Annotated in this window: 41 protein-coding genes and 3 pseudogenes; 18 read left to right on the top strand and 26 right to left on the bottom strand. The window is 70.5% G+C overall.

The annotated features are described in order from the left end of the window. Positions 1 to 70 precede the first annotated feature (70 nt). Together ABZ490_RS24170 and ABZ490_RS24175 are read left to right on the top strand one after the other, a co-directional pair. Positions 71 to 1,081: an alpha/beta hydrolase gene (locus ABZ490_RS24170; RefSeq protein ID WP_358993380.1), complete on the top strand. Its 1,011-nt coding sequence runs from the start codon at positions 71 to 73 to the stop codon at positions 1,079 to 1,081. A gap of 100 nt (positions 1,082 to 1,181) precedes the next feature. Then, positions 1,182 to 2,921, top strand: a complete 1,740-nt coding sequence (locus tag ABZ490_RS24175) for a 3-ketosteroid-delta-1-dehydrogenase (RefSeq protein WP_358993383.1) — start codon at positions 1,182 to 1,184, stop codon at positions 2,919 to 2,921. 164 nt (positions 2,922 to 3,085) lie between these two features. Here the strand turns inward: ABZ490_RS24175 and ABZ490_RS24180 are convergent, their stop codons facing one another. Continuing rightward, entirely contained in the window at positions 3,086 to 3,430 is a 345-nt protein-coding gene (locus ABZ490_RS24180; protein WP_358993386.1) for a helix-turn-helix transcriptional regulator, read from the bottom strand. A gap of 161 nt (positions 3,431 to 3,591) precedes the next feature. On the opposite strand from ABZ490_RS24180, the gene ABZ490_RS24185 reads away from it, so the two are divergent. After that, entirely contained in the window at positions 3,592 to 4,569 is a 978-nt protein-coding gene (locus ABZ490_RS24185) for a zinc-binding dehydrogenase (protein WP_358993389.1), read from the top strand. A gap of 70 nt (positions 4,570 to 4,639) precedes the next feature. Further along, entirely contained in the window at positions 4,640 to 5,626 is a 987-nt protein-coding gene (locus ABZ490_RS24190; RefSeq protein WP_358993392.1) for an EamA family transporter, read from the top strand. Positions 5,627 to 6,579: 953 nt separating this feature from the next. Here ABZ490_RS24190 and ABZ490_RS24195 read toward each other — a convergent pair. Beyond that, positions 6,580 to 7,632 (bottom strand): low specificity L-threonine aldolase, encoded by a 1,053-nt coding sequence (locus ABZ490_RS24195; protein ID WP_358993395.1) that lies wholly within the window; start codon positions 7,630 to 7,632, stop codon positions 6,580 to 6,582. A gap of 52 nt (positions 7,633 to 7,684) precedes the next feature. Beyond that, on the bottom strand, positions 7,685 to 8,347 hold the full coding sequence (locus tag ABZ490_RS24200; protein WP_358993398.1) for a TetR/AcrR family transcriptional regulator C-terminal domain-containing protein: 663 nt from the start codon (positions 8,345 to 8,347) through the stop codon (positions 7,685 to 7,687). Between the two features lie 320 nt (positions 8,348 to 8,667). On the opposite strand from ABZ490_RS24200, the gene ABZ490_RS24205 reads away from it, so the two are divergent. Both ABZ490_RS24205 and ABZ490_RS24210 read left to right on the top strand, forming a co-directional pair. Then, positions 8,668 to 8,865, top strand: coding sequence for a ferredoxin (locus ABZ490_RS24205; RefSeq protein WP_358993401.1), 198 nt, complete (start codon positions 8,668 to 8,670; stop codon positions 8,863 to 8,865). Between the two features lie 831 nt (positions 8,866 to 9,696). Continuing rightward, positions 9,697 to 10,221 carry an alpha/beta hydrolase fold domain-containing protein gene (locus ABZ490_RS24210; RefSeq protein WP_358993404.1) on the top strand — a complete coding sequence of 175 codons (525 nt, stop codon included), beginning with the start codon at positions 9,697 to 9,699 and terminating at the stop codon, positions 10,219 to 10,221. Here the strand turns inward: ABZ490_RS24210 and ABZ490_RS24215 are convergent. From ABZ490_RS24215 to ABZ490_RS24240, 6 genes are all read right to left on the bottom strand, one after another. Beyond that, the gene (locus ABZ490_RS24215; RefSeq protein WP_358993407.1) at positions 10,127 to 11,098 is read right to left on the bottom strand and encodes a zinc-binding dehydrogenase; all 972 of its coding nucleotides are present in this window, start codon (positions 11,096 to 11,098) and stop codon (positions 10,127 to 10,129) included. The genes ABZ490_RS24210 and ABZ490_RS24215 overlap by 95 nt on opposite strands. A gap of 56 nt (positions 11,099 to 11,154) precedes the next feature. Next, positions 11,155 to 11,892 (bottom strand): L-ribulose-5-phosphate 4-epimerase AraD, encoded by a 738-nt coding sequence (gene araD, locus ABZ490_RS24220; RefSeq protein ID WP_358993410.1) that lies wholly within the window; start codon positions 11,890 to 11,892, stop codon positions 11,155 to 11,157. A 67-nt stretch (positions 11,893 to 11,959) separates the two neighbouring features. Next, the gene (araA, locus tag ABZ490_RS24225; protein WP_358993412.1) at positions 11,960 to 13,465 is read right to left on the bottom strand and encodes an L-arabinose isomerase; all 1,506 of its coding nucleotides are present in this window, start codon (positions 13,463 to 13,465) and stop codon (positions 11,960 to 11,962) included. Positions 13,466 to 13,551: 86 nt separating this feature from the next. Further along, positions 13,552 to 15,255, bottom strand: a complete 1,704-nt coding sequence (locus ABZ490_RS24230) for a ribulokinase (protein ID WP_358993414.1) — start codon at positions 15,253 to 15,255, stop codon at positions 13,552 to 13,554. A gap of 205 nt (positions 15,256 to 15,460) precedes the next feature. After that, entirely contained in the window at positions 15,461 to 15,625 is a 165-nt protein-coding gene (locus ABZ490_RS24235; protein WP_358993417.1) for a cupin domain-containing protein, read from the bottom strand. Between the two features lie 198 nt (positions 15,626 to 15,823). Continuing rightward, positions 15,824 to 16,036, bottom strand: coding sequence for a TetR family transcriptional regulator (locus tag ABZ490_RS24240; protein ID WP_358993420.1), 213 nt, complete (start codon positions 16,034 to 16,036; stop codon positions 15,824 to 15,826). Positions 16,037 to 16,413: 377 nt separating this feature from the next. On the opposite strand from ABZ490_RS24240, the gene ABZ490_RS24245 reads away from it, so the two are divergent. Further along, positions 16,414 to 16,923, top strand: coding sequence for a hypothetical protein (locus ABZ490_RS24245; RefSeq protein WP_358993423.1), 510 nt, complete (start codon positions 16,414 to 16,416; stop codon positions 16,921 to 16,923). Here ABZ490_RS24245 and ABZ490_RS24250 read toward each other — a convergent pair. Beyond that, the gene (locus ABZ490_RS24250; RefSeq protein WP_358993426.1) at positions 16,888 to 17,817 is read right to left on the bottom strand and encodes an alpha/beta hydrolase fold domain-containing protein; all 930 of its coding nucleotides are present in this window, start codon (positions 17,815 to 17,817) and stop codon (positions 16,888 to 16,890) included. The genes ABZ490_RS24245 and ABZ490_RS24250 overlap by 36 nt on opposite strands. Before the next feature lie 49 nt (positions 17,818 to 17,866). Further along, positions 17,867 to 18,634, bottom strand: coding sequence for an SDR family NAD(P)-dependent oxidoreductase (locus ABZ490_RS24255; protein ID WP_358993429.1), 768 nt, complete (start codon positions 18,632 to 18,634; stop codon positions 17,867 to 17,869). A 312-nt stretch (positions 18,635 to 18,946) separates the two neighbouring features. Here ABZ490_RS24255 and ABZ490_RS24260 point away from each other — a divergent pair. Continuing rightward, positions 18,947 to 19,234 (top strand): annotated as a pseudogene (locus tag ABZ490_RS24260) (MFS transporter); the annotation flags it as partial. Between the two features lie 396 nt (positions 19,235 to 19,630). Here ABZ490_RS24260 and ABZ490_RS24265 read toward each other — a convergent pair. The 6 genes from ABZ490_RS24265 to ABZ490_RS24290 form a co-directional block, all read right to left on the bottom strand. Further along, a complete protein-coding gene (locus tag ABZ490_RS24265) occupies positions 19,631 to 20,302 on the bottom strand; it encodes a TetR/AcrR family transcriptional regulator (RefSeq protein WP_358993432.1) in 672 nt (223 codons plus the stop codon). Continuing rightward, positions 20,292 to 21,557, bottom strand: coding sequence for a cytochrome P450 (locus ABZ490_RS24270; protein WP_358993435.1), 1,266 nt, complete (start codon positions 21,555 to 21,557; stop codon positions 20,292 to 20,294). Before ABZ490_RS24270 ends, ABZ490_RS24265 begins: the two co-directional genes overlap by 11 nt. 17 nt (positions 21,558 to 21,574) lie before the next feature. Beyond that, complete coding sequence (locus ABZ490_RS24275) at positions 21,575 to 23,059, bottom strand: family 43 glycosylhydrolase (protein WP_358993438.1); 1,485 nt, start codon at positions 23,057 to 23,059, stop codon at positions 21,575 to 21,577. Between the two features lie 182 nt (positions 23,060 to 23,241). Then, positions 23,242 to 25,587 (bottom strand): glycoside hydrolase family 3 N-terminal domain-containing protein, encoded by a 2,346-nt coding sequence (locus ABZ490_RS24280; protein ID WP_358993441.1) that lies wholly within the window; start codon positions 25,585 to 25,587, stop codon positions 23,242 to 23,244. A gap of 133 nt (positions 25,588 to 25,720) precedes the next feature. Further along, entirely contained in the window at positions 25,721 to 28,174 is a 2,454-nt protein-coding gene (locus ABZ490_RS24285) for a glycoside hydrolase family 2 TIM barrel-domain containing protein (protein WP_358993444.1), read from the bottom strand. A gap of 476 nt (positions 28,175 to 28,650) precedes the next feature. Continuing rightward, positions 28,651 to 31,002 (bottom strand): glycoside hydrolase family 3 N-terminal domain-containing protein, encoded by a 2,352-nt coding sequence (locus tag ABZ490_RS24290; RefSeq protein WP_358993447.1) that lies wholly within the window; start codon positions 31,000 to 31,002, stop codon positions 28,651 to 28,653. Between the two features lie 285 nt (positions 31,003 to 31,287). Here ABZ490_RS24290 and ABZ490_RS24295 point away from each other — a divergent pair, with 285 nt between their 5' ends. Continuing rightward, positions 31,288 to 32,769 carry an MFS transporter gene (locus ABZ490_RS24295; protein ID WP_358993449.1) on the top strand — a complete coding sequence of 494 codons (1,482 nt, stop codon included), beginning with the start codon at positions 31,288 to 31,290 and terminating at the stop codon, positions 32,767 to 32,769. 1,023 nt (positions 32,770 to 33,792) lie between these two features. Here the strand turns inward: ABZ490_RS24295 and ABZ490_RS24300 are convergent. Beyond that, the gene (locus tag ABZ490_RS24300; protein WP_358993452.1) at positions 33,793 to 34,674 is read right to left on the bottom strand and encodes an NAD-dependent epimerase/dehydratase family protein; all 882 of its coding nucleotides are present in this window, start codon (positions 34,672 to 34,674) and stop codon (positions 33,793 to 33,795) included. Between the two features lie 131 nt (positions 34,675 to 34,805). Between ABZ490_RS24300 and ABZ490_RS24305 the strand changes: the two genes are divergently transcribed. Continuing rightward, the gene (locus ABZ490_RS24305; protein WP_358993455.1) at positions 34,806 to 35,705 is read left to right on the top strand and encodes a LysR family transcriptional regulator; all 900 of its coding nucleotides are present in this window, start codon (positions 34,806 to 34,808) and stop codon (positions 35,703 to 35,705) included. Positions 35,706 to 35,973: 268 nt separating this feature from the next. On the opposite strand, the gene aspA is transcribed toward ABZ490_RS24305, so the two are convergent. From aspA to ABZ490_RS24320, 3 genes are all read right to left on the bottom strand, one after another. Then, complete coding sequence (gene aspA, locus ABZ490_RS24310) at positions 35,974 to 37,395, bottom strand: aspartate ammonia-lyase (protein ID WP_358993458.1); 1,422 nt, start codon at positions 37,393 to 37,395, stop codon at positions 35,974 to 35,976. Between the two features lie 76 nt (positions 37,396 to 37,471). Next, positions 37,472 to 37,786, bottom strand: a complete 315-nt coding sequence (locus tag ABZ490_RS24315; RefSeq protein WP_358993461.1) for a hypothetical protein — start codon at positions 37,784 to 37,786, stop codon at positions 37,472 to 37,474. A 299-nt stretch (positions 37,787 to 38,085) separates the two neighbouring features. Then, positions 38,086 to 39,120, bottom strand: a complete 1,035-nt coding sequence (locus tag ABZ490_RS24320) for a homoserine dehydrogenase (protein ID WP_358993464.1) — start codon at positions 39,118 to 39,120, stop codon at positions 38,086 to 38,088. Between the two features lie 205 nt (positions 39,121 to 39,325). On the opposite strand from ABZ490_RS24320, the gene ABZ490_RS24325 reads away from it, so the two are divergent. Beyond that, on the top strand, positions 39,326 to 39,757 hold the full coding sequence (locus ABZ490_RS24325; protein ID WP_358993467.1) for a VOC family protein: 432 nt from the start codon (positions 39,326 to 39,328) through the stop codon (positions 39,755 to 39,757). A 485-nt stretch (positions 39,758 to 40,242) separates the two neighbouring features. On the opposite strand, the gene ABZ490_RS24330 is transcribed toward ABZ490_RS24325, so the two are convergent. Beyond that, the gene (locus tag ABZ490_RS24330; RefSeq protein WP_358993469.1) at positions 40,243 to 40,944 is read right to left on the bottom strand and encodes a GntR family transcriptional regulator; all 702 of its coding nucleotides are present in this window, start codon (positions 40,942 to 40,944) and stop codon (positions 40,243 to 40,245) included. 203 nt (positions 40,945 to 41,147) lie between these two features. On the opposite strand from ABZ490_RS24330, the pseudogene ABZ490_RS24335 reads away from it, so the two are divergent. The 5 genes and pseudogenes from ABZ490_RS24335 to ABZ490_RS24355 form a co-directional block, all read left to right on the top strand. Next, positions 41,148 to 41,300, top strand: a pseudogene (locus ABZ490_RS24335) (asparagine synthase-related protein); the annotation flags it as partial. Positions 41,301 to 41,442: 142 nt separating this feature from the next. Continuing rightward, complete coding sequence (locus ABZ490_RS24340; protein WP_358993472.1) at positions 41,443 to 41,634, top strand: hypothetical protein; 192 nt, start codon at positions 41,443 to 41,445, stop codon at positions 41,632 to 41,634. Between the two features lie 281 nt (positions 41,635 to 41,915). Continuing rightward, entirely contained in the window at positions 41,916 to 42,809 is an 894-nt protein-coding gene (locus tag ABZ490_RS24345) for a formylglycine-generating enzyme family protein (RefSeq protein WP_358993497.1), read from the top strand. Next, complete coding sequence (locus ABZ490_RS24350) at positions 42,806 to 44,569, top strand: sulfatase (protein WP_358993475.1); 1,764 nt, start codon at positions 42,806 to 42,808, stop codon at positions 44,567 to 44,569. Before ABZ490_RS24345 ends, ABZ490_RS24350 begins: the two co-directional genes overlap by 4 nt. Before the next feature lie 173 nt (positions 44,570 to 44,742). After that, complete coding sequence (locus ABZ490_RS24355) at positions 44,743 to 45,669, top strand: alpha/beta hydrolase (RefSeq protein WP_358993477.1); 927 nt, start codon at positions 44,743 to 44,745, stop codon at positions 45,667 to 45,669. On the opposite strand, the gene ABZ490_RS24360 is transcribed toward ABZ490_RS24355, so the two are convergent. Beyond that, positions 45,639 to 46,679: a PHB depolymerase family esterase gene (locus tag ABZ490_RS24360; protein ID WP_358993480.1), complete on the bottom strand. Its 1,041-nt coding sequence runs from the start codon at positions 46,677 to 46,679 to the stop codon at positions 45,639 to 45,641. The genes ABZ490_RS24355 and ABZ490_RS24360 overlap by 31 nt on opposite strands. Before the next feature lie 79 nt (positions 46,680 to 46,758). Further along, on the bottom strand, positions 46,759 to 48,207 hold the full coding sequence (locus ABZ490_RS24365; protein WP_358993483.1) for a carboxylesterase family protein: 1,449 nt from the start codon (positions 48,205 to 48,207) through the stop codon (positions 46,759 to 46,761). A gap of 110 nt (positions 48,208 to 48,317) precedes the next feature. Here ABZ490_RS24365 and ABZ490_RS24370 point away from each other — a divergent pair, with 110 nt between their 5' ends. Together ABZ490_RS24370 and ABZ490_RS24375 are read left to right on the top strand one after the other, a co-directional pair. Continuing rightward, entirely contained in the window at positions 48,318 to 48,683 is a 366-nt protein-coding gene (locus tag ABZ490_RS24370) for a DUF5605 domain-containing protein (protein WP_358993485.1), read from the top strand. Between the two features lie 178 nt (positions 48,684 to 48,861). Continuing rightward, positions 48,862 to 49,503 (top strand): annotated as a pseudogene (locus ABZ490_RS24375) (alpha/beta hydrolase fold domain-containing protein); the annotation flags it as partial. A gap of 179 nt (positions 49,504 to 49,682) precedes the next feature. On the opposite strand, the gene ABZ490_RS24380 reads toward ABZ490_RS24375, so the two are convergent. Both ABZ490_RS24380 and ABZ490_RS24385 read right to left on the bottom strand, forming a co-directional pair. Beyond that, on the bottom strand, positions 49,683 to 51,305 hold the full coding sequence (locus ABZ490_RS24380) for a HAMP domain-containing sensor histidine kinase (RefSeq protein WP_358993488.1): 1,623 nt from the start codon (positions 51,303 to 51,305) through the stop codon (positions 49,683 to 49,685). Then, complete coding sequence (locus ABZ490_RS24385) at positions 51,302 to 52,081, bottom strand: response regulator transcription factor (protein ID WP_358993499.1); 780 nt, start codon at positions 52,079 to 52,081, stop codon at positions 51,302 to 51,304. Before ABZ490_RS24385 ends, ABZ490_RS24380 begins: the two co-directional genes overlap by 4 nt. Between the last annotated feature and the right edge of the window lie 8 nt (positions 52,082 to 52,089).

Below are 52,089 nucleotides of genomic sequence, written 5' to 3' on the forward strand. Positions count from 1 at the left end.
CGGCTGACGCGCGCGCCGTCGCGCGCACCGCCCCCGCTGCCCCGCAACGCAGCCGGGTCTAGGAGAGCGTATGGATGTGGACCCCGAACTCGCCGGCCTGATCGAGGTGTTCCCCACCCGTCGAGTCGACTGGGCGGCGGCGACGCCGTTCGACGTCCCCCGGATCCGCGAGGCGATCGCGGCGGCGGCGCGATCGGCTTCGCCGCCCCCCGTGGCATCGGGTACGGCGGTGCAGGACATCGAGGCCGATGTGCCCGGTGAGGGGCGCGTACGCGTGCGCGTCCACCGCCGGGAAGGCCCGCGCGGTCCTGCTCCGGCGCCAGGGTTGGTGTGGATCCACGGCGGGGGCTTCATCCTCGGGTCGGCGCTGGCTCCCGACGCCCGGGTGGAGCGATGGGTCGTGGAACTCGGCCTGGTCGTGGTCTCCGTCGACTACCGCCTGGCTCCCGAGTATCCGTACCCCGCCCCGCTGGAGGACTGCGCGGTCGCATGGGAGTGGGCCTGCCGGCACGCCGCCGAACTCGGTATCGATCCGGTGCGTCTTGGGGTGGGCGGCGGCAGCGCGGGTGCCGGTCTGGCCGCCGCGCTGTCGCTCCGGCTGCGCGACCGGGGACCGGCCGTCCCCGCGTTCCAGCTCCTCCACTATCCGATGCTCGACCACCGCACCGGTCACGGTGCGGTGGTCGAGGATCCGATCTGGCCGGCCGCCGCGAACCGGCTCGGCTGGGCCTGTTACCTCGGAAAGGACGGGACCGCGGCCGAGGTGCCCGCGCACGCCTCACCCGCGCTGGCGGACGACCTTTCGCGTCTGCCGCCCACCGGGATCTTCGTGGGCGGGGCGGATCTCTTCTGCCAGGAAGACCTGGCCTTCGCGACGCGCCTCTTGGAAGCGGGCGTTTCAGTGGATCTGGGCGTCTACGCGGGGGCACCCCACGGATTCGACGGCTTCGCCCAGACCGATGTCGCCAAGCGCTGTCGCCGCGACATGACGGACTTCCTACGGCGCGTCACCCGGCAGGCATCCCCCACCCGCAATGCCGGGAGCGGGGAACCGGGATTCCCTTCGGAGCAGACCCCTTGACCGCGACATCGAATCCCGCCATGGACACGGCACTCAAGTGGCTCGCGTTGTGGGGGCTCGACCGTCACAGAATACGAAGAAGACCAGGGAGTGAACCATCATGAAGACGAAGCAGCCTCCCGCTGGGCCACACGCGCAGGACATGACGGTCGACCTGCTCGTCATCGGATCGGGGACGGGCATGGCCGCGGCGTTGTCGGCCCACGAACGCGGCCTCACGGTGTTGGTGGCGGAGAAGCAGCAGTGGGTCGGCGGCTCGATGTCCTTGTCGGGCGGGGCGTTCTGGGTACCCGCGAACCCCGTCCTGCAGGAAGAAGGGAGCGACGACACCGCCGAGCGGGGGTTGGAGTACCTCGACGCACTCGCCGGTGACGACGCACCGCGGGCGCAGCGGCTGGCCTTCATCGAACACGGCCCGGCGACCGTCGAGATGCTCCGCCGTACCACTCCCCTGACCTTCTTCTGGGGCAAGGGGTACCCCGATTACCACCCCGAGGCGCCCGGCGGGTCGGCGATCGGCCGGGGCTGCGAGTCCCGCCCCTTCGACGTCGCCTCCCTCGGCCGGGACCGCGCCCGGCTGCTCCCGAACAACGTGATGGCCGCCCCGGCCGTCATGCCGGTGACCTCGGGTGACTACAAGTGGATGAACCTGATGACCCGGAAGCCCGGAAAGGCCCTGCCGCTCATCGTCAGGAGGCTCCTCCTCGGCGTCTCAGGGATGCTCATCGGGCGCGAGTACAAGGCGACCGGCCAGGCGCTCGGGGCGGGACTGTACGCCGGGCTGCTCAAGGCGGGCATACCTGTGTGGACGCGGACCGCGCTCGTCGGCCTCCGCACGGAGGACGGCCGGGTGACGGGAGCGGTGCTGGAGCAGGACGGGCGGCGGGTGACGGTGGCCGCGCGCCGTGGGGTGATCCTGGCGGCTGGCGGTTTCGACCACAACATGCCACTGCGCTCCGAACACCAGACGACCCGTACGGAGGACTGGAGTTGGGGCGCCGCCGGCAACACCGGCGACGCGATCCGACTGGCGACCGAACTGGGCGCCGCCACCGATCTCATGGACGAGGCCTGGTGGTTCCCGGCGTTCCGTCCGGCCGACAGCACTGCGGCTCCCGCGGTACTGCTGGCCGAGCGCTCGCTGCCCGGATCCTTCATGGTCGGCTCGACGGGTGAGCGCTTCGTCAACGAGTGCAGCGACTACATGACGGTCGGGCAAGTGTGGCAGCACCGCGACCGCGCCGGCGAGCCGCTGGGGCGGGTGTGGCTGGTGTTCGACCAGACCCATCGCAACCGCTATCTCATGGCGGGCTCCGTGTACCCGCGCCAGAAGCTCCCCCAGGCCTGGTTCGACGCGGGAATCGCCTTCAGCGCGGACGATCCGGCCGCGCTCGCGCGCGCGGCGGGAATCGCCGAGGACTCCTTCGTCGCCACCTTCCGCCGGTACAACGAGATCGCGGCGTCCGGCCACGACTCGGAGTTCGGCCGCGGCGAGAGTGCCTACGACCGCTACTACGGCGACCCGACGGTGAAGCCGAACCCGAACCTGCGCCCCCTGCACGGCACCCTGTACGCGGTGGAGGTCGTCCTCACCGACCTGGGCACCTGCGGCGGCCTGCGCACCGATGAACACGGTCAGGTGCAACGGCCGGACGGCACCACCATCGAGGGTCTCTACGCCATCGGCAACACCTCGGCGAACGTGTTCGGCCGAAGCTATCCCGGCCCGGGTGCGACAATCGGCCAGGGGCTGGTCTACGGCCACATCGCGGCCCAGCACGCCGCCTCGCACGACCACTCGTCCACCGGAAGGACCCAGCAGCCCGAGGCATCGAGCTAAGCACTCCGCCGGCTGTGCGGTGCCGTGCCGTCGGTCGTCTGCGGCATCGTCGTGGCTGGTCGCGCCCGCGCGGCGAAGCCGCACAGAGACACAGTCGCGCGCCGATACGGGGGCGCGGCGGCACCGGAAAGGCTGCCGTACGAGCTCCAGCCAGGCGGTCGGCGTCAGCCAGTGTGGTCGTCGCGCAGAACCAGGGCGAGCAGCCCCGGAAAACGGGCGTCGAACTCCTCGCGGCGTAGCCGGTTGACCCGCCGGGGACCCTCGTCGCGCTGCTCGACGAGACCCGCGCCGCGCAGGACCGAGAAGTGGTGACTCAGCGCGGCCTTGCCCACCGGCACGTCGAAGCTGCCGCAGCTGCGCGTCCACTCGGCGGAGCCGGCGAGCTCGCGGATGAGCTGGACGCGTACGGGATCGGCGACCGCGGACAGCGCGGTGAGGACGGTGACGTCACAGGGATCCACATGGACGGGAGCGGCACGATGACTTCCGGCCGACGCCTGACTCGTCATGTCCCGTCCCCGTTCCACTCGGTTTCGATGTCATTGAGGCGCACCACCTCGATGAGACGCGCCACAGAGCGGCCCGGCCGCTTGCTGAGTGTTCGACGGATATCTTACAGTCCTAGTGTTCGCTTTCCGTTGAACACTTTGTGGAAGGATGCGTTCCGCTCATGCGTGCAGTCGAATTCCGGGAGTACGGCGCCCCCGAGGTGCTGGAGATCGTGCAGGCTGACGCTCCCGAGCCGGGGCCGGGTCAGGTGACCGTCGACGCCGCGTACGTGGGCGTGAACTTCGCGGACCTCAAGGCACGCGCCGAGGGCTACCGGGTCGGCTCATTGCCATTCCGGCCGGGCTTGGAGGTCTCCGGACGGATCCGGGCCGTCGGTGACGGCGTCGAGGGGCTGGTCCCGGGGCAGAACGTCGCGGCGCTCGTCGACGGCGGCGCGTACGCGGAGGTGGTCGTCGCGCCGGCCGCCACAGTCTTCGCGCTCCCCGCAGGCCTGGACCTGCGGACGGCGGCCACACTGCCGACCGTGGTGCCGACCGCCCACGCCCTGCTCCACGAGGTGGGCCGCCTGCGTACGGGCGAGACCGTGCTGGTGCACGGGGCGGCCGGCGGCATCGGGACGGTGGTCGGTCAGCTCGCCCGGGCGGCGGGGGCCGGCGCGGTGTACGGCGTGGCCTCCACCACGGCCAAGGCAGGGCACGCCCTCAAGCACGGCTACGACGAGGTGTTCACCACCGACACCTTCCTGGACGACGTCCGCCGCGCGACCGGCGGCAAGGGGGTCGACCTGGTGCTGGACCCGGTGGGCGGGGACACCCTGCGCCGCGGCCTCGACGCACTCGCCGTTTTCGGGCGCCTGGTGTCCTTCGGCAACGCGAGCGGGGCGGAGCCCTGGCAGGTCGGGCAGCCCGAGCTCTACGGGCGGGGCCGCTCGGTCGGCGGCTTCTCCATCCTGGCACTCGCCCAGTCGGCGCCCGAGGCCCTGCGGGAGCTGACCGAGCGCGCCTTCCGTACGGTCGTCGACGGCACGGTGAGCCTTCCGGTGACCGCGGAGTTCCCGCTGGCGGAGGCGGCCGAGGCGCACCGGCTGATGGGCGGGCGGACCTCGACGGGCAAGTTGCTGCTGCGGGTGAGCGACTGAGCCGCGCGCGGCCCACAGCCGCCACGACACATCGCCCTCTGGCCAAGTCGACGGATCTCGGATCACAGCCATGCAGGAGAGCAGTGCGGCCCGGCGCTCCGCCGCGGTCATGGGAAAGATACCCGCCCCCGGGCTCGTGCTCGGGGGCGTGTGCGGAATCCAGTTCGGCGCGGCCTTCGCGCCCCGGGTATATCCGCAGGTGGGTGCCGCGGGCGTGGTGTTCCTGCGGTTGCTGATCGCGGGCGCGCTGCTCTGCCTGATCTGGCGCCCGCGGCGGCGGGACCTGTCCTCCGTCAAGGGTGCGAGGTGGACGGTGATCGCCGCCGGGGCCCTGCTGGCCGGGCACCATCTGGCCTTCTACCAGGCGGTGAAGTACGTCCCCCTGGGCGCCGTCGCCACCATCGAGTTCCTCGGCCCCTTCGCCATCGCCCTCGCGGGCTCGCGGCGCGCGGTCGACGTGCTGCCCGCGTGCATGGCGGCGGGCGGTGTCGTGCTGCTCGGTGGGGGCGGCGTCCCCCTGGACGTACGCGGCCTCACCCTGGCAGCGGTGGCGGCCTGTTGCTGGGCCGGCTACATCATCGTCTCGTCCCGCATGGCGCGCAGCCTGAGCGGGGGTCAGGGACTCGCCCTGGCCATCGTCTGGGCGGCCCTCCTGAGTGCGCCGTACGGCATCGCCCATGCGGGAAGCGCACTGCTGGATCCACAGGTGCTGTGGGTGGCCGCGGTGGTGGCGGTGGCGTCCAGCGTCCTGCCGTATTCGCTCAACCTGGAGGCCCTGCGGCGAATTCCGCCGCATGTGTTCAGCGTCCTGACCAGCCTGGAGCCGGCCGCGGGCGCCCTCTTCGGGCTCCTCATCCTCGGCCAGCGGCTCGCCTGGCCGCAGTGGCTCGGCATCGCGGCGGTCGCGTGCGCTTCCGTCGCCGCCACGTTCCTGGGAGCGGGGAAGCGATCGGACTCCCGCGTCAGCGCACAAGGCACGGCGGCACTGGAAGACACACCGGCGCGGGAAGGACATCCTTCTCAGGTGGCGCCCGGTGCGGTCGTCTCGGTCGACTGACGACCGTGGACAGCGACCGCCACGGGATACGAGAGTTCCAGTGACACGTCGACGTGACCGGTGATCCCTCGGTCACGTACTCGCCGGTCGGCCACGCGAGCACGTAGTCCTCAAGGAGGAAACAGGCGGTGGGTGCGCTCGGCGACGGACGGCTCGTTGCGGGTGGGCCGGAGGATCTTGGCGGCCTCATCCACTGCTGGCACGTCGCCTCGTGCAGCTCGGTGGAAGGTAAGCAACGGGAGAGGTACGCCGGCTCCTCGGTGGCGTGGTTGTCCGGCCCGGCGATCGCCGGTCGCAGCGCCCCGATGCCGCCGGCGTCGATGTAACCACCGGCACCGAGCGAACCCGCAGCGCCAGGCCGCGGCGGTCGATCAGTCCGCGCGGACGCGGACCTTGCCACCGACGTGCTCGTGCAGTCGTACACGCGGTCGCTGTCGTGTGTGCGGCACTGGGGCGATGATCGCTCCAGCCCAGCGATCTGTGCGGCGGTGTCGACTCGGTCTCGACCGTAGTGCCCCGGGGCCAGCGGCAGTCGACCGTGGGCGTCTCGGCCTCGGCGTCGATGAGCCTCGACTGGTTGAGGATCTCGGCCTGGGTACGGTGGGCGTAGGGCGCCGGGTTGACGAGTACGCCATCGGCACCCGCCTGCTGCGCCAGTTCGATGACCTGGCGGGCGGTGAACCCTGTACAGCCGACGATCACCGGGACGCGCCGGTCGACCGCTTCGATCGCCCCAGGGGCGCCCCGGCGCCGTCCTCGTCCGGCTGCGACCACCACTCGTCCGCACCTCCGTTGACGAGGACGTCGTGCAGGCCGGTGTCGACGTGATGCCCCGTCAGCTCGCCGACGGCGTCGGCGTCTGGGTCGGGTGTGGCGTCGCGACAGCGACAACTCGTAACCCTGCGAGCGGGATGCGCGTCCGCCGCCGGCATCCCCGACGGCGGGCGAGTCGGTCAGGCGGCGTAGCGGCCGACCGCGCCGAGCAGACCGTCGACGTCCTGCTCCGTGGTCGCGAAGGAGGTCACGAAGCGGACGACGCCGGGTTCCCAGCGGTCGTGGTAAAACGTGTAGCCCTCGGCCAGGAGACCCTCGGTCACCTGCTGAGGCAGGCGACAGAAGAGGATGTTGGCGTCGGTGATGCCGAGCAGTCCGACACCGGGTATCGCCTTCAGGCCGTCCTGGAGGCGAGCTGCCATGGCGTTGGCGTGGGCCGCGTTGCGCAGCCACAGGCCGTCGGCGAGGTAGGCGTCGAGCTGGGCGGCGTGGAAGCGCATCTTGGAGGCCAGTTGTCCGGCCCGCTTGGCCCGGAAGGTCAGTTCGGCGGTGAGGGAGCGGTCGAACACGACGATCGCGTCAGCGGTCATCGTGCCGTTCTTCGTGGCCCCGAAGGACAGCACGTCGACGCCGGCCCGCCAGGTCAGCTCGGCGGGCGAGCAGCCGAGGGCGGCGACGGCCCCGGCGAAGCGGGCACCGTCCATGTGCAGGCGCAGTCCAGCCTCCCGGGTGATAGACCCTATGGTGCCGAGTTCGTCGAGCGTGTAGACAGCTCCGGTCTCCGTGGCCTGCGTGACGCTCACCACGGAAGGCTCGACGCTGTGCACGTCGCCCTTCTTGTGCCGTACGGCGCCGCGCAGTTCGGCGGGGTCGATCTTGGCGTCCTCTCCACCGAGCGGGACGAGCTTCGCGCCCGCTGTGTAGAACTCGGGCGCACCGCACTCGTCGTTGTTGATGTGGCTCTCGCGATGACACAGCACGCTCCCCCAGGGCGGGGTCAGTGAGGCGAGGCTCAGGGCGTTCGCGGCGGACCCCGTGGAGACCAGGAGGACGTCGACGTCCTGCTCGAACGCCTCGCCGAGCCGGCGCCTGACCGAGGCCGTGGTGTCGTCCGCGCCGTACGGCAGGGTCTGGCCGGAGCTCACCCGGGCCATGGCCTCGATGATCTCCGGTGAGGTGCCGGCGGTGTTGTCACTGCTGAAGATGCGTGCTGTGGCGGAGGTGACGCTCATGATCGGAGTCCTTGCTGTTTTTCGAAGACGATGGAGGCGCGGGTCGGGCTGTTCATCGGTGCGGCGTCGAACCCGTCGATGCCGGATCGCCGGCCTGGATGAGCTGGGCCAGGGCGCCGTAGTAGACCTCGTGGTCGGTCACGGCGGGCACGATCCGGTTCAGGTTCGCCGTAAGGACCGGGAACTCATCGGGGTCGAGTGCGGCGAGCGCAGCGCGGGTCGCGGTTTCGGCCGCCTTGGGGTCACGGTGGTCGACGAAGCCGGCACTGCCGAGGGTGAGCAGATACATGCGCCGGTAGGTGATGATCGCCTCCTCGGGGGTCAGGCCGGCGGCGATGCTGTCGGCCAGCTGCGGCTCGACCAGGCGGGCCAGCAGATTCGGTCCGAGCCAGGGACGGGTGCCGCGCAGGGCGAGCAGCCCGGGATGGCCGACCAGCATCTGGTACAGCGCGCTGAAGCGGATGCGCGTGGCGTCGGCCCAGTCGCTGCCCGGAGCGACCTCGGGCACCCCTGCCGCCAGGTGGTCGACGCACAGGTCCAGCAGCCCTGCGAAGCTCGTGCAGCGACGCTGGAGCGAGGCGAGCGAGATGTCCAGGTGCGCGGCGAGCACACGGAACGTCAGCCCCGCAGGCCCCCCTCTGTCCACCAGGAAGAGGGCGCTCTCAGCGATGCGGTCCGGGGTGGCGCGGTCCAGGGCAGGGGAATGACGAGGCATACGAGTCACCGTACGGTACGCCGTATCGCATTACCAGAGGCCCGTGCGATCGCGCCACCGGCCCGCCCTTGAGTAATGATCCAGCTACCGCTATTTTAAATAAACCCTTTGATTTAACATTCTGGTGCGGCGGCACACCTCGCAGGAGATGAAACCGGCCGTGCCGGTCGCCGAGTCGCGCAAGGTCGAGGGGCTGACCGGTGACGGGCTGCGGGAAGTGCCCGTGCGATGGTGACGCGCTCCAAGGACACCCACGTGCCGACCGCCCAGACACCACAGACCGTCCGGCCGAGCGGCCGGCTGAACAGAAGGGAACGACCATGAAGATCACCGTGGACGAGGCGAAGTGCTGCGCCGCCGGGAGCTGCGTGATGGCCGCACCGGAGGTCTTCGACCAGCGCGACGAGGACGGCATCGTCGTGCTGCTGAACGCGGAGCCCGCCGAGGACCAGCACGACGCGGTCCGCGACGCGGCCGCCGTGTGCCCGGCCGCCGCCATCACGCTCGTCGAGGCGTGAGCCGCTGACAGTGCCGTCTCGCCCCGGTTCCCGCCGGGGTGAAGCGTCACACCCCCGCGCCCTCACGAGCGGTGGCACACCGCCTCGGACAGCGGCAGAGCCGCTCCGCCGCGTATCCGGTCGGAGATATCCTCGGCCGTCATCGACAACGGCGCGTTGAGACTTCCGGTGATGACCCCCGTCATGCGTGCGACAGCCTCCGGAGGGGTTGTAGGAGGCACCGGAAATTCTCCGGATGAACGCCTCCAGCTCGCTGTCGACGCACAACCCGGGGGTCAGTTCTCTGACGCCGTGGCGCGCCCAGGCGCTGTGCCGTACCAGCGTGCGGGCCAGCCGGATGCCGTCGATCCTGTCCCGCATGGCCTGTGTGGGGACTCCAGGTGCTTGACGACGGTCAGAACCGGAAGCCGGGGGTCGGCACCGGCTTGCCGTTCACCAGCTGCCGCGCGAGAGGCAGGAACCGGTACCGCACGTGGGGAAGTCGACGTCGTCCCGAGTGCGCAGAAACGCCCCGGTCTCGAAGAAGTCGGTCGCTCCCAGGCCCTCCCCGCGCAGCACCCGGTCCGTCCCAGCCTGGCCCGGTCGTCCATGTTCAGCTCGGAGATGACGGCGTCCTCGTCCCTGGTGCCGAACTGGATGTCGGCGCCGCGGCGGTTCCGCGGGGTGCGCCTGACCTCCGGCACGGCCGTGACGACATCGATGCCCTGCGGGCGTAGGTCAATGGGGTGCCCATGCCCAGCGAGGCCCATCACTGGTTGACCGAACGCGTCAAGGCCGGGCAGGGCGGGCTGCGCCCGCGCTCGCCCAGAAGCGCGGGCGCAGCCAACACCAATGCCGCCCTCGCTCCCACTCCGGAAGGCGTCACCGAGCCCACCCCCGCCGGACAGGAGGGGGCCCTTCTCTTCGAACCGGCATCTGCGCGTGAGGAGGTGGTCCTCTTTCATCCACGGCGGCGGTATCCGCATCGGCACCGCGGCGCATGCACGCAACGCCGCGGGACTCCTGGCACTGCGGATACGCGCCCGATCGGTGTCGCCCGAGCACCGGCTTGCCCCGGAGCACCCCTTCGCCGCGGGTCTGGACGACTGCGTCGAGGCCTACACCGCCGTCCGCGCCGCCGTCCCGGAACCGGCTGCGGTCCGGGGACGGAGGCGTGATCGAGGGCCGTCACGCAGCCGTGAACGCCATTGCGCCCTGGGCGAGTTGAGCGTACCGTCCACCGTTCTCAGCACATCGAAACATGGTGGTCTGCCGGTCGGCCCTACGGGTGCATCAGGACGGTGGCCAGAGCCTCGGCGTCGGTTTCACGAACGGCACAGCCGCCGTCCAGGGATGCCAGCGGCAGCTCACGGGTGATCAGCGGACGCGGATCGAGGACCCCTGCGGCGACGGACCGCACCGCCGCGCTCCAGGCGGCCGAGGACGCGACACCGGCGCTGCGGAGGGTCAGTTCACGAAGAGACATCTGCGCCCGGTCCAGCGGCCCGGTTCCGGGCGGGAAGGTGCGCGTGAACACGACCCGGCCCGCACGTGCCGCGAGGAGGCAGGCCGCGTAGGGAGCAGCTCGGGTCCCGGTGGTTTCCAGGACGACGTCGAAGAGGTTTCTGACCCTCGCCCCGTCCACGGTCGTGCAATGCTGTGTCGCTCCGAACTCAAGGGCAAGAGTGCCTCGTTCGGGCGACGGGTCGACCACGGTGAGGTCGAGGGGCGACATGGCGGCGAGCAACTGGACCAGCAGCAGACCGGTGACGCCCACTCCGAGGACGACCACACGCTCGCTCGGCTTCACTGAGGCCGCCTGGAAGGCCTGTGTAGCCAGCGCCGCCGGCGGCACCAGCGCGGCGGCCCCGAGGTCGGCCGTGTCCGGCAGCAAGTGCAGGGCGTGCTGCTGAACGACCACATGTCCGCTGCGGACGTCATGCGCATGGAGCACGTCCGTCAACGCCTCGGTGCGCACGACGACTTTCCGGCCCACCAGCCGCGGGCTCGCTCCGGGGCCCGTCGCCTCGACCCGACCTGCCCATCCAGGCGCGAGCGTGCGGCAGCGGCGATCACCGCACTCGCAGTCCCCCGGCTCCCGCGGCTCGTCCTCGGAGAGTGCGACGGCGTCCACGGCCACCAGGGCGTCCCCGGGGCCGAGCTGCGGGGCGGTCGGGCGATCGACACACCACGCCCCGTCGCTGCCGCTCCGCAGGGACCGGCTCGGCGGTTCGAGCTCATGTGCTGTCACCATGTTTTCGCCCCAGCTCTCTTCGATCGACAAGGTCTCCGCCGCGCCAGGCCTCGGGCTCAGCCGACTGGCGGGTTGCCGTAGTAGGCGTTCGGACCGTGCTTGCGGGTGTAGTGCCGGTCCAGCAGGTGCTGGGGCGGCCGGCTCGCCCCCAGAGCGAGGCTGTGTACGGCCATCTCGGCCACCGCCTCGCAGATGATCGCGTGTTCCAGCGACTTCGTCGCCGTGGCACCCCAGGTGAACGGACCATGGCAGGAGACCAGAGCCCCGGGCACCTCCGCCGCTCGCTGGTCGCTGCCGTCGAGAAGGTCGACGATCACCTGCCCCGTGTTGAACTCGTAGTCGTGCGCGCACTGCTCGGGCGTCAGGTCCGCGGTGACCGGGACGGGACCGTTGAAGGTGTCGGCATGGGTGGTGCCGAGGACGGGGATGGGACGACGGGCCTGCGCGAACGCGACCGCGTGCGTCGAGTGCGTGTGGGTGACGCCGCCGATGGACGGGAAGGCCAGATAGAGGCTGCGGTGTGTCTCGGTGTCGGTCGACGGACGCAGGTCTCCCGCCACGACGGCGCCGTCCTCCAGAGCCACCACCACCAGGTGTTCCTCGGCGAGTGAGTCGTAGGGAACACCCGAGGGCTTGATGACGAACACGCCTGCCGAACGGTCGACACCGCTGACGTTGCCCCAGGTCAGGGTGGCCAGTCCCGCCCGTGGGATGCGGAGGTTGGCTTCCAGGACCTCGCGGCGCAGCTCAGCGGAGGCGATACTGCCGACCGCGCGTGCTCCGGCGGTGCTCATGTGGCTACTTCCCGTCGCAGAAGGAGTCGAAGAGGGAGAGGGGGTGGTCGCTCGGCTGCCGGAGCGGTCAGATGCCTTGGGCCAGGCGGTGGTAGGCCTGGCTCCACCGCAGTTCGCGGGCGAACCGCCGTATGGTGGTGCCGGAGTCGATCAAGGCGAGTTCGATCTGCAGCATCTCCGCCAGGTCCTCGATCTCCTCCGCGCCCAGAGCGGAGGAGAGGACGGTGTGGTGCGGCGCACCGGCCGTCAGCCACGCCTCGGTCGAGGTCTGCAGGTTCGGGTGCGGCTGCCACACGGCCCTGGCCACCGGCAGCTTCGGGAGGGGCTCGGGCGGCGCGACGACGTCGATGGTGTTCGCCACCAGGCGGAACCGGTCCCCCATGTCCGCCATGCCGATGACGACGGCGGGGCCCGGCTCGGCGTCGAAGACCAGGCGGACGGGGTCCTCCCGGCCGCCGATGCCCAGCGGATGGATCTCGCAGGACGGGGTCTGCGCGGCGATCGACGGGCACACCTCCAACATGTGCGCGCCGAGGATCAGTTCCTCCCCGGGCACCAGGTTGTAGGTGTAGTCCTCCATGAAGGAGGTGCCGCCCTCCAGGCCCTCGGCCGCCACCTTGAGCGTGCGCAGCAGGAGCGAGGTCTTCCAGTCGCCCTCGCCGCCGAAACCGTAGCCGTCGGCCATCAGCCGCTGCACGGCCAGACCGGGAAGCTGCCGCAGGCCCCCGAGGTCCTCGAAGTTGGTGGTGAAGGCACGGAAGCCGCCCTCCTCCAGGAAGCCGCGCAGGCCCGCCTCGATCCGCGCGGCGTAGCGCAGGGAGCCGTGCCGCTCTCCGCCCTTGCACAGCTCGGGAGCGAGGCGGTATGCGTCCTGGTACTCCTCGACCAGCGAGGTCACCGAGGCCTCGTCCACCGCGTCGACGACGGCCACGAGGTCGTTGACGCCGTACGTGTTGACGGACACGCCGAGGCGGAGCTGGGCCTCCACCTTGTCGCCCTCGGTGACGGCGACGTCCCGCATGTTGTCCCCGAAGCGGGCGAGCTTGAGGGTCCTGACCTCCGCGCGACCGCTCGCCGCACGCACCCAGGCGTTGATGCGCCCGCTCACCTCGAGGTCGGACACATGCCCGGCCACCGTCTTGCGGGGCACGCCGAGCCTGGTCTGCACGAACCCAAACTCACGGTCGCCGTGAGCGGCCTGGTTCAGGTTCATGAAGTCCATGTCGATGGTGGACCAGGGCAGTTCGCGGTTGGCCTGCGTGTGCAGGTGCAGGAGCGGCTTGCCGAGAACGTCCAGGCCGGAGATCCACATCTTCGCCGGCGAGAACGTGTGCATCCAGGCGATCAGACCGACGCAGTCGTCCGCCGCGTTGGCCTCCAGACACAGTCGGCGAATGGCGTCGGAGTCGGTGAGGACGGGCTTCCACACCAGACGTACCCGGGTGCTCAGCCGGTCCACCAGCGTCGAGCAGATCTTCTGCGACTGCTCGGCGACCTGCGCCAGAGTGTCTTCGCCGTACAGGCCCTGACTGCCGGTGAGAAACCAGATCTCACGCGTGGACTGGGCAGACATGTCGTGGTTCTCCTTGCTCAAAAGGGGTTATTTGCCACGGGCGTCGGCGATGCGACAGGGGTACCGCGACCGGTGGCCGCGCCGACTCACGGCCTGGAGGTCCGCGCCGCGTTGCGCAGCCGCCTCAGGCGGTGCAGGAGAAGATCCGTACCGGTCCCGAACTGGTCGTGCAGCTCCCGGTACACGGCGAACAGGCCTTCGTACGCCTTCGCGCGGTCCGGGTCGGGCCGGTAGGCGTGGCGCTGGACCCTGCCCATGGCCGCCGCGGCGGTACGCACGTCCGGGTGGACGCCGGCGGCGACCGCCGCGTGGATGGCGGCGCCGAGGGCCGGCCCCTGGTCCGAATCGGCCAGGGAGACCGGGCGGTTCAGTACGTCGGCGTAGATCTGCATGAGCAGCGCGTTCTTCTTGAGGCCGCCTGCGACGACGAACTCCGTGACGGGCACGCCGCCGCCCTCGAAGGCCTCGACGATCACCCGGGTGCCGAAAGCGGTGGCTTCGAGCAGCGCCCGGTAGACGTCTTCCGGCCGGGTGTCCAGGGTGAGACCGACGATCACGCCCGAGAGATGGTGGTCCACCAGAACGGACCTGTTGCCGTTCATCCAGTCGAGCGCGACCAGGCCGTGGGCGCCCACCGACTGGTCGGCACACTTGCGGGTCAGGAGGGTGTGCAGGTCCTCGCCGCCTCGCTCGGCCTCGGCCAGGTAGTCCGCGGGCACGCCCTGACGCAGCCACCAGGCGAAGATGTCGCCGACCGCGCTCTGGCCGGCCTCGTAGCCGTAGGCGCCGTCGACGATGCCGCCGTCGACGACACCGCAGATGCCGGGCACGTCGGCGAGGCGGTCACCGTTGAGGACATGGCAGGTCGAGGTGCCCATGATGGCGAGCAGCTGACCGTTCTCCACGGCCTGGGCGGCGGGTGCGGTGACGTGGGCGTCGACGTTTCCGGCGGCCACGGCGATACCCTCGGGCAGACCGGTCCAGGCGGCCGCCTCGGCCGTGAGCGACCCGACATGGCTGCCGAGTCTCGCGAGGGGGTGTTCGAGCCGGGTACGGGCGAAGTCCGCGAACTCGGGGTGCAGCGCGCCGAGGTACTCCTCGGAGGGGTAACCGCCCTCCTGGTAGATGCCCTTGTACCCGGCGGTGCAGGCGTTGCGGGACTCGGCTCCGGTGAGCTGCCACACGATCCAGTCGGCGGCCTCGATCCAGCGTGCGCAGGCCGCGTAGACGTCCGGGTCCTCCTCCAGGACCTGGAGCGCCTTGGCGTACTGCCATTCGGCGGAGATCTTCCCGCCGTAGCGGTTGATCCACGCTTCGCTCCGCTCCTGCGCGAGAGCGTTGATCCGGTCCGCCTGTCCCTGGGCGGCGTGGTGCTTCCACAGTTTCGGCCAGGCGTGCGGCCGGTCGGCGAACTCGGGGGTCAGGGACAGCGGCGTTCCGTCGGTGTGCGTGGGCAACACCGTGCAGGCCGTGAAGTCCGTGGCGATGCCCACCACCTGGGAGGCCGGGACGTCCGAGGCCGCGAGCGCGGCGGGAACGGCGATGCGCAGCACCTCACGCCAGTCCTCCGGGTGCTGCAGCGCCCAGTCCGGAGGCAGCGGGGCGTCGGTGCCGGGAAGGCTCCGCTCGATGACGGCGTGCGGGTAGTCGTGCACTGCTGAGCCCATTTCCTGGCCGTCCCGGGTCCGCACGACCACGGCCCGCCCGGAGAGCGTCCCGAAATCGACGCCCACCGTGTACTGGTCCGGCGCCCCTTCGGAGGGGGCACTCAGCTGGTTGGAAGCGGCCATGGAGGTTCTCTCAGTCGATAGATGTGAGGCTGACGACGCGCGGATCGGGCCCGGCACCCGACACTCGGGCATACATGACGAAGCAGATAAAGCACCCACTGGTCCCATGTGGTGCTTCCGCAGCCAAAATCTATCATCCAAAGAATTTAAGGACCAGCCTGTGGTACCGAAAACAGCACCGAGGCCGGCCCTGCCCGGGAAAGGATCACACCGTGGGGGCGTAGGCGATGAAGAACTTCCGGGGTGGTTCCGGGGTCTCCCGGGTTCCGCGGAACCCCTTCGGCACGAAGAACACGTCCCCGGCCCAGAACTCACGGCACCCGCCGTCGAGGTCGACGAGGGCCACCCGGCCGGAGACCATCACGCACACCTCGTCGTCGTCATGGCGAGGATGTCGTCGTAGATGCGGACGGCAAGGGGCTCCAGCCCCGGCGTGGTCGGCAGCGCAGCACCAGCTCGAACTGCATCAACTGGTATCCGTCGTCCTCCCACACCTGCGTCCACAGGGCCGCGAGTGCGTCGCGCAGCGCCCCCTCCAGGCCGCGTTCGGGGTCGACGGCCTTGTCCGTCAGGGGGCCGAGCCGTCCGCGTTCGCCTCGGCGACGGCGACGAGCGGTTCCTGCATGTCCCGGAACGCCGAGTGGAACGCGGCTTGCGAGGCCCCGGCGGCCTCGGCGACCCGACGCGTGGTCGCGCGGTCGAAGCCTTCGTGCGACATCACATCGGCGGCTGCGCGGACCAGGTCGATGAGGTGTCGCTCAGCACTGATTCGACGTCCCATGCCAGGCAGCATCAGTGCGGTGCCCTGCTGGATCAAGCGCCCCGTTCACAGGCGAGGGGCGTGCCACCGCCACGTCTTTCCGTTCACAGAGGGGCAGCAAGGAGCCGACTGGACTGGCAGAATTCGACGGGGAGTCGTGCGCTCCTGCCGGCAGGCCTACCCAGGACCGCGAAGCACCAGGTCGACCAGTTCGATCAGGTGGGCGCCGCCGCCCCGACCGTCTTCCCGTGTGGACCGGCGGGCGTGGCCATGACATGCAGGGCGACCGCCCCGATCACCGCCTCGATCACCGCAGTGGGAGAGACGGCGAGGGGCCCACGTTCTTCACCGCGCGGAGCGCGCTGCGCACCGCGGGGAGCCGCACCCTTCGATCCAGGATGTCGGCCGAGGCCGAACCCGAGCCGCGCACGTTCATCGCATGCCTCTTCGAACTCACCCCCGCGTTCCTCGTGGAGCCGACGATGCCGGAGGTGCGGGTCCACGCCGCGATGACCCGCGACGCACTGGTGACGTACGCCCAGAAGCATCGACTGGATCTGCTGGGCCCGGAGTTTCGACAGCGAGGCACGCCGCCGGGAAGCGATCTGGAGTACCGAGTGCTCGTCATCGTGGCTGCACGGACGCCATCCGGTGGCCCTTCGGCCAGGCCGGCCTCGAGGACAGCGCCAGCCGCACGCTCCACGTTGCCGAACGGCTCCTCACGGGCCAGCCCGCGGCGGCCTGAGCTCGCGCGGGAACCGCCGGCCACGCACACCGCGACCGGCCACCGTCGAGCGACCGGCACAGGTGGGGCCCCGACGCCTGCGGGCATCGGGGCCTTCCGCCTTTCCGGCCAGTCCTACCGGTACATGTCAGCGGGCGAGGAGCTTCGCGAAGAAGGCGAGTGACCGGTCGACCTCGCCCAGGGACGGACCTCGGTTGAGGTGTCCGTGCGGCATTCCCGGTGAGAAGTACGTCTCGACGGGAACGCCGGTCTCCTCCAGTTGCCGGGCGAGCAGCTCGCCGGACGGGCGCAGGTCGTCGTACTCGGACAGCACGATGCCGGTCCGGGGCAGTCCCGTCAGGTCCGCCGCTCCGGGCATCGCGTCCACCGGCAGTCCGCTCACCCTGCCGACGTAGTTGCGCACCATCTGCTCGATCGACTCGGGCGTGAACCGCATCATCGGAGGCAGGACGCCCAACTCCCGCGCGCTCTCCGCGTCCAGCGACGGGGTCGGGAAATGGACGAACGGATACGCGAGGAGCAGGCTGTCCGGCAGGCACTCGGCCCTCTCTCGCAGCCGAAGGGCCGTGGAGAGGGCGAGGGCGGCACCGGCACTCGCGCCTCCGAGGCCGGCCGGACCGGACCCCGTCCACCCCGTCTCGGTGAGCCACAGCCACGCGGCGTGCGCGTCGTCGACGGGGACCGGGTAGTGCGTACCGTCCGCGGCCAGGCGGTAGTCGACCGAGACCACCAACGCCTGGGCGCGCTTGGCGAGTTCGGCGGACACCACGTGCGCTTCCGGCATCTCCAGATTGCCGCCCGCGAACCCGCCGCCGTGCAGCCACAGCAACGCGCACCGCGGCCGACCGCTCGGCCGGTAGATCCGGACCGGGATGTCACCGTGCGGGCCGGGAACCGTACGGTCCTCGGCCTCGACATCCCCCAGCTCCCATCCGTCGGGGTCGGTGAAGAACTCCACGAGCCTGCTCATCGCCTCCGGGTCGGCCTGCGCCGCCTCCCAGTCGGGCAGTCCGTCGAGGAGATGGATCTTCTCGGCGAGGTACGGATCGAGCGGCATGGTCTCTCCTGGCGGTGCGGGTGGATGACTGCTCTGGGCTTGGCCGAGCTCAGACCGCGCCCCAGCCGTTGTCGACGGGCAGCACGGCACCGTTGATGTTGCTCGCCGCGTCGGAGGCGAGGAACACGATCGCGGCGGCCTGCGTGTGCGCGGGAGCGGGGTGACCTACGTTGCCCATGTAGGAGCCCAGCACCTGCGGGCCGAGCGCCTCCGGGTCCGCGGTCACCTGGATGTTGGTGATGGTGCCGCCCGGGGCGATCGCGTTCGCCCGGATGCCCTTGTTGCGGTACATCACGGCGAGCGACCTGGTCAGACCCACGACTCCGTGCTTGGCGGCGGTGTAGGCGGCGCCGGCCGCCGAGCCGCGCAGCGACGCCTCCGAGGCCGTGAACACGATCGACCCGTGACCCGCCGCCAGCATATGCGGCAGCGCGGCCCGGGTCAGCAGGAACGGTGCCGTCAGGTTGACCCGCAGCAGCCGCTCCCACTCGGCGTCGCCCACGTCCGCGAGCGCGGACATGCTGTCCATGATCCCGGCGTTGTTGACCAGGACGGCGATGCCGCCGAACGTCTGCACCGCCGTGTCGACCACCTCGTCGACGACCTTCTGCTCGCTCAGATCGCCGGCCACGGCGACCGCCGTGCCGCCCGCCGCCTCGATCTCCGCGACCACGGCAGCGGCGCCGTCCGCGTTGAGATCGGCCACGAGCACCTTCGCACCCCGGCTCGCGAACTCCAGCGCGGTCGCCCGCCCGATGCCGGAACCGGCGCCCGTGACCACGACCCCGCGGTCCGCGAATTGCTCGATGCTGCTCATGAGTTGCTCGCTTTCATGGATGCGCGACGACCCGAGGCCGGTTCACGGGATTCCCCGGAGCGCACAGAAGGTGTGTTGATCCACGGGCGTGGCGACCTGCGGCGCGACCACGCCCGTACCCACTCGGCTCGGGACGGTCTCGCCCGCGGCCTCGAGTTCCCGTATCAAAAATCTATCACTCAAAAAATTTAGCGGCTAGCCTCCGCCGGCGAGAGCACAGCTCCACCTGGCTGAAAGCCGGGAATCCTCAACGGCCTCATCGGCCTGCTGGCCGGCGTCTCGTCCACCCCCTTCATCGTCAAAGCGGACGGCGTGCAGGGCAAGCAGCGAGTGCTGGTCATCATCACGGCGCTGGGGCTGGTCGGCGACCTGGTCGCCGCCGTCTCCACCAACTACGAGACGCTGCTCGTCGGCCGCGCGATCTCCGGCTTCTACGGCCCCTCGATCGCGCTCGTCTACGCCCTCGCCCGGGACGTCTTCCCGCCCCAACTGATCGGCCCGGCCAGCGGCTTCCTCGGCGGCGGCATGGGCGTCCTCGCCCTCGGCGGCCCCTTCCTGTCCGGCTGGATCCTCGACGACTACGGCTACCGCGGCGTCCTGTGGTTCATGGTCATCGCCACCGCGATCAGCCTGCTGGCCCTCGTCCCCGAGAGCAAGGTGCGCGCTGCGCACCCTCACATCGACTTGATCGGCGGCGTCATGCCCGGAGGCGGCCTGGCATCGATCGTCTACGGCATGGGCAGGGGCGCGAACTGGGGCTGGGCCAACGGCCGGACACGGACCCTCATCTGCGGCGGACTGCTCGCAGTGATCGTCTTCCTCATGGTCGAGAGCAGGTTCTCCCACCCGATCTTCCCCATCACCCTGCTCGGACGCCGACGGATCTGGTCGACGTTCATGGTCGCGCGCCTCCACATGGGGGGCGATCTTCGCACAGGGCACCGTCCGGCGGGCGGCCCCCACGTGCTGTGCTGGGACGCCCCGCCGTGCTCTGCGTCACTCGTGCGGTGTCGCCTCGGCACCGGAGGCGGCGGTCGCCGCCATGAAGACACGGGTGAACGACTCCGCGATCGCGGCGATGTCCACCGACGGATCGTGCATCCACTGGATCTGCAGTCCGTCGAGCACGGCGACGATCACCCTGGCCAGGTTCTCGGCGGGCTCGTCGGAACGGAACACACCGCTCTGCTGCAGCGTGGACAGGTCCTTGGTGACCTCCGCGGCGAGGTTGCGATAGCGCTCCGTGAAGTAGATGTGCGCGGAGCTGTCCGGATCGGTGGCCGCCGCCGACAGCGTGACGTACAGCTTGGCGAGGCCCGGGTGGTCCGTGGTGTGGTGGGCGCTCGCCGCCATGTTCTCCGCCATCTGCCCGGTCGCGTAGGTGGCGTGGCCGACCTTCTTGCCCACGACGTCACGGTGTTCCAGGACGGCGAGCAGGAGGTCCTCGCGGGTGGGAAAGTAGTACGTCAGCGCCGGCTGCGTGACTCCGACCCGGTCCGCGATGTCCTGCAACGAGGCGCGCTCACCGTACTCGTCCACGGCCTCGTAGGCGGCCTCGAGTATCTGCTCACGGCGTGCGGCGCTCTTGCGGTAGGGGCCCCTCGGCTTTCGTCTGCCGCCGGCCCCGGACGTTCCGCCGGGGCCGACGCCGGAAGGTTCAGCGGACATGGACCGGCAGCCGCTTGATGCCGTGGACGAACCGGTGCGGCAGCCACTCCGGCTCCCCCACCTCCATGTCGGGCACACGGGTGAGCAGTTCACTGAACAGCACACTGAGCTGGGTCTTGGCCACCGTGTGTCCCAGACAGAAGTGGATTCCGCCGCCGCCGAACCCGATGTGCGGGTTCGGCGACCGGGAGAGCACGAACTCGTTGGGGCGGTCGAAGACGGACTCGTCGCGGTTGCCCGAACAGTAGAAGAGCGCCACCTTCTCGCCGGCCCGGATGGTGGTGCCGCCGATCTCGGTGTCGACCTTGGCGATGCGGGCGAAGTTCATGACCGGCGAGCCGTGCCGCACGAACTCATCGACCGCCCGGTCGATGCGCGACGGCAGGTCCGCCATGAGCCACCGCTTCTGCTCGGGGTTCCTGGCCAGGGTGAGCGCGGTGAGCGAGGTGGTCTGCTTGGTCGTGTCGTTGCCCGCGGTGGAGATCATGACCATGAAGGACCCGATCTCGTCGTCGGTCAGCCGCCGGCCGCCGATCTCCGCCTGGACGATGTTGGTCATCAGGTCGTCCTTGGGCCGGCGCCGCCGCTCCCGGGCGATCTCGATCGCCGCCTCGCGCAGCACCTGCACCTGCCGGCTGACGAACGCCATGCCGTCCATGCCCGAGGCCAGGTCCTCCTCGGTGGGACCCGCGAAGAGCACCTCGGCGGCCTTGCGGACGGCGTCCCGGTCCTTCGGCGCGATGCCGATCATGTCGGAGACGGTCCGCATCGGAAGCTGGGTCGAGCACTCCGCCACGAAGTCGATGTCACCCGCACCGACCAGCCCGCGCACGATCTCGCGGGCGTCGGCCTGGATCTGTGCCTTGATGCGCCCGATCTGCTTGGGCGTGAAGGCCCCGCTGATCAGCCGCCGGAAGGTCATGTGATCGGGCGGGTCCATGACGAGGAAGAAGGAGGTCTTCTGCTCCAGCCCCTTGGGCAGGGGAGTGACACTGACCCCCTCGGCCGAGGAGAAGACCTGGTGGTTGCGGCTCACGGCGACGATGTCCTCGTGCCGGGTCACGGCCCAGAAGCCCGTCTCGCCGCCCGGTTGGCCGTCGGCCAGCGGTTGGTGCCAGGTGAATCCGCCGTCGGCCCGCAGCCGGGCGAAGGTCCGCTCCCGCTCCTCGAAGGTCTGGGACCAGAACTGCGAGCTGGAGATGTCGAGTTCGTGGTACGGGCGTGGGGACTGGGGCCGGCTGTCGGTTTGTGTCACGTCGCTCTCTCCCGTGGTCAGGACGTGGTGGGGGGAACAGGTTGCGGCTGATAGGTGAAGCGGGTGAGGACCGCGTCCGCACCCAGGGCCTCGACGCCGATCACACGCCCGGTGAAGCCTCCGGCGACCTCGGTCGAGAGGTAACGCCCGTCGACGGTGGCGAGGGTGTGGAACTCGGTGCCGGTCAGGTGACCCAGCTGGATGTCGTCCGGCCCCTTGGCGAAGCTGTACTGATCGGTGTTGGCCACCGCACGCAGGAAGAGGGGTTGGTCCGCCGGGATGCCTTCGGCGATGCCCAGTGTCTGATCGAGCGGGCCGATCACCGCGCGGGCGGACAGGGTGCCGCCCTGTCGTTCCACGCCCACCCAGTGCGCGTCGTCGATCCGTACGACCAGGGCCGCGTCACCCTCGGGCAAGGTCGCGGTGACCGTCCACGAGGCGTCGCGGGTACGCACGGCGAGCAGACGTTCGACGTCCCGCGCCCCGGGCAGCCGGCCAGCCGACAGGCGCACCCCCGCGCCCTCGTGCGGGGTCGTGAAAGAGCGGGGGTCGACGCCGGGTGCGATCCAGCGGGGGTGCAGCCGCGGTGCGTCGAAGTCGTCGGTGAAGGCGGTCGCCGCTTCGGGGACGTCGAACCGGTCCTCGACGACCACGGGCCAGTCGTCCACCCAGTCCACGCCGGTGATGAAGGTCTCGCGCCCGTTGACGTGGGCCTCGGGGAAGGAACCGCGCGGCCGGACACCGAGGTGCACCATCGCCCAGGAGCCGTCGGGCAGTTCGACCAGGTCGGGGTGACCGGTGTTCTGCACGGGGTGGTTCGTACTGCGGTGCGAGAGGATGGGGTTGGCCGGGTGCGACTCCCACGGACCGGACGGCGACTCGGAGCGCGCGACGGACACCCCGTGCCCGGGACCGGTGCCGCCCTCGGCTGCGATGAGGTACCAGTAGGCGCCGTGCCGTACCAGATGGGGGCCCTCGGTGTGCGCCATGTGAGTGCCGGTCCAGATGATCTGCGGTTCGGACAGCACCTTGCCGGTCGCCGGGTCCACCGTCACCTGGGCGATGCCCTGCGGGATCGACCAGGTCAGATAGCAGGTGCCGTCCTCGTCCCAGGCCAGGTCCGGGTCGATGCCGATCGCCCCGGTGGTGTACACCGGGTCGGTCCACTCCCCCGCGGGGTCGCTCGCGCGGACGATCATGTGGCCCTTCATGACGTCGTCGCGGTTCGTGGTGATCACCCAGAACTCGCCGTCGTGGTGACGGATGGTGGGCGCGTAGATGCCGGCGCTGGCGCCCTCCCGTCCCAGGCGCAGGTTGAGCTGGCTCGGGCGGTCCAGGACGTTGCCGATCTGCTCCCACCGCAGGAGGTCACGGCTGTGGAAGATCGGGACACCCGGGAAGTACTCGAAGGAGGAGGTGACCAGGTAGTAGTCCTCGCCGACCCGGCAGATGGACGGGTCCGGGTGGAAGCCGGGGATGATCGGGTTGAGGTTGCCGGCCATGTCGATCTCTAGTTCCTCACGCTTGCGAGCGGGGACCTCGGCGAGAGCCCGAGGTCACCCTAGCCAAAAATTTTTGGAAGAAAAAGATTCAGTGTGGTCAGTCGTGCGGAGACACGACTGGCGTGCTGAGGGAGTGGGGCACGACCGGGTGCGGTGGTCAGGCACCGCACCCGGTCGGCCGTCTAGGCGACCGTGACGGTCGCGGTGTGGGCGAGTGCGTCGCTGGCCAGTCCGGCCAGCACGGTGACCTCGCCCGGCTCGATGCCACGGCTGCCGTCGACCAGGGTGTAGTGCAGCCGCTCCACGGGCGCTTCGAGGACCAGCTCCCGGCTCTCCCCCGCGGCCAGCGCGACCCGCTGGAAGGCGATCAGCTGCCGCACCGGACGAACCACGGTGGCGAACTCGTCGCGGGCGTACAGCTGCACGACCGTCTCGCCGTCCACGGTCCCGGTGTTGGCCACCGTCAGCCGTGCCCGGATCGTCCCGCCGTCGAGTTCGACGGCCTGCTCGGCCAGGTCGACCTCGAAGGTGGTGTAGGACAGTCCGTGCCCGAAGGCGTACAGCGGGCCCTGGACGTCCAGGTCGCCGTACCCGTGCCGGGTGCCGGTGGGGTGGTCGTAGCCGCTGCCGTGATGGTGGCCGTGGTAAAGCGGGATCTGGCCCAGGTGGCGCGGGAAGGTGCTGGGCAGCTTGCCGCTGGGGTTGATCCGCCCGAACAGCGTGCCCGCGATCGTGGCACCGCCTTCCTCTCCCAGCAGCGGCGCCAGCAGCACCGCGCTGGAGGCGCGTGCCGCTGTCGCCAGCAGCAGCGGCCGGCCCGAGATCACCACGCTGACGACCGGCTTGCCGGTCCCGGCCAGCAGCTCCAGCAGCTCCTCCTGGTCACCCGGCAGAGAGGGCGAGACCGAGCTCTGCCCCTCCCCCGCCGTGTTGTTGCCGACCCAGCCGGTGCGCTCGCCGAGGACCGCGAGGACCACGTCGGCCTTGTCGACCGCCGCCCGCACGATCCCGGCGTCGAGGGAACCGTCCTTCTCGAAGCTTCCGACCGACGCGAACTCGACGTTCGCGTCCGACTGCCGCACGGCGTCCAGCACCGTCAGCGCCTCGGGGTGCAGATCGCGCGCCACGCCTTCGAACGTCCCGTCCATGCCCGGCATGCGGGTCTGGAAGATGTCGGTGAAGTTGAAGGTCGCCGGGTCGACTCCGGGCACCTTGCCCTCCATGACGGCCATCATGCCGATCGGCATCTCGGCGTTGGACACCGAGGTGTAGGCGCCGAAGTGGATACGCAGTTCGTCGGCGGCGGGACCGACGACCACGATGCGCCGCCTCCCCGGAGTCAGGGGCAGGATGCCGTCGTTCTGGAGCAGCACCGTGCCGCGGGCGGCGATGGCCCGACGGACCTCCGCGGCCTCGGCACGGTCCGGCCCGGAGGTGGCGCCCAGGGCCGGCTGCGGGCTGAAGCTGGGGACCAGGCCGATCCTGGCCTTCATGGTCAGCACCCGGGCCACGGCCACGTCGACGACCTTCTCGTCCAGCCGGCCGGAGGACACCTCGTCCACCAGGTGAGCGTAGTTGGTGTCGCCCGGCAGCTCGACGTCGAGGCCCGCCGACAGCGCTTGCGCCGCCGCCTCACCCTCCGTACGGGCCGTGCAGTGATGGGTGCGCAGCAGGTTCACCGCGTCGTAGTCACCGACCACGAGTCCCTCGAAGCCGAGGGTGTCGCGCAGGAAGTCGGTCAGCAGCCAGCGGTTCGCGGCGGCCGGCACACCGTCGATCTCGTTGTAGGAGTTCATCACCGCCGACAGGCCCGCCTCCGCGATGGCCCGCCGGAACGGCTCCGCGTACTCGTCCACCAGCGCCCGCCGCCCGAGCTGCGTGATGGCCTGGTTCAGCCCGCCCTCCGAGTTGCCGTAGCCCAGGAAGTGCTTGCCGGTCGCGAGCACGCCGGGCTCCTGCTGGACACCCCGCACGAAGGCCACCGACATCCGGGCCGCCAGCTCCGGGTCCTCGCCGTACGTCTCGTGCACCCGGCCCCAGCGCGGATCCCGGTTGATATCCATCACCGGCGAGAACATCAACTGGATCCCCGCGTCACGCATATGAGCCGACGTCACGGACGACGCGCGCCCGACCAGCTCCGGATCCCAGGTGGCTGCCTGCGCCCACGCCGTGGGGAACTGCGAACCCGAGGCGTGCAGGAAGCCGTTGATGCCCTCGTTGTGGACCAGCGCCCCGATCCCGAACGGCGACACGTCGCGAACGCCGGCCTGGATCTTGCCGAGCTGCACCCGCAGGGTGTTGGCGTCCCCGCCGAGGAACCAGGCCAGGGAGAGGTGCCCGAGGCCGTGCGGGCGCAGCTGCTTCAGACGGCTGGTGTCGATGCCGGGGACGTTGGGCAGTCCCTCCTCCGGCTGACCGAACAGCTCGGGGGTGTTCAGACCGCTGAGCTGCGCGACCTTCTGCTCCAGCGTCAGCCGGGACACCAGGCGTGCGATGTCGTCGGGGCCCCATGAGCCAGTGGCCATGTCACTTCTTCTTTCGTTCGCGGGTGGTCGGTCGTCGCGGCCCTGGTGTTCGGGGCCGCGACGATGAGGTGGACGCGCCGTCAACCGGTGTCTTCCCGGCGGGGCATCGCGCGGAAGGGGGACGAGCGGTGCGTCACTCGACGGTGACGACGACCTCGGCCGGCTCGCAGTCCGGTGCCGACGCGAGCAGGCGGATCTTGCCCGGACCGGTCGGGCGGATGACGGCGAGGGCGCGGCCTTCGTAGGTACGGCGCTCGGCCGCGTCGAAGCGCTCCTCCGTCGATGGGACGGCACTGCCGTACCCGATCAGTTCACCGGTCCCCGAGACCTCGACGCTCACCACGCGGTCGGCCCCCGTGTGGCAGATGCCGTCCGCGTCGGTCAGGGTCAGGTCGATGTAGGCCAGGTCGCTGCCCGTGGCCCGGACGAGCTCGCGGTCCGCTCGTGCGGTCAGCCGGAGCGGCCCCGTGGCCGACCGCAGGGTGCCGCGACCGACCTCCTCGCCGCCCGCGTAGGCGATGGCGACCAGCTCGCCGGGTGCGTAGACGGTCTCGAACTCGGTGCGGAAGGCGTGCTCCGCGCCGACCGGCTGGCGGCCCAACGACTCGCCGTCCAGCAGGAGTTCGACCTCGTCGGCGTCGCTGTAGACCTCGACGGTGATCGGCTTCCCGGCGAAGCCGGGCCAGGTCCAGCTCGGGATGGCGTCGCTCCACGCCCACTGCGAGCCGGCCCAGGTCTTGCCGTGGTGCTCGGGCCGGCGTACGGCGATGTACGGCTCGGTCCGCAGGCCGAAGACGGTCTCGCGGTAGTAGGAGGCGGGACGGCGGTACCCGGTGATGTCGATGTCGCCACAGCCCGCGACCAGATAGGGGTACGGCGCGACATGGCTGGGCTCGGGCTCGCCGGGGGCGATGTACTGGGGGCGGCCGACGCCGACCTCGCCCAGGTAGTCCCACCCGGTCCAGGTGAAGTCGCCGATGACGTGCGCGTTCCGCTCCACCAGGCGCCAGTTGCCGTCGATGCGGGTGGGGAAGGTCTCGGTGCCGAGGATGATCCGGTTCGGGAACAGCTCACGGTCGAGTTCGTAACGGGCTTCGGCGTAGTTCAGCCCGGCCACGTCCACGACCGCGAACGACTCGGCCGTACGCTCGCTGACCAGCTCGGAGGAGCTGATGGCGTTCATGGCGTCCCCGGCGTTCGCCATGGCCGTGTTGATGCCGGTGTCCTCGTCCATGGCCGGCTGCTGCGCCTGCTCCATCAGGGCGCCGAGCTCGGACATGACGGCGAGCATGCCGTTGACGGAGTTGGTGACGTAGCGGGCGGGGTCGAGCGAGCGGACCTTCTCCGCCAGCCGCCGTCCCCACACCGCCCCGAACGGCGATCCGGTCTCCGGGATCTCGTTGCCGATCGAGTACATGATCACGCTGGGATGATTCAGGTCCTTGGCGACCATCGCCTCGATGTCCCGCTCCCACCACTCCGGGAAACTCAGGCTGTAGTCGAACTCGCTCTTGCCCGCCGTCCACACGTCGAACGCCTCGTCCACCACCAGCATCCCCAGCCGGTCACACGCCTCCAGCATCGCCCGGCTCATCGGATGGTGCGACATCCGGATCGCGTTGAACCCCGCCTCCTTGAGAATCTCCACCCGCCGTTCCTCCGCCCGCGCGAAGGTCGCGGCGCCGAGGACTCCGTTGTCGTGATGGACACAGGCACCCCGCAGCTTCACACCCTCCCCGTTGATCCGCAGCCCGTGATGCCGATCCAGTTGCAGCGTGCGGACACCGAAGTCGGCGGTGGCGGTGTCGACCTCTCCGGTCTCGTCCTTCAGGGTCACGGTGCAGTTGTAGAGCGTGGGCGTGTCGGTGCTCCACAGCGCGGGCTCGCGGACGTAGAGCCGCTGCCGTGCGAGCGCGGACTCCCGGGGCAGCACGCTGAGCTTCGCGACGTCGGTCGCGACCACGGTCCCCTCGGCGTCCCGGATCTCCGTGACGACGTCGACCGTACGCAGGGCGATCGAGTCGTTGTCGACGCCGGTGGCGACCTCGACGACCGCGCGCCGCGGTTCGATGTCCGGGGTGCTGACGCGCAGACCGTCGGTGGTGATCCGGACGACGTCGCCCAGGTGCAGCCATACGTCGCGGTAGATGCCGGCCCCGGTGTACCAGCGGGAGTCGCGGTGGGCGCGCGCCTCGACCCGGATCTCGTTGTCCTGGCCGAAGCGCAGGAACCGGTCGACGTCGATGAAGAAGTGCGAGTAGCCGAAGGGGCGCTGCCCCGCGTAGTCCCCGTTGACGAAGACGGTCGCGTCACGGTGGACACCCTCGAACTCGACGAAGATCCGCTTGCCGCGGTACTCCTCCGGTACGGCGAAGGTCTTGCGGTACTCCACGACCACGCTGGGGAAGTAGGCGCCGGCGCCGCCTTCCATGGTGGCCTCGCCGTCCGGCGCGGTGCGCTGCTGCCCGATCATCGCGTCGTGCGGGACGACGACCGGCTGGAAGGGAACCGTGTGACCCGACAGCTCGGCAAAGGGATTGACCTTGGGACGGGCCTGCCAGCCTTCGTTGAAGGGCGTGCCGATCATGTGAACTCCATGAAGTGTCGGGCCTTGCCGGGGCTTCGTCGAACGGTTGGTCGCGGACGAACCCCCGCTGTCCTGCCCAGGCGGCATCGCTGTACGTGACGGCGACGTTTCGATGGTGAAAATCTATCACTCAAAAAAATTAGAAGCTAGAGCGTCGCCGCATCAGCCCGTGGCGTGCGTACGGGCATGTGGATCGGCTGCTCTGAACACCCTGGAGCCGAGGCGACGGCCAGAAGAGGGGCCGCGGGCATCGACGTCGCGGCGACCGTCCCGCCCGTGAGATCGAACGCTTCGAGCGGCACGGTCCGCCGCCCGGCCTGGACACCCTGGCCGCCCGGCGGAGGGCTCATGGCGACCGGTGCCGCGAAGGCGACACCGAGGACTCCGCACGCGCCACCGCCGGAAGCCGAGCCGCTCGCCACACCGACGAAGACGGCCCGGGCCCCCACCGAGCAGACCTCCCTGGAAGACCGGACTCAGCCGCCGACGGTGATCGTGGCGACACAGGTCAGATCATCGCTGGCGAACCCGGCCAGGATCGTGACGTCACCCGGATCGATCCCGCGGCTGCCGTCGGCCAACGTGTAGTGCAGCCGCTCCACCGGAGCCTCCAGAATGACGTCCTCGCGCTCCCCCGCAACCACCGCTACACGCTGGAACGCGATCAGCCGGCGTACTGGACGCACCACGGTGGCGAACTCGTGCCGCGCGTAGAGCTGAATCACCGTCTCTCCGTCCACCCGACCGGTGTTGGTCACCGTCAGCCGCGCCCGGATCACCCCGTCCGCACACTCGACCGCCGCGCCGCCGCCCGGCTCGGCGAACACGAGGCCGAACGTCGTGTACGACAACCCGTGCCCGAAGGCGTACAGCGGCCCCTGCGTGTCCAGGTCGCCGTACCCGTGCCGCTTGCCTGTCGGATGCTCGTAACCGCTGCCGTGGTGATGCCCGTGGTAGAGCGGGATCTGCCCGAGATGACGGGGGAACGTGCTCGGCAGTTTCCCGCTCGGGTTGATCCGTCCGAAGAGCGTCCGCGCGATCACCGGGCCCGCTTCCTCACCCAGCAGGGGCGCGAGCAGCACCGCGTTCGACACCCGCGCCGCCGTCCCCAGCAGCAGCGGACGGCCCGACACCACCACGGTCACCACTGGCTTGCCCGTCTCACCGAGGTGCTCCAGGAGCTGTTCCTGATCGCCGGGCAGAGCCGGGCCGGCCGTCGTCTGGTTCTCGCCGGCCGTGTTGTTGCCGACCCATCCGGTGCGCTCGCCGAGGACCGCGACGACCACGTCGGCATCCGACACCGCCGCCCGCACCGTCGCCTCGTCGAGCGCGCGGTCCTTCCCGAACCCGCCCAGGGGTACGAACTCGACGTCCGCGTCCAGTTCCCGCAGAGCGGCCAGGACGGACCGGGCCTCTGGGTGCAGCTCGCGGGCCACCTGTTCGAGGGCGGGGGCGATTCCGGGGATGCGCGTCGTGAAGATGTCGGTGAAGTTGAAGGTCGCCGGGTCGATTCCGGGCACCTTGCCCTCCATGATCGCCTGGCCGCCGATCGGCATCTCCGTCATCGAGACAGAGGTGTATCCGCCGAAATGGATACGCAGTTCATCGGCGGCCGGGCCCACCACGACGACGCGTCGTGCGCCCGGTGCCAGAGGGAGAACGCCGTCATTCTGGAGCAGGACCGTGCCACGGGCGGCGATCGCGTGCCGGACTTCGCGGGCCTCCGCCCGGTCCGGACGCACGGCCCGGCCCTGCCGTGCTCCGAACTCCGGGATGAGCCCGAGGCGCGCCTTGACGGCCAGGACGCGGCTCACGGCACGGTCCACGAGCTTCTCGTCCATCCGCCCCGCGGCCACCTCGTCCACGAGGGCCGCGAAGTTGCGGTCGCTGGGGAGATCGACGTCCATGCCCGCGGTGAGCGCCTGCACCGCGGCCTCCCCTTCCGTCCGGGCGGTGCGGTGGTGCGTGCGGAGCATGGTCACGGAGTCGTAGTCGCTGACGACCAGGCCGTCGAAACCGAGGGTGTCCCGCAGCAGTTCGGTGAGCAGCCACCGGTTGGCGGCCGCGGGCACACCGTCGATCTCGTTGTACGAGTTCATCACCGACGCCAGCCCCGCCTCGGTGATCGCCCGGCGGAACGGCTCGGCGTACTCGTCCACCAGCGTCCGGCGCCCGAGCTGGGTGACCGCCTGGTTCAGCCCGCCTTCGGAGTTCCCGTACCCGAGGAAGTGCTTGGCCGTGGCCAGGACACCGCCCCCGGCCTGGGCCGCCCGCACGAACGCCACCGAGATCTGCGCGGCGAGTTCCGGGTCCTCGCCGTACGTCTCGTGCACCCGGCCCCAGCGCGGATCCCGGTTGATGTCCATCACCGGCGCGAACAGCAGCTGGACCCCGGCATCGCGCATGTGGTCCGCCGTCACCGCCGCCGCCCGCCCGATCAGCGCCGGATCCCAGGTCGCCGCCTGCCCCCAGGCCGTCGGGAACTGCGTACCGGACGCGTGCAGGAAGCCGTTGATGCCCTCGTTGTGGACCAGCACGCCGATCCCGAAAGGCGAGACCTCACGCGCCGCCGCCTGAACCCTGACGAGTTGCTCGCGCAGGCTGTCGGCGTCGTGGCCGAGGAACCACGCCAACGACAGGTGGCCCACGCCATGGGGACGCAGTGCGCGGATGCGCCCGGTGTCCACGGCCGGCCCGCCGCTCTCCGCCGCCTCCATGGTGAACAGATCAGCTGCGCTCAGCGCACTGATCTGCGCGACCTTCTGCTCCAGAGTGAGCCGGGAGACGAGGCGGGCGATGTCGTCGGGGGTCCATGAGCCTTCGGCCATCTCAAAGTTCCTTCGTCTGCGGGTGGTTCCGGCGTCGGAGACCGAATGCGCCGCCGCCGTCGCGCCCGGACACCGGCTCGCATATCGGGACCGAGGCGTTCGGGAAGCTCCTGGAGGCGGGCCGGCCTGCGGGCCCCGCCGGCTTACGGGGGGCGGCGGGACGGCCGTGGACGCACGGAGAATTCGCCATGTCGAAAATCTATTGCTCATCAAATTCGAGCGCTAGCCTGCACGCCGAGAACATCGCGATTCTCACTCTCCGTGACGAAAGAGCCGAGGTGTCGCATGACCATCGAGGTAGACTCATCGCGTCATGAAGACGGAACCGGCAAGTCCGGTTTCGGTGCGCGTTTCGCACTGATCCTGATCGCTCTGCTGTGGGCATCCCAGCTCAACGGCCTCATGGGTCTCATGAGCGGGAACGCCCAGTCGCAGATCGCCATCCACTACCACACCACCCAGATCGCCTGGTTCAGCCAGATCGGTCTGCTCATCGGTGTCGCCACGACGCCGTTCACCGCCAAGCTCGCCGGCATGTACGGCAAGAAGCGGGTGCTGGCCACCATCACCGCGCTCGGCCTGGTCGGCGACTTCGTCGCCGCCTTCTCCACGAACTACGAGACCCTGCTCGTCGGCCGTGCCATCAGCGGTTTCTACGGCCCGTCCGTGGCACTCGTCTACGCCCTCGCCCGGGATGTGTTCCCGCGTCGGCTCGTCGGCCCCGCCAACGGGCTGCTCGGCGGCGGCATGGGGCTGCTCGCCCTGGGCGGACCGTTCCTGTCGGGCTGGATCCTCGACGACTTCGGCTACCGCGGCATCCTCTGGTTCATGACGATCGCCACCGGCATCAGCCTGCTGGCGCTGCTGACGCTCGTGCCGGAAAGCCCGGTGCGTGAGGAGCGCACCCCGCTGGACTGGACCGGCGGCATCCTGCTCGGCTGCGGTGTGGCCTCCGTCATCTACGGCGTCGGCGAAGGCAGCGGGTGGGGCTGGACCAGCGGCAGGACCCTGGCTTTCATCGGCTGCGGCCTCCTCGCCGTACTCGCCTTCCTGGTGGTCGAGAGCAGGGTGAGCCACCCGATCTTCCCCATCTCCCTGCTCGGGCGACGCCGGGTGTGGTCGACGTTCATGGTCACGGGCCTGATCACCGGCGCCACGTTCGGCCAGGGGATGATCCTCAACCTGCTCGTCCTCATGCCGAACATCCCCGGCCTCTCCGACGGCCTGGGCTGGTCGGCCACGAAGAACGCCTGGGTCGGCGCCCCGGCCAGCATCCTGATCCTCGCCACCTCGGTGGCGACCGGGTTCCTCGCCCGCCGCGTCGACACCCGGATCCTGCTCGCCACCGGCGGTGCGCTGATGGTCCTCAGCACTCTGCTGATGTCCCAGTTCCACTACGGCGTCGGTCAGTTGATGGCGATCGGTGTCGCCACGGCGCTGGGCATGGGGCTGATCATGGCCCTCGTCCCGATCATGATCATCGAATCGGTGTCGCCGAAGGAACAGGCGATGGGCAACGGCGCGCAGAACATCATGACGGGAGTCACCCAGGGTGTCCTCACCCAGGTGGCCTTCGCGCTCGTCGCGCACGACAGCAACGTGATGAAGGGGACGGCCTTCTACGTCGACGACAGCTACTCCATGTCGTACCTCACCTTCGCCGGCATCCTCGCCGTCGCCACGGTGCTCGTCGCCCTGATCCCCAAGACCAAGCACCTCGACGAGGTGGAGGTCGGCCAGGCCGCCACCGCCACGGCCGCGGTCTGACGAGAACCCGTCGGACGGGAGCCCTCCAAGGCGGCATCACCCTCACTGCGGGAGGTGCGCCCCCGGGGCCCGCAAGAACGTGCACCTGCCGGCGAACGCACCGGGCGCACCGTGACGGCACGCGCCGTCGTCGCCCGGTTCGACCAGACGTTCCACTCCGCCGGCCTCCCCCACGACCACGTCTCACTCGCCAGCCGCACCGTGGACACATCGGACCGCCTCAGCTTGCGCGACGGCCCGGACCGCCTTGAACTCGGCTTCGTGGACGGCGGCCGTTGCACCCGGCGGCGCCGGGAAGATGGAGGTCTCCTGCTTAAGGACGCCAGGCACCACGGGAAGGAGGCCGCCGGGGTCATCGGGGCCTAGGAAGCCGTGCGGACCGAGAAGCATCGACCCGTGACGTGAAGTCGCCCGGTCTGCGCGGGTGCCAGGCCCGCCGCCTCACCCGTGGATCTTGCCCGTTCGTCGATCGGGCGCTCACCTCACGGACGGCTTCGGGGTCGTTCTCGATGTGTCCCGCGGCGGCCGCCTGTGCCAGGACGCTGGCGGCGTTACGCCGGGACGGCTACGTCCTCCTGCCCGGGGGCAGCACCCCGGCTCGGCGGCTGCGCCTGGCGACCGGACGACCAGCAGCAGATCGCCCTGCACACCGCCGGGTACGCTTCGAGTTCTTCCAACTGGCCCGGAAAGCCCGCGAAGAAGGCAGTTGAGAAGACGGCCGCAACCGCCCCGGCGCGTCAGGAACCGATCGGGGTTGTCCTCCGGGCGGCCTCCGGGTGCCGACCGTCGCGGCATCCTCACGGCCGTTGTCAGGGCGGCGGCTACGCGCTCGAAAAGAGGCACCGCCTCCGCCATGTGCCTCTGGATCAGTGGGCGCACCGGTGTCGGCGGCCGGTCCCCCGCCGCGCTCGCCCGGGGCGGGGGACCGTACCAGCCGGAGCAACTCGCCGCCGGCGCGCAGGATGTGGTCGCGCTGCCGGGCGACGTCGCAGCCAGGGTGCCTTCCTGCGGTCGGCGGGCCGCTCAGGACTGGTCGTATCCGCCGCCTGCGATCTCATCTACCAATGACGGCCGGGAGGGCTTCCAGCCCAGGACCTCGCGTGCCTTGTTCCCGGAAGCCTGTTGGTCGAGCATGAGCGCCTCGCCGAAGGCGCCGAGCCGCTCGATCGTCGCGGTGGCGTCCTCGGGAAGGACACGGCCCTCGAAGCCGCGCCGGTGACTCGCCGCCTCGCCCAGCTCGCGCACGGTCGGGTTGACGCCGCCGGCCCCCACGTAACGGGCTCCGGCCTCACCGTGCTCGAGAGCTGCCACGTAGAGCTCGGCCAGGTCGTCGATGTGGACGGTGGTCCAATGCTGCGTACCCGGTCCCACCAACTGCAGGGCGGGGAGGTCGCCGGTCTGCTCGGCGGCCGTGATGACGTTGGGGATGCCCTTGCCGTGGCCGTAGACAATGGCGGGCTCGATCAGAATGGAGCGCACGCCGGGGGCTTCGAGGAAGCGGGCGTCGGCTTCGGGGTGCCAGGCCACGATGGCGGGAGCGTCGCTCGGTGAGTTCTCGGTGATGTCGCCGTTGTCGCCGTACACCCAGATACCGCTCGTGTGGATGAAGACACCGCCCTCGCGCAGCCCGTCCAGGGCCGCCTCGGAGAAGTCGATGTCGGCGGCGGCACTGTTTTCGTCGCCCGGCGACGCGGTGGTGATCACGGCGTCGGACGCGGCCGCGACACGACGGACGGTCTCGCGGTCGCGCATGTCGGCGATGACCGGCATTACACCGTCCTGGCGCACCGCTGCGGCCTTTTCCTCACTGCGGACCAGGGCCGTGACGGTGTGGCCGGAGGCGAGAAGGGCTGAGAGGACGCCCGAGCCGATGTAGCCGGTGGCGCCGGCCAGAAGGACCTTCATGGGTTCACTGCTCCTGGAGAGGGTCTGGGTTGTGCTGTGCCCTCAGTGTCGCCACCCCGCAGTATTCGACGGAAACGAATACTCTCGATCTCCTCAATCGCCTTCGGCTATGACCGGAGTAGGGTCGGAGAATGGAGCACAGGCAGCTTGAGTTCTTCGTGGCCGTGGCGGAGGAACTCAACTTCACCAGGGCAGCACAACGCACGCATGCGGTGCAGTCGACTGTCTCGGCCAGTATCCGTGCTCTGGAGGCGGATCTGGGGGTGCAGCTGTTCGAGCGCAGTACGTCGCGCGTGGCCCTCACCGAAGCCGGCCAAGTGCTGCTTCCGGAAGCGCGACAGGCACTCGACGCACTTGCCGGGGCCCGCTCGGCTGTGGACGGGCTTCGCACCGGTATCACCGGCAGCCTGCGCATCGGCACCCTGTCGGGCCTCACCGCAGTGGATCTCCCAGGCTTGATCCTGGACTTCCGCCGGCGTCACCCCGGTGTCCGGGTCAGTCTGAAAGCCGACGCCGCCGGTACCAACGGGCTGCTGGAAGGGCTGAGTTCACAGACTCTCGATGTCGCTTTCGTCGGCGTTCAGACCCTGAGCGTGCCCGCTGTGCACCTCGACGCCATCGCCACGTTCCAGCCCCGGCTCATGGTGGCTGCGGACCATCCGTTGGCCGGCCGGGAGAGCGTGGCCCCGCGCGAGGTTGCTGATGAGGCATTCATCGATCTTCCCCCGGGCTTCTGCAACAGGATCCGGTCCGACAACGACTTCCGGCGTGCCGGAATCACCCGGACGATTGCCGTCGAGGTAGCTGACCTCAGCACCATTCCCGGATACGTCGAGGCCGGGCTCGGCCTCGCTCTGGTTCCGCCGCTCGCCGCGGAGGCCGATGCCGATGTCGTACCGGTCGCCCTGGATCCCCCGGCGCAGACGTGGACGCTCGCCCTGGCCCGGAACGGGACCACGGCGCCGACGCGCGCGACGCGCGCCTTCGCTCAGTTGGTCGACCGCCACGTCGTGCGCCGGGACTTCTACTGAGGATCGCTCTGCCCGTCCCTCGGCAGCAGACCCGACGCCGCCGTGCTGTCACAGCGCCCCTGCCGTCCGGCCGCGGACTTGTCGGAACGCCGCTCCGGCCGGGCATTCACTGCCAGGCACCCGTGACGGGGACCCGGCTTCGAGCCCGTTCGGGGCGCACGGTCCGTCATCCCGTCGGCCGGACCTGGCGGACAAACCCCGGCCGGACGGGCGCCGGGAGCCGCCCGCGCTGTGCCGGAAGGACGAGCGGTCGGGCGTGATCCGATGCTCAGCCGGTGGTGGCCGCGAGGCCTTTGCCGCCGTCGGGGCGAGCGAGGTTCGCGGGGCGGAGCAGTTCGGCCAAGCGCTCCGCGGGGAGAATGCCGTTGGCCACCAGGATGCCGGTGACGGAGCGTCCGGTCGCCAGGGCCTCCTGGGCGACGGCTGTCGCCGCGTCGTACCCGATGACCGGGTTCAGCGCCGTCACGAGCCCGATCGAGTTCTCCACGAACGAGCGCGTGACGTCGGCGTTCGCGGTGATTCCGGTGACGCAGCGCGCGGCCAGCACGCGACAGGCGGCCGTGAGAAGCGAGATGTTCTCCGCGAGGCAGCGGTATATCAGGGGCTCGAAGGCGTTCAGCTGGAGTTGGCCGGCCTCGGCGGCCATCGTCACGGCCATGTCGTTGCCGATCACCTGGAAGGCGACCTGGTTGACGACCTCGGGGATGACCGGGTTCACCTTGCCGGGCATGATGGACGAACCCGCCTGCACCGGCGGGAGGTTGATCTCGGCCAGGCCGGCACGCGGCCCGGAGGACAGCAGCCGCAGGTCGTTGCAGGTCTTGGAGAGCTTGACGGCGATCCGCTTCAGCACGCCGGAGAAGTGCACGAACGCACCGCAGTCCTGGGTGGCCTCCACCAGGTCGTGGGCGGTGGCCAGCGGGAGCCCGGTGATCTCGGCCAGGTGGCGGCGAGCGGCCTCCGCGTACCCAGCGGGGGCGTTCAGACCCGTCCCGATCGCGGTGGCGCCGAGGTTGATCTCGTGGAGAAGGGCCACGGACTCCTGCAGGCGGGACCGGTCCTCGCCCAGCATGACGGCGTAGGTGCGGAACTCCTGGCCCATGGTCATCGGCACGGCGTCCTGCAGCTGGGTCCTGCCCATCTTCAGCACGTCGTGGAACTCCTCCGCCTTCGCGGCGAAGGCCTGTTCCAGCTCGTGCAGGGCGTACGCCAGGTCCTGCGTTGCGGTGACGGTCGCGATCCGTACGGCGGTGGGGTAGACGTCGTTCGTCGACTGGCTGAGGTTGACGTGCTCGTTGGGGTGCATGTGCCGGTAGTCGCCCCGGGCCAGGCCGAGAAGTTCGAGGGCGCGGTTGGCGATGACCTCGTTGGCGTTCATGTTGCTCGAGGTGCCCGCACCGCCCTGGATGGCGTCGACGACGAACTGGTCGTGGAGCGCACCATTGCGGATCTCCCGGCAGGCTCCCACGATGGCGTCGCGGAGGTCTTCGTCGAGGAGACCAAGTTCATGGTTGGCCAGCGCGGCGGCCTCCTTGACCGCGGCGTGGGCGACGACCAGGTCGGGGTACGACCCGATCGTCGTCCCGGAGATCGGGAAGTTCTCGCGGGCCCGCGCGGTGTGGACGCCCCAGTAAGCGTCTTCCGGCACGGCCTTGTCGCCGATCAGGTCGTGCTCGATGCGGACGCTCATGCTGTGTCCTGCTTTCTCGAGAAGGGAGAGGGACGGCGGGCGGCCGGTGGCGACGGCCGCCCTCGACGGTGTGTTCTCAGTGCGCCAGGGGGGACAGCTCGCCGTCGTCCGGGACGCGCTGCTCGGCCGGGGCCAGCGGGTGGTCCGCCATGTGGCGGGCGCCGGCGTTGACGCCCCACCAGTAGAAGGCGAGGCTGCCGAGGAACACGATGATCGAGTCCCAGGGAGCCGTGATCACGTCGGTGCCGAAGCTGCCCAGGTAGTCGGCGACGTAGAGGAAGGTGAAGAACAGGACCAGCCAGACGCCGCTGCGAAGGTGGTCGATGCTTCGGGGCCGAGGCCGGCGCCCGCCGCACTTTCCGACCAGCCAGGTCATGCCGGTGCCCGGCACGGGCCGCCCTGCGGCAGCGACGTCGGCCGCGCATGCCGGGCCGCCTGATCACAGACCGGAACCCAGGGTCGAACCGGTCGCGACGCGCTTCTGGGCGGCCCAGGGCGTTGACACGGAGCCGGGTCGCATCGTCGCGGTCGCTCTCGGCGACTCGGTCGAGGCGCTCACCGGGCCGGCGGCGAGGGCTGCCGGCCGGGCTCGGCGGCCTAGCGGAACGGGTGGACGTGCCGTCTCGGCCGACCCGCGGAACCCCGTCCGCACCGTCCTGGCGTGCGGATACCACCAGCCACTCGTCGCCGTCAGGCGAAGCCGAAACGTTCGGCGGTGGTGACGGCGAGGGTGTCCTTGACCAGGGCGAGCGCCGCGCCGAGGGGGCTTGAGCGCCCGCCGCTCACTGTGATGGCGCCCGCGTCGGGGCAGCCGTACACCACGGCCTTCTCCGGCCCCTCCAGTGCGTACAGCGGGTCGCCCGGCGCGGTCTCCTGCAGCCGGACCTGCACGAGAAGGGGCTCGTCCGCCCTCGCGTCGGCCACCGCCCGCAGCCGGCGTCCGGCGGCGGCCGCCCTGACCGCGGCCGACGCGGTACGCGCATCCACCGGTTCCGTCCTCGACCGTACGGCTGCCGGATCCCACCTCCACAGCAGCGCCGCCAGGAGCCGCACTTTCGTGGCCGCATCGAAACCGGACAGGTCGGCCGAGGGGTCGGCCTCGGCGATGCCCCGCCGGCGCGCCTGTGCCACCGCTTCGGCCAGGGATTCGCCCGCCGCCAGGCGGTCCAGGACGAAGGTGGCGGTGCCGTTGAGGCATGCCCGGACGGACTCGCAGCCGAGGCCGCGCATCCCCGTTCGGGCCAGGTCCCCGGCAGGCAGGGCGGCTCCCGTGGCGGCGGAGATCCTGATCAGGGAGCGGCCCGCCCACGCGGCCTCCTCAAGCTCCCGCCAGCGGCTGAGCAGATGGCTCTTGGTGGCGGTCACCACGTGCACGCCTCGCCGCAAGGCCAGCGCGGCCTCGTCCCCGGCTTGTCGGGACTCCTCAGGTGAGGAGGGCAACGTCTGCACCAGCACGGACGCGCCCGTCTGGCCCAACGTCCGCTCCAGCGGCGCCAGCGGCTCCCAGGCCGACCGCGACTCCGGCGGCTCACCCTCGCGTGGCAGGCACTGCGCCGCACGGACGCGAACCGCCGCGAGCCGCAGGCGGACCCCGTGCCGAAGGGTGATCTCGGCACCACGAGAGATCAGATGTCCGGCGAACGCCCGGCCTACCGGGCCGTAGCCCGAGAGCACCACGGCAGCCTGCTCGGGTGCGCGGTCCAGGGTGAGGGGGGTGATGACCAAGGCGTCTCCCTTGTCGGTCCTGTCACTGAAGGGGGGTGCCGGGACCGATGCCGCGGGTGACCGCGGACACACCAGGCCACACCCCTTGCCTGCTACACTTGTCTCAATGTTAACTTTAAGCAGTCGACCCAATGTCAACATTCAGATGATCGTTCCGGGTCGTGACCCGAAGCTCCATCCCTCACGAGGAAGACGGCCACCAGCCATGACTGTTCTCGATTCGCCCATCCCGCGCTTCCACCTGGCCGTGCCGGTCGACGACATCGCCGCCGCCCGCCACTTCTACGGCGAGGTCCTCGGCCTCGAGCAGGGCCGCAGTGCCGACACCTGGATCGACTGGAACCTGCAGGGCCACCAGTTCGTCACCCACCTCGCTCCGGAGCGCCAGAAGCGGATCCACAACCCCGTCGACGGCCACGACGTCCCCGTGCCCCACTTCGGACTGATCCTGACCGTCGCGGAGTTCCACAAGCTCGCCGACCGACTGCGCGCCGCGAACACCGAGTTCGTCATCGAGCCCTACGTCCGCTTCGAAGGCCAGACCGGCGAACAGTGGACGATGTTCCTCCTCGACCCCGCCGGCAACGCCATGGAGTTCAAGGCATTCGCCGACGACGACCAGGTCTTCGCCGCCTGACGCCGCCCACCCGGTACCGTGCACGTCCTTGGCCGCCGCGACAGCCCGACGGCGTCGCCGCGGCCAGGTCGGTGAAGTTGACCCGGTCCGAGCGCCGGCCCGGGTTGCGGTCGTCCGGACCCGAGAAATGACCGGCGGTAGGGAAACGGGTGGCCGTAAGGCCGTTGGCCCGTTCCACAAGCCCTTCGGTCTCCGGGTCCCCCGGGCCGCCGATGCGTTCACGACGGCAGATCCTCGTACCGTCCGACGTGGTCAACGCGGGGGACACCCTTGATACGGAATTCCGCGGCACGGCGGTCGCCGACGGCGGAGCCGGGCGACAGGGAGGACCGACGTCACTCGAGTAAGAGGGATGACCACCAGGACGCCTCGCCGCGGCCTCTTGCGGCCGGCAGCCGTATGACTCCTCGCCAGCTCCACGAGGAAGGTAATGCGCAACAGTCGGCGACGGATCAGACCGTCGACCCCATTGGTTCGTCGGGCCGTCAGAGAGCGACGTCCCGCGTCTCATCAGCTGCGGCACTGGAGTGGGCCTCGGTGAGCACGTCGAAGGCGACACGGCGGTGTGCGGCGAAGAGGCGGAGGGCGACCGCGGCGTCACGGGCGCGCAGGGCCGCGGTTAGTTCGCGGTGTTCGCCCGGCAGGTGTACCAGGTAGGTCTCCTCGACACCGGCCCGGATCCGGGCCAGCAGGAACAGATACACCTGGGAGCGGATCGCCTGCCACGCCTCTTCCAGGCGCACATGGTGAGCGGCGGCGTAGACGGCGTCGTGGAAAGCTATGTCGCAGCGCACCATCTCGTGCTCGTCCGCAGCGCGGTCCATGCGATCGGCCGCCTGCTCGATGGCCGTCATGTCCTCGTCCGAGGCGTGGGCGACCACCTGCTCGACGGCGAGACATTCCAAAGCTCCGCGCAGCGAGTCGAGTTCGGCGATGTCCCCGGGGGTCAGCGTGGTGACGGCGGCTCCGCGATGCCAGGCGCTGCGCACCAGGCCCTCGCGTTCGAGCCGGAGCAGTGCCTCGCGCACCGGGCCGCGGCTGACGTCCAGCGCCCGCGACAGCTCCGCCTCACGCAGTTGCGCGCCGGGGGCGTAGGCCCCGCTGAAGATCGCCTCTCGTATGCGGTCCGCCACCTCGTCCGCCAACCCGCGGCGACGGGCGGGGGCCACCCTGCCCTGCTCAGCCATGCCTCACTCCCTCACCATGTTGTCGCAATGTTAACCTCAGTGAGAATGTGCAGGCTGTCACCGCCAGGCTGGCGAGTGAAACCGGCCGTGCGGGAGCGCACCGTCGCCCCGACACGAGCACCGCGATCCGCCCGCTCGCCGAACGTGCCCCCAGCCTGCGGCAAGCGCGACCACGGTGAGGGCGTCGATCGGCGGATCTATCCGGCGGTATCGACAGTTCCACCGTCACCAGCCTCGCCGCCGCCCGCACCCCGTTGCCGGCCGTTACCTGCACCGGCGAGCGGATGGGCGTGCAGGACGATGTCCTGCACGCGGAGCGGATCACCGCGGGCCGTACCTCGATCACGCACGCGTAGGTGCACGGCGCCCAGGCGTGCTGGTCTCCGGCGGCCTGGACTCCCTCGCGGTCCTGGTCCACACCGTGCGGGCCGCCGCAGGGCGGCGGGTGATCGCGTTCGCCGTCGGCCTGAAGGACGATGCCGGAGAAGGGCCGGCGCGATGGTGCGGCGGCGGCTGGCCGCCCTGGACCTGTCCGTCGACCTGGTGGTACTGGACCCGGCCCGTGACCGCGCCCAGCCCGAATGGTCGCCGGCGGGCCCACGGCTGGACGCGCTGCCCGAGATCAACGCCGCCGCGGCCCTGCGGGCGGCGGAACTCGGCGTCGATGCTGTCCGGCGACGGCGCCGATGAACTGCCGGGCATCCCGCGGTTCGCCACGGCCGCGGTCGCAGGCCGGGCGGACGACCGCGTATGCCGCCTTTCACCCCTCTAAAATCTATCGCTCAAAAAAATTAATGGCTAGAGTACTGCCACACGAGCCTGCGGCTCACGCATCAGAACGAGAACCGGCAATTCGGAGCACCATGGAGCACGATTCGGCCTCCCGTCCCGCCTGCTGCGCGCCACCGGGCGGGCGGCAGGGCGGTGTCCTGCCCGTGCCTGTCACGAGGCCCGCCGCCGCGCCGGACGGCATGGTCCTGATCCCCGGCGGCGAGTTCCTCATGGGTGCGGAGGACCGGGAAGGCTTCCCGTCCGACGGGGAGGGCCCGGTCCGTACCGTGCGCCTGAGCGCCTTCCACATCGACGCGCACGCGGTCAGCAACGACAAGTTCGCGGAGTTCGTCGATGGCACCGGTTACGTCACCGAAGCCGAGCACATCGGCTGGTCGTATGTGTTCGCCGGCTTCCTGCCGGGGAGCCTGCGCCGAGAAGCGCCCCGACCGCCACGCACCCCTTGGTGGTGCGGCGTCACCGGCGCCCGGTGGGACCAGCCCGAGGGTCCCGGCAGCACGCTCGACGGCCGAGGCGACCACCCCGTCGTGCACATCTCCTGGAACGACGCCGCCGCCTACGCCGCCTGGGCGGGCAAGCGTCTGCCCACCGAGGCCGAGTGGGAGTACGCGGCACGCGGCGGCCTGGACCAGAGGCGGTACCCGTGGGGGGACGTACTCAATCCGGAAGGACGGTACGTCTGCAACATCTGGCGCGGCACCTTCCCCACCAAGAACACCGCCGACGACGGCTACCGCGGCACCGCCCCCGTCGACGCCTTCGAACCCAACGGCTACGGCCTCTACAACACCTCCGGGAACGTCTGGGAATGGTGCTCGGACTGGTGGAGCACCGATCAGGGGCGCTCCGACCACCCGCGGGTCGACCCCGCAGGCCCGGAGCAGGGTACGGACAAGGTCATCCGCGGCGGCTCGTACCTGTGCCACGTCTCGTACTGCAACCGCTACCGCGTCGCTGCCCGCACCGCCAACACCCCCGACGCGGCCAGCGGCCACGCCGGGTTCCGCTGTGCCCGGGCCGCCGATCCCGACGACACGGCCCGCACCCGCCGACCAAGGAGCACCACGGCATGAAAGCCATCATGGTGATGTTCGACAGTCTCAACCGGCACATGCTGCCGCCGTACGGCTGCGACTGGACCCACGCGCCCAACTTCCGGCGCCTGGCCGAGCGGACGGTCACCTTCGACAACGCCTACGCCGGGTCGATGCCCTGTATGCCGGCCCGCCGTGAGATCCACACCGGGCGCCACAACTTCCTCCACCGTAGCTGGGGCCCGCTGGAGCCGTTCGACGACTCGATGCCGGAGCTGCTCAAACGCGCCGGCGTGTACACACACCTGGCCAGCGACCACCCCCATTACTGGGAGGACGGCGGGGCGACCTACCACGGCCGTTACAACACCTGGGAGTTCTTCCGCGGCCAGGAGGGCGACGCGTGGAAGGGCCATGTCGCCGACCCGCCGATGCCCACTCAGGAGGTCAAGGAGTTCCGCCTGGAGGGCTACCGGCAGGACTGGGTGAACCGGCTGTACATGCGGACCGAGGAACAGCACTGCCAGACCCTCACCTTCGACGCGGGCCTGGACTTCATCCGCACCAACCACACGGAGGACCGCTGGTTCCTTCAGATCGAGACCTTCGACCCACACGAACCCTTCTTCAGCCACAAACAGTTCAAGGACCTCTACCCGCACGACTACGACGGCCCGAACTTCGACTGGCCCGACTACCGCCCGGTCACCGAGACCGACGAGCAGGTCGAGCACGCCCGCCTCGAGTACGCCGCCCTGCTGTCGATGTGCGACAAGTCGCTCGGCCGCGTCCTCGACATGATGGACGAACACGACATGTGGCAGGACACCCTGCTGATCGTCAACACCGACCACGGCCTGCTGCTGGGCGAGAAGAACTGGTGGGGCAAGTCGGTCCAGCCCTGGTACAACGAACTGGTCCATCTGCCGCTGTTCGTCTGGGATCCCCGGGCGGGCGTCACGGGAGAACGCCGCTCGGCACTCGTGCAGACCATCGACCTGGCCCCGACCCTGCTCGACTTCTTCGGCGTCGAGATTCCGGCCGACATGCAGGGCATGCCGCTCCCGGTCGCCACCGCCGAACCGGTGCGCGAGGCGGGTCTGTTCGGCATTCATGGCGGTCACGTCAACGTCACCGACGGCCGCTACGTCTACATGCGAGCCCCCGTCTCGGCCGAGAACTCCCCGCTGTTCGAGCACACCTTGATGCCCACCCACATGAAGGGGCGCTTCTCCGTCCAGGAGTTGACCGGCCTCGAACTCGCCGAGCCCTTCACCTTCACCAAGGGTGTCCGCACGGTCCGGACGACCGGCAGTACCTACTTCAACCCGTACCGCTTCGGCACCCTCCTCTACGACCTGGAGAACGACCCCGAGCAGCGCACCCCGATCATCGACGACGAGGTCGAGTTGCGGATGGCGAACCTGCTCGTCGGCCTGATGCGCGCGAGCGACGCGCCGCCGAGCCAGTACGAGAGGCTGGGCCTTCCCGCGACCGGTGAGGTGACGGCCGAGCACCTCCTGGTGCGTGCCCAGCGCGGGCAGGCCGAGAAGGCCGCCGAACCGCTTCCGAAGCCGGAGGACTTCCCGGCCGGCCGCTTCTCGCTGCGCACCCCGCTCTCGGCGCTGGTGTCCGATCCCATGGCCGTCGAGGTGCTGCGCGCGCACGCGCCGGCCCTCGTCGACACGGAACTCCTCCAGATGATCGGATCGACGTCCCTCATCTCCCTCGCGGCGATGTCGGGTGACTTCCCGAAGGACACCCTGCGCGTGCTCGCCCAGGAGCTCGCGTCCCTCTGAGCGTCACTTCGCGGTACCGATCCGGCCGCGGGACGTGGATACGGTTCGAAATTCGGCACCCGGCGTGACATCCGGGTGCCGACGAACGCGACCCTCTGCCTCCACGGACAGGAGCCGGGCCTGGGCAGACCACAGCCGGCCGGAACCGGCACACTCCTGGCACGGACGGCCTCATGCCCCACAGCGACACCGATGCCCGGCCCTCGCACGCGGGCGTCATCGACGTCGACGGCATACCCATGTCGACGCTGGTCTGCGAGGTGGAACGACCGCGCGCCGTCCTACTCGCCCTGCACGGCGGCGCCACCACCTCCACGTACTACGACTGCCCGGGCCATCCCGACCTGTCCCTGCTGCGGACCGCCGCGGCCCTCGGCTACACCGCCATCGCCCTCGACCGCCCCGGCTACGGCGCCTCCGAACGGTACGCCGAGGAAGTCGCCGCTACGTCACGCCAGATCGACCTCGCCTTCGCGGCCGTCGACGCACTGCTCGCGAACCGGCCGCGCGGTGCGGGCGTCTTCCTGCTCGGCCACTCCGCGGGTTGCGAACTGGCCACGCGGATGGCGGCCGACGAGCGCGGCCGCGAGTTCATCGGCCTGGAGATCGCCGGCACCGGACTGCACCACCAGTGGACGGTGAGCAACGTCCTCGACTCCATGGAGCGGGACGCCACCACCGGTCGCAGACTCCCACGCGGGCTGCGGGCCATGTTGTGGGGCCCGCGCCGGCTGTACGCCCCGGACGTGTACTCCGACCCCTCGATCACCGCCCGCACGCCCGGGTACGAAATCCATGTACGGCACTGGGTGAACGGGCTCCCGGAGCTGGCCGCCCGGGTGCGGGTTCCGGTGCACCTGACCCTGGGCGATCACGAGACCGTGTGGCGCTCGGGCCCGGAGGCACTCACCGAGGTCGCCGCTCTGTTCACGGCGTCACCGCGGGTGCGGACCCACGAGCAGACCGAGGCCGGCCACAACCTCAGCCTCGGTCTGACCGCCCGGGCGTATCACCTGCACATTCTGTCCTTCCTGGAGGAGTGTGCGGTGCTTGGGCAGGCGGACGGTGATCAGCTCAGGGCGTCCGCCTTCTCCCGGTGACGCAGCGGGTGTCGCTCGAAGAAGTTCCACATGACGTCGTTCGCGTTGATCTCGGTGGAGACCTTGCCCAGCCCCAGGAAAGCGTCCGGGTAGGGCGAGCCGGGCCAGGTGTGCCCGCCGTCCGAGATCACGTACATGCTCACGTCGGCCCCCTGGCGGCAGGCGCCGTAGGTCCGGAACGTGACGTGCTCGGTCAGCTTGGCGTCGGCCGGGCCGAGGTGGCAGCCGTTCAGCTCCGACCAGCGCTCGAACGCGATGGGCACGGAGTACTGCCAGTACCCGGGGCCGGCGCCGTCGTAGGGGTTGACCGGGTCCTGCTGGCCGTGGAAGGCGAGGACGGGAACCGGACGGGAGGGGGTGCAGGTCGCCGGGTCCGGGCGGGTCGGGTCGGAGGCGTCGGGGTTGCCCGCGCGCAGGCCCGAGACCGGGGCGATGGCGGCGATCCGGTCGGAGAGGCGGCAGGCGAGCAGCGAGGCCATCCTGGCTCCGCCCGAGAAGCCGGTGGCGTACACCCGGTCGGAGTCGACGCAGACGCCCTGGGACACGGCGGTGATGGTGTCGGACAGGAATCGCACGTCGTCGCGGTCGTCCGGTGAGGGCAGCTGACCGGAGGTGTTCGGCACGCCGGGGATGACCCAGGTGTAGCCGTCCGGCACGGTCGGCACCGGGGCGCCGCCATTGGGCACCGCCACCAGGAACCCGTGTTCGTCTGCGGCCTTCTCCATGTCGGTGACGATGAGCTGGTTGCGCCCGTTGGAGTTGCTGCCGTGCAGGTTGAGGACGAGCGGGACCGGGTGGCGGCCGGTGTAGCCGCGGGGGACGTAGAGCGACACCGGGTAGGTGGTGCCTGCAGAGGTGACGGAGACGGTGGTGAGACCGGGTTCGACGGGTGCGCACCGGGTTCCGGCCGGGGACGGCAGTTCCTGTGCGCCCGCCGGTGGGATGACGGCGACGGGGACCGCGAAGGCGGCCGTCGCGGCGAGCAGGGCATACCTGAGAGGTACGAGCACCAGGTTTTCCTTCCTGAGGGAGAGCGCCTGAGGGAGAGCGCCGGAGGACGAGCGGGCCGGCGGCCTCCGGGAGTCGAGATCAGGGGGACCAGACCGTGCGGACCCGGCCCAGCGGGTCCTCCGCGACCCGGGAATCGGCGGACCACACCATCGCCGTACGCCCGTCCTCCGTGTACCGCGGCCACTCGTTGCCCGGATCCTGATCCCGCACGAAGGCCACCCATGCCCGGTGCACGGCGTCCGCCAGCGCCTGTGGCGGCGTCGTCCCCGCCGCGGCCGTCACGCCTTCCGCGTCGAGCAGGTCGAAGACGAACGGCACGTCGAGGCAGTGGATGGCCGCGCCGTTCACCGGTGAGGTCCACTGGAACTCGTAGAGCCAGGTGGGACGCCCGCGGGCGGCGCGGGCGTCGGCGACGGCCACCGCCGGACAGCGGAAGACGGCGTCGGTCAGGGCCTGGCCGAAGTGGGCGTCCGAGGGCAGATCCCGGTACACGTCCCGGAAGACGTCCGCCCGGGCGGGGTCCAGGCCCAGGAAGCCGAGGACCTCCGGCAGCGGCGGCGCCTGGGGCAGCTCCGGCAGCACGTTGAACTCGTGGGCGGTGCAGCCGATGAGCAGCGGTACGTCGGCGCCCGCGTCGCCCTCGGTCAGGGCCGTCTGGACAGGCTGCGGGATCAACTCCCCGTCGGCGAAGGGCGCGAGGGTTCCCATCGGCGGCAACCCCTCACGGTCCGTGCCCGGTTCGAGGAGCCGGGTCTGGAGCTCGAACATCTCGCCGTGGCCGAGCCCACGCAGTGCGTCGGCGGTGGCGGCCTTTCCGGTACGGGCGGTGAACAGACGCGCAGCGGCACGGCCGACCTCGGGACCGTCCGGGAGCGAGACGACGCCGGACGCGGAGATCGCCCCCCGGAACAGTCCCCGGGCGGCGGGGACGGCGAGCAGCGACAGCACCGCGCCGCCGCCCGCGGACTGGCCGGCGATGGTGACCTTGGCCGGGTCGCCGCCGAACGCGGCGATGTTGTCGCGGACCCACTCCAGCGCGGCGATCCAGTCCAGCACCCCACGGTTGTCCGGGGCGCCGTCCAGATGCAGGAAACCCTCGATGCCGAGCCGGTAGCCGACGGAGACCAGGACCACGCCGTCCCGGTTGAAGGCGGAGCCGTCGTACCAGGGGCTGGCCGCCGATCCGGCGACGAAACCACCGCCGTGGATCCATACCAGGACCGGCAGCGGTGCCTCGGGGTCGGTGCCGGGGGTGAAGACGTTGAGGTTGAGGATCCCCCCGCCCGCGATGGTGGGCTCCGGGATGGTGGTGACCTCGGTGACGGCATGGCGCTGCGCCGTCGGCCCGTATGCGGTGGCCTCCAGCGGCTCCGTCCACGGCTCGGGCGGCACGGGGGCGGCGAACCGCAGTGCGCCGTCGGGTGGTTGGGCGTACGGGATACCGAGGAACCGCAGGCTGCCGTCCGCTCGGCGCTCGCCGCGGACGGGGCCCGAGGCGGTGATGACCAAGGGAGAGGCGCTGTTCATCGGATCTGCTCCTCATCGAGCGTGGACTGTCGGCGTCGAAAATCTAACATTCAAAAAAATTAGAGGCTAGGGTGATGTCGACACCAGCAGTTCGCTCGCAGGAGTCCCCCATGGCCTACGGTCCGTCCTCCGTACTCGGCGAGGTTCTGCGCGACGAACAGGCCGAGGCGGTGGTCCGCAGACACCTGCCCGCACTCGACGACGAACCCGGCATCGTGCAGTTACTGCTGCCGGCCGGCTTCGACTTTCCCGCCTCCGGTGTCGAAGGGCGCTACCTCCTCACCTGCTTCGGCGTGGCACAACCCCGCCTGCGCTCCTTCCGGTTCTCCTCGGGCACCCGCCACCGGGCCCAGGTCATCGGCACCTGGAACATGACCGTCACCGAACTCCCGGAGGTCTACGAGGGCACGTTCACCGTGCCGCTGCCCAGGCGCCCGTACCTGGCGATCCGGCTGCGCGCCCTCACACAGAACTGATCCCGAACGCCCACCCGCCCCCAGGGAGAGTTCCATGTCCTATGCCCTCGACGCCCAGTTGCGACAGGCACTGGCCGCTATGCGCCCCGCCGAGGGCGAGCCGCCGCCACGGCGTCCCGTCCGGGGCGACTGGGAGGCGCTGCGCGCGGGTGAGTCCGGGCTGGCGGCCCTCGACGCCATGAAACCCGCACGGCCGTCGGTCGGGCGCGCTGACCACCACGTCGCATCGCACGACGGAGCCGAGATCCTGCTGCGCTGGTACACCCCGGCGGCGCACGACCCGTCCGCGGCGGGACCGGCCGTCGTCTACCTGCACGGCGGCGGCATGGTCTCCGGCTCGGTGGCGCTGTTCGACCGTCTGGTCGCGGGGTACGTCGCGGACAGCGGCATCCCCTTCCTCTCCGTGGACTACCGACGGGCCCCCGAACACCCCCACCCCACCCCGGCCGAGGACGGCTTCGCCGGTCTCACCTGGCTCGCCGGGCACGCCGCCGATCTGGGCGTCGACCCGGCCAGGATCGCGCTGATGGGCGAGAGCGCGGGCGGTGGTCTCGCCGCCGCGGCGACCCTGCTGGCCCGCACCCACGGCCTGCCCGTGGCCAGGCAGATCCTCGTCTACCCGATGCTGGACGACCGCACCACCGAACCGGATCCAGCCCTGCTGCCCTTCGCCATGTGGAGCTACGACGACAACCACACCGGCTGGCACGCCCTGCTGGGTGACGCCGTAGGCGGGCCCGACATGCCCGGCCACGCCGCCCCCGCTCGGGAGCGGGACCTGTCGGGGCTGCCTCCCGCCTACATCGAGGTGGGCGAGCTGGACATCTTCCGTGACGAGGACGTCGCCTACGCGCGTCGTCTCGCCGCCACCGGCACCTCGAACTCCACGTCCACCCGGGCTGCCCGCACGCCTTCGACCATCTGGCACCGGGGAGCGATGTCGCCCGGCGCGCCCGCGCCGACCGGCTGCGGGTCCTGGCCGGCATCTGAGCGACGCGGTCAGCGGTTCAGTACGCCTGCTGCCCGCCCGGTCCGTGAGGGTGCCGCACTCTCCAGGGGATGCCCGGCGCAACGAGGCAACAGCACCCGGAAAACAGCCCCCTGCCCCGGAGCCGAGTGGACCTCGACGTGACCCGCGTGCGCGGTGACGAGCGAGTGGACGATGGCGAGGCCCAGACCCGCTCCGCCGGTGGCACGGGTGCGTGAGCCGTCGGCGCGGTAGAACCGGTCGAAGACATGACGGCTCTGTTCGGGCGTCAGGCCCGGCCCCTCGTCGGCCACTTCGAGGACCACGTGCTCGCCGACCGCGCCGACACCGATCCGGACCGGCGTGCCGGTGGGTGTGTGGGTGACGGCGTTGCCGACGAGGTTGGTGACGACCTGCCGCAGCCGGGCTTCGTCGGCGAGAGCGGGGGCTGAGCCGGGCGGCCCGTCGCCGTCCGGGCCGGTGAGGGTCACCGGGCGGGCCGCGTCCAGGGCACGTACGTCGTGCAGGGCGTCGGCGGCAAGTGTGCGCAGGTCCATGGGGGCCACATCCAGCCCGTACGACAAGGGGGCACCCTGCGCGAGCGCGGCTCCGGCGCCTCCCGGATCCTGTTCGTCGAGCCGGGCGAGCAGCAGCAGATCCTCCACCAGGCGGGTCAGACGCTCGGACTCGCGCGCGATGCGGTCCATGGTGTGGTCGATGTCGGCCTTCCCGGCCAGGGCACCCATCCGGTGCAGGTCGGTGAGGCCCTTGATGCCCGCGAGCGGGGTGCGCAGTTCGTGGCTGGCGTCGGCCACGAAGCGGCTCATCCGGGCCTCCGACTCGGCGCGCGCGGCGAAGGCCGTTTCAAGCTGGCCGAGCATGCCGTTGAGCGCCGCCGCCAGACGGCCGATCTCGGTCCTCCGGCCCGCCAGTTCGGGAACCCGCCGGGACAGATCGCCGCCCGCGATCTCCGCCGCGGTCTGTTCGATGCGGGACAGCGGGCCGAGCCCGGAGCGGACCGCGAACCAGCCCGCCACCGCCATCGCGCCGAGCACACACAGCCCGGCGATCTCGTAGATCCGCCACATCCGGTCGACTGTGTGGTCCACCCCGGCCAACGAGGTCGCGACGACGACGCTCCCCCGGTCGCCGTCGGCGCTTCCGTCCAGCACGTCGGCGTCCCTCCTGGGGACGGCGATCACCCGCCAGCGGGTGCCGCCCTGGGAGCCGTCCGCGGTGAAGGGGCGGCCGCCGTGCCGGACGACGGCCGCCATGTCCAGCCGGGGCAGTGCCGGGCCAGTGGTGGCGGACCGGTTAGGCCCCGCGAGGGAGTCGATGCTGCTTTCGACCGTCCCGTCCGCAGTGATGTAGGTGATGACCGGGTTCCCGAGGACGTCGGTGCCGAAGTCGGCGAGACCTGTTGGCGGGTTGCGTTCGGCTCCGGTACGGGCGACGGTGGGCGGCAGTAGAGCGAACACCTGCGCGGATGCGCGTAGTTGTCCGTCGACCCGGTCCTGCATGTAGGCGTGCAGGGCGCTTCCGCTGACCGCGCTGAACGCCGTGAAGCAGGCCGCGAGCAAGGCCACCGAGAGCAGCAGCACACGACTGCGCAGGGAGGCGCGGCGCCACACCGCGCCGATGCGGCCCCCGTTCATGACTTGGGCCCACGTAGCACATAACCCACTCCGTGGACGGTGTGGATCAGCTTCGGTCCGCCGTTGTCGAGCTTGCGGCGCAGATAGCTGATGTAGGTGTCGACGATGCCGGTGTCGCCGCCGAAGTCGTAGTCCCACACCTGGGCGAGGATCTGTGCCTTGGACACGGTGCGTCCGGCGTTGGTCATGAGGTAGTGGAGCAGCCGGAACTCCGTCGGGGACAGCCGGACCGGATCGCCCGCCCGCGTGGTCTGCACGCCCTCCGGATCCAGTTCCAGATCGGCCACCCGCAGCACGGCCGACGGATCGCCGCTGGTGCGCCGGAGCACCGCCTGGATACGGGCGATCAGTTCCTCCAGGTCGAACGGCTTGGTGACGTAGTCGTCGCCGCCGAGCCGCAGGCCCTCGATCTTGTCACGGGTGGTGTCCCGGGCGGTGAGGAACACCACCGGGATGTGACCGGCGCGGGATCCGACGGCCGGCCGGTGGCGCTCGCGCAGGAGACGGATGATCTCGAAGCCGTCCATGTCCGGCAGCATGACGTCGAGCAGCACCAGGTCGGGCGTCGCCTCGTCGGCCGCGGCAAGCGCCTCCCGGCCGGTGCCGGCCGCGGTGACGGCGAACCCGGCATGGCGCAGGGCCGCGCACAGCAGTTCCCGCACGGTGGGTTCGTCGTCCACGACCAGCAGGGCGGCCCCGCACTCCCCGAGCAGCGCCAGCCAGAACTCGTCGTCCTCGACCGAGCGGCCGAGACCGGCGGGCATGATCTCCAGCAGCCGGCGGC

This window comes from Streptomyces sp. NPDC005811, from assembly GCF_040630405.1.
Lineage (GTDB): Bacteria > Actinomycetota > Actinomycetes > Streptomycetales > Streptomycetaceae > Streptomyces.

What these genes read in the sequence shown, in the direction of transcription:
- ABZ490_RS24170 (WP_358993380.1), top strand. Translation starts at nt 71, where the DNA reads ATGGATGTGGACCCCGAACTCGCCGGCCTGATCGAGGTGTTCCCCACC.
- ABZ490_RS24175 (WP_358993383.1), top strand. Translation starts at nt 1,182, where the DNA reads ATGAAGACGAAGCAGCCTCCCGCTGGGCCACACGCGCAGGACATGACG.
- ABZ490_RS24180 (WP_358993386.1), bottom strand. Translation starts at nt 3,430, where the DNA reads ATGACGAGTCAGGCGTCGGCCGGAAGTCATCGTGCCGCTCCCGTCCAT.
- ABZ490_RS24185 (WP_358993389.1), top strand. Translation starts at nt 3,592, where the DNA reads ATGCGTGCAGTCGAATTCCGGGAGTACGGCGCCCCCGAGGTGCTGGAG.
- ABZ490_RS24190 (WP_358993392.1), top strand. Translation starts at nt 4,640, where the DNA reads ATGCAGGAGAGCAGTGCGGCCCGGCGCTCCGCCGCGGTCATGGGAAAG.
- ABZ490_RS24195 (WP_358993395.1), bottom strand. Translation starts at nt 7,632, where the DNA reads ATGAGCGTCACCTCCGCCACAGCACGCATCTTCAGCAGTGACAACACC.
- ABZ490_RS24200 (WP_358993398.1), bottom strand. Translation starts at nt 8,347, where the DNA reads ATGCCTCGTCATTCCCCTGCCCTGGACCGCGCCACCCCGGACCGCATC.
- ABZ490_RS24205 (WP_358993401.1), top strand. Translation starts at nt 8,668, where the DNA reads ATGAAGATCACCGTGGACGAGGCGAAGTGCTGCGCCGCCGGGAGCTGC.
- ABZ490_RS24210 (WP_358993404.1), top strand. Translation starts at nt 9,697, where the DNA reads ATGCCGCCCTCGCTCCCACTCCGGAAGGCGTCACCGAGCCCACCCCCG.
- ABZ490_RS24215 (WP_358993407.1), bottom strand. Translation starts at nt 11,098, where the DNA reads ATGGTGACAGCACATGAGCTCGAACCGCCGAGCCGGTCCCTGCGGAGC.
- araD (WP_358993410.1), bottom strand. Translation starts at nt 11,892, where the DNA reads ATGAGCACCGCCGGAGCACGCGCGGTCGGCAGTATCGCCTCCGCTGAG.
- araA (WP_358993412.1), bottom strand. Translation starts at nt 13,465, where the DNA reads ATGTCTGCCCAGTCCACGCGTGAGATCTGGTTTCTCACCGGCAGTCAG.
- ABZ490_RS24230 (WP_358993414.1), bottom strand. Translation starts at nt 15,255, where the DNA reads ATGGCCGCTTCCAACCAGCTGAGTGCCCCCTCCGAAGGGGCGCCGGAC.
- ABZ490_RS24240 (WP_358993420.1), bottom strand. Translation starts at nt 16,036, where the DNA reads ATGGGACGTCGAATCAGTGCTGAGCGACACCTCATCGACCTGGTCCGC.
- ABZ490_RS24245 (WP_358993423.1), top strand. Translation starts at nt 16,414, where the DNA reads ATGTCGGCCGAGGCCGAACCCGAGCCGCGCACGTTCATCGCATGCCTC.
- ABZ490_RS24250 (WP_358993426.1), bottom strand. Translation starts at nt 17,817, where the DNA reads ATGCCGCTCGATCCGTACCTCGCCGAGAAGATCCATCTCCTCGACGGA.
- ABZ490_RS24255 (WP_358993429.1), bottom strand. Translation starts at nt 18,634, where the DNA reads ATGAGCAGCATCGAGCAATTCGCGGACCGCGGGGTCGTGGTCACGGGC.
- ABZ490_RS24265 (WP_358993432.1), bottom strand. Translation starts at nt 20,302, where the DNA reads ATGTCCGCTGAACCTTCCGGCGTCGGCCCCGGCGGAACGTCCGGGGCC.
- ABZ490_RS24275 (WP_358993438.1), bottom strand. Translation starts at nt 23,059, where the DNA reads ATGGCCGGCAACCTCAACCCGATCATCCCCGGCTTCCACCCGGACCCG.
- ABZ490_RS24280 (WP_358993441.1), bottom strand. Translation starts at nt 25,587, where the DNA reads ATGGCCACTGGCTCATGGGGCCCCGACGACATCGCACGCCTGGTGTCC.
- ABZ490_RS24285 (WP_358993444.1), bottom strand. Translation starts at nt 28,174, where the DNA reads ATGATCGGCACGCCCTTCAACGAAGGCTGGCAGGCCCGTCCCAAGGTC.
- ABZ490_RS24290 (WP_358993447.1), bottom strand. Translation starts at nt 31,002, where the DNA reads ATGGCCGAAGGCTCATGGACCCCCGACGACATCGCCCGCCTCGTCTCC.
- ABZ490_RS24295 (WP_358993449.1), top strand. Translation starts at nt 31,288, where the DNA reads ATGACCATCGAGGTAGACTCATCGCGTCATGAAGACGGAACCGGCAAG.
- ABZ490_RS24300 (WP_358993452.1), bottom strand. Translation starts at nt 34,674, where the DNA reads ATGAAGGTCCTTCTGGCCGGCGCCACCGGCTACATCGGCTCGGGCGTC.
- ABZ490_RS24305 (WP_358993455.1), top strand. Translation starts at nt 34,806, where the DNA reads ATGGAGCACAGGCAGCTTGAGTTCTTCGTGGCCGTGGCGGAGGAACTC.
- aspA (WP_358993458.1), bottom strand. Translation starts at nt 37,395, where the DNA reads ATGAGCGTCCGCATCGAGCACGACCTGATCGGCGACAAGGCCGTGCCG.
- ABZ490_RS24325 (WP_358993467.1), top strand. Translation starts at nt 39,326, where the DNA reads ATGACTGTTCTCGATTCGCCCATCCCGCGCTTCCACCTGGCCGTGCCG.
- ABZ490_RS24330 (WP_358993469.1), bottom strand. Translation starts at nt 40,944, where the DNA reads ATGGCTGAGCAGGGCAGGGTGGCCCCCGCCCGTCGCCGCGGGTTGGCG.
- ABZ490_RS24340 (WP_358993472.1), top strand. Translation starts at nt 41,443, where the DNA reads ATGGTGCGGCGGCGGCTGGCCGCCCTGGACCTGTCCGTCGACCTGGTG.
- ABZ490_RS24345 (WP_358993497.1), top strand. Translation starts at nt 41,916, where the DNA reads ATGGTCCTGATCCCCGGCGGCGAGTTCCTCATGGGTGCGGAGGACCGG.
- ABZ490_RS24350 (WP_358993475.1), top strand. Translation starts at nt 42,806, where the DNA reads ATGAAAGCCATCATGGTGATGTTCGACAGTCTCAACCGGCACATGCTG.
- ABZ490_RS24355 (WP_358993477.1), top strand. Translation starts at nt 44,743, where the DNA reads ATGCCCCACAGCGACACCGATGCCCGGCCCTCGCACGCGGGCGTCATC.
- ABZ490_RS24365 (WP_358993483.1), bottom strand. Translation starts at nt 48,207, where the DNA reads ATGAACAGCGCCTCTCCCTTGGTCATCACCGCCTCGGGCCCCGTCCGC.
- ABZ490_RS24370 (WP_358993485.1), top strand. Translation starts at nt 48,318, where the DNA reads ATGGCCTACGGTCCGTCCTCCGTACTCGGCGAGGTTCTGCGCGACGAA.
- ABZ490_RS24380 (WP_358993488.1), bottom strand. Translation starts at nt 51,305, where the DNA reads ATGAACGGGGGCCGCATCGGCGCGGTGTGGCGCCGCGCCTCCCTGCGC.